At 46.7% G+C, this 57,671-nt stretch carries 41 protein-coding genes (2 of these 41 only partly in view); 6 read left to right on the top strand and 35 right to left on the bottom strand.

Annotated features, from left to right (window positions below; all coding sequences use genetic code 11):
- Positions 1-1,262: the 3' portion of a sulfatase-like hydrolase/transferase gene (locus L4D79_RS11335; RefSeq protein ID WP_428651450.1), read on the top strand. It extends 214 nt beyond the left edge of the window; 1,262 of the gene's 1,476 nt are visible here — the last part of the coding sequence; its start codon lies off the left edge, out of view; its stop codon occupies positions 1,260-1,262.
- A 135-nt stretch (positions 1,263-1,397) separates the two neighbouring features.
- On the top strand, positions 1,398-2,342 hold the full coding sequence (locus tag L4D79_RS11330; RefSeq protein WP_428651447.1) for an aldose epimerase family protein: 945 nt from the start codon (positions 1,398-1,400) through the stop codon (positions 2,340-2,342).
- Between the two features lie 67 nt (positions 2,343-2,409).
- Here the strand turns inward: L4D79_RS11330 and L4D79_RS11325 are convergent, their stop codons facing one another.
- The 23 genes from L4D79_RS11325 to L4D79_RS11215 form a co-directional block, all read right to left on the bottom strand.
- Positions 2,410-5,046: an alpha-L-fucosidase gene (locus L4D79_RS11325; protein ID WP_428651445.1), complete on the bottom strand. Its 2,637-nt coding sequence runs from the start codon at positions 5,044-5,046 to the stop codon at positions 2,410-2,412.
- Between the two features lie 122 nt (positions 5,047-5,168).
- Positions 5,169-7,796 (bottom strand): glycoside hydrolase family 3 C-terminal domain-containing protein, encoded by a 2,628-nt coding sequence (locus L4D79_RS11320; RefSeq protein WP_428651443.1) that lies wholly within the window; start codon positions 7,794-7,796, stop codon positions 5,169-5,171.
- A 195-nt stretch (positions 7,797-7,991) separates the two neighbouring features.
- The gene (locus tag L4D79_RS11315) at positions 7,992-8,624 is read right to left on the bottom strand and encodes a GDSL-type esterase/lipase family protein (protein ID WP_428651439.1); all 633 of its coding nucleotides are present in this window, start codon (positions 8,622-8,624) and stop codon (positions 7,992-7,994) included.
- An 87-nt stretch (positions 8,625-8,711) separates the two neighbouring features.
- A complete protein-coding gene (locus L4D79_RS11310; protein ID WP_428651436.1) occupies positions 8,712-10,373 on the bottom strand; it encodes a methyl-accepting chemotaxis protein in 1,662 nt (553 codons plus the stop codon).
- Between the two features lie 106 nt (positions 10,374-10,479).
- The gene (locus L4D79_RS11305) at positions 10,480-12,078 is read right to left on the bottom strand and encodes a sulfatase family protein (RefSeq protein ID WP_428651433.1); all 1,599 of its coding nucleotides are present in this window, start codon (positions 12,076-12,078) and stop codon (positions 10,480-10,482) included.
- Between the two features lie 86 nt (positions 12,079-12,164).
- Positions 12,165-14,336 (bottom strand): glycoside hydrolase family 3 N-terminal domain-containing protein, encoded by a 2,172-nt coding sequence (locus L4D79_RS11300; RefSeq protein ID WP_428651430.1) that lies wholly within the window; start codon positions 14,334-14,336, stop codon positions 12,165-12,167.
- 91 nt (positions 14,337-14,427) lie between these two features.
- A complete protein-coding gene (locus L4D79_RS11295) occupies positions 14,428-14,907 on the bottom strand; it encodes a hypothetical protein (protein ID WP_428651427.1) in 480 nt (159 codons plus the stop codon).
- A complete protein-coding gene (locus L4D79_RS11290) occupies positions 14,907-15,728 on the bottom strand; it encodes a carbohydrate ABC transporter permease (RefSeq protein ID WP_428651424.1) in 822 nt (273 codons plus the stop codon). Before L4D79_RS11290 ends, L4D79_RS11295 begins: the two co-directional genes overlap by 1 nt.
- A 2-nt stretch (positions 15,729-15,730) precedes the next feature.
- The gene (locus tag L4D79_RS11285; RefSeq protein ID WP_428651421.1) at positions 15,731-16,333 is read right to left on the bottom strand and encodes a carbohydrate ABC transporter permease; all 603 of its coding nucleotides are present in this window, start codon (positions 16,331-16,333) and stop codon (positions 15,731-15,733) included.
- A 356-nt stretch (positions 16,334-16,689) separates the two neighbouring features.
- Positions 16,690-17,934 (bottom strand): extracellular solute-binding protein, encoded by a 1,245-nt coding sequence (locus L4D79_RS11280; protein WP_428651415.1) that lies wholly within the window; start codon positions 17,932-17,934, stop codon positions 16,690-16,692.
- A 129-nt stretch (positions 17,935-18,063) separates the two neighbouring features.
- Positions 18,064-19,050 carry a LacI family DNA-binding transcriptional regulator gene (locus tag L4D79_RS11275; RefSeq protein WP_428651412.1) on the bottom strand — a complete coding sequence of 329 codons (987 nt, stop codon included), beginning with the start codon at positions 19,048-19,050 and terminating at the stop codon, positions 18,064-18,066.
- A gap of 211 nt (positions 19,051-19,261) precedes the next feature.
- Positions 19,262-22,645: a GH36-type glycosyl hydrolase domain-containing protein gene (locus tag L4D79_RS11270; RefSeq protein WP_428651409.1), complete on the bottom strand. Its 3,384-nt coding sequence runs from the start codon at positions 22,643-22,645 to the stop codon at positions 19,262-19,264.
- A 39-nt stretch (positions 22,646-22,684) separates the two neighbouring features.
- The gene (locus L4D79_RS11265) at positions 22,685-23,803 is read right to left on the bottom strand and encodes an ABC transporter ATP-binding protein (protein ID WP_428651406.1); all 1,119 of its coding nucleotides are present in this window, start codon (positions 23,801-23,803) and stop codon (positions 22,685-22,687) included.
- 497 nt (positions 23,804-24,300) lie between these two features.
- On the bottom strand, positions 24,301-27,720 hold the full coding sequence (locus L4D79_RS11260) for a hypothetical protein (protein ID WP_428651403.1): 3,420 nt from the start codon (positions 27,718-27,720) through the stop codon (positions 24,301-24,303).
- Between the two features lie 75 nt (positions 27,721-27,795).
- The gene (locus L4D79_RS11255) at positions 27,796-29,448 is read right to left on the bottom strand and encodes a sulfatase family protein (RefSeq protein WP_428651400.1); all 1,653 of its coding nucleotides are present in this window, start codon (positions 29,446-29,448) and stop codon (positions 27,796-27,798) included.
- A gap of 46 nt (positions 29,449-29,494) precedes the next feature.
- Positions 29,495-31,882 carry a beta-glucosidase BglX gene (gene bglX / locus L4D79_RS11250; RefSeq protein WP_428651397.1) on the bottom strand — a complete coding sequence of 796 codons (2,388 nt, stop codon included), beginning with the start codon at positions 31,880-31,882 and terminating at the stop codon, positions 29,495-29,497.
- A 395-nt stretch (positions 31,883-32,277) separates the two neighbouring features.
- On the bottom strand, positions 32,278-32,667 hold the full coding sequence (locus L4D79_RS11245; protein WP_428651394.1) for a DUF2799 domain-containing protein: 390 nt from the start codon (positions 32,665-32,667) through the stop codon (positions 32,278-32,280).
- Positions 32,668-33,271: 604 nt separating this feature from the next.
- Entirely contained in the window at positions 33,272-34,498 is a 1,227-nt protein-coding gene (locus L4D79_RS11240) for a hypothetical protein (protein WP_428651391.1), read from the bottom strand.
- 6 nt (positions 34,499-34,504) lie between these two features.
- A complete protein-coding gene (locus tag L4D79_RS11235; RefSeq protein WP_428651388.1) occupies positions 34,505-36,355 on the bottom strand; it encodes a VWA domain-containing protein in 1,851 nt (616 codons plus the stop codon).
- A complete protein-coding gene (locus tag L4D79_RS11230) occupies positions 36,348-37,316 on the bottom strand; it encodes a VWA domain-containing protein (protein WP_428651386.1) in 969 nt (322 codons plus the stop codon). Before L4D79_RS11230 ends, L4D79_RS11235 begins: the two co-directional genes overlap by 8 nt.
- Positions 37,310-37,759 carry a DUF4381 domain-containing protein gene (locus L4D79_RS11225; RefSeq protein ID WP_428651383.1) on the bottom strand — a complete coding sequence of 150 codons (450 nt, stop codon included), beginning with the start codon at positions 37,757-37,759 and terminating at the stop codon, positions 37,310-37,312. The genes L4D79_RS11230 and L4D79_RS11225 overlap by 7 nt, the downstream gene beginning before the upstream one ends.
- Positions 37,752-38,684 carry a DUF58 domain-containing protein gene (locus L4D79_RS11220; protein ID WP_428651380.1) on the bottom strand — a complete coding sequence of 311 codons (933 nt, stop codon included), beginning with the start codon at positions 38,682-38,684 and terminating at the stop codon, positions 37,752-37,754. Before L4D79_RS11220 ends, L4D79_RS11225 begins: the two co-directional genes overlap by 8 nt.
- Positions 38,681-39,649, bottom strand: a complete 969-nt coding sequence (locus L4D79_RS11215; protein ID WP_428651377.1) for an AAA family ATPase — start codon at positions 39,647-39,649, stop codon at positions 38,681-38,683. The genes L4D79_RS11220 and L4D79_RS11215 overlap by 4 nt, the downstream gene beginning before the upstream one ends.
- A gap of 359 nt (positions 39,650-40,008) precedes the next feature.
- Between L4D79_RS11215 and L4D79_RS11210 the strand changes: the two genes are divergently transcribed.
- A complete protein-coding gene (locus L4D79_RS11210) occupies positions 40,009-41,748 on the top strand; it encodes a sodium:solute symporter family transporter (RefSeq protein WP_428651375.1) in 1,740 nt (579 codons plus the stop codon).
- 36 nt (positions 41,749-41,784) lie between these two features.
- Here the strand turns inward: L4D79_RS11210 and L4D79_RS11205 are convergent, their stop codons facing one another.
- Positions 41,785-42,675, bottom strand: a complete 891-nt coding sequence (locus L4D79_RS11205; protein ID WP_428651372.1) for a LysR family transcriptional regulator — start codon at positions 42,673-42,675, stop codon at positions 41,785-41,787.
- Between the two features lie 144 nt (positions 42,676-42,819).
- Here L4D79_RS11205 and L4D79_RS11200 point away from each other — a divergent pair, with 144 nt between their 5' ends.
- Positions 42,820-43,416, top strand: a complete 597-nt coding sequence (locus L4D79_RS11200) for an isochorismatase family protein (protein WP_428651369.1) — start codon at positions 42,820-42,822, stop codon at positions 43,414-43,416.
- 77 nt (positions 43,417-43,493) lie between these two features.
- Here L4D79_RS11200 and L4D79_RS11195 read toward each other — a convergent pair whose 3' ends face one another.
- The 7 genes from L4D79_RS11195 to L4D79_RS11165 form a co-directional block, all read right to left on the bottom strand.
- A complete protein-coding gene (locus L4D79_RS11195; protein WP_428651366.1) occupies positions 43,494-44,777 on the bottom strand; it encodes a dicarboxylate/amino acid:cation symporter in 1,284 nt (427 codons plus the stop codon).
- A gap of 113 nt (positions 44,778-44,890) precedes the next feature.
- Positions 44,891-46,123, bottom strand: coding sequence for an NAD(P)/FAD-dependent oxidoreductase (locus tag L4D79_RS11190; RefSeq protein WP_428651363.1), 1,233 nt, complete (start codon positions 46,121-46,123; stop codon positions 44,891-44,893).
- Positions 46,124-46,413: 290 nt separating this feature from the next.
- Positions 46,414-47,544 carry an S-(hydroxymethyl)glutathione dehydrogenase/class III alcohol dehydrogenase gene (locus tag L4D79_RS11185; protein WP_107348863.1) on the bottom strand — a complete coding sequence of 377 codons (1,131 nt, stop codon included), beginning with the start codon at positions 47,542-47,544 and terminating at the stop codon, positions 46,414-46,416.
- Between the two features lie 207 nt (positions 47,545-47,751).
- Complete coding sequence (locus L4D79_RS11180; protein ID WP_428651360.1) at positions 47,752-48,402, bottom strand: LysE family translocator; 651 nt, start codon at positions 48,400-48,402, stop codon at positions 47,752-47,754.
- A gap of 66 nt (positions 48,403-48,468) precedes the next feature.
- A complete protein-coding gene (locus L4D79_RS11175) occupies positions 48,469-48,960 on the bottom strand; it encodes a MazG-related protein (RefSeq protein WP_428651358.1) in 492 nt (163 codons plus the stop codon).
- Positions 48,961-49,066: 106 nt separating this feature from the next.
- Positions 49,067-51,043 (bottom strand): excinuclease ABC subunit UvrB, encoded by a 1,977-nt coding sequence (gene uvrB, locus L4D79_RS11170; RefSeq protein ID WP_428651355.1) that lies wholly within the window; start codon positions 51,041-51,043, stop codon positions 49,067-49,069.
- An 89-nt stretch (positions 51,044-51,132) separates the two neighbouring features.
- The gene (locus tag L4D79_RS11165) at positions 51,133-51,654 is read right to left on the bottom strand and encodes a YqhA family protein (RefSeq protein WP_107348859.1); all 522 of its coding nucleotides are present in this window, start codon (positions 51,652-51,654) and stop codon (positions 51,133-51,135) included.
- Positions 51,655-51,914: 260 nt separating this feature from the next.
- On the opposite strand from L4D79_RS11165, the gene L4D79_RS11160 reads away from it, so the two are divergent.
- Positions 51,915-54,020, top strand: coding sequence for a glycoside hydrolase family 3 protein (locus tag L4D79_RS11160; RefSeq protein WP_428651352.1), 2,106 nt, complete (start codon positions 51,915-51,917; stop codon positions 54,018-54,020).
- Positions 54,021-54,175: 155 nt separating this feature from the next.
- Positions 54,176-55,186, top strand: coding sequence for a helix-turn-helix transcriptional regulator (locus tag L4D79_RS11155; protein ID WP_428651349.1), 1,011 nt, complete (start codon positions 54,176-54,178; stop codon positions 55,184-55,186).
- Positions 55,187-55,232: 46 nt separating this feature from the next.
- On the opposite strand, the gene L4D79_RS11150 is transcribed toward L4D79_RS11155, so the two are convergent.
- From L4D79_RS11150 to L4D79_RS11135, 4 genes are all read right to left on the bottom strand, one after another.
- Positions 55,233-56,039: a helix-turn-helix domain-containing protein gene (locus tag L4D79_RS11150; RefSeq protein WP_428651346.1), complete on the bottom strand. Its 807-nt coding sequence runs from the start codon at positions 56,037-56,039 to the stop codon at positions 55,233-55,235.
- A gap of 229 nt (positions 56,040-56,268) precedes the next feature.
- Positions 56,269-57,093 carry a rhamnulose-1-phosphate aldolase gene (rhaD, locus tag L4D79_RS11145; protein WP_428651343.1) on the bottom strand — a complete coding sequence of 275 codons (825 nt, stop codon included), beginning with the start codon at positions 57,091-57,093 and terminating at the stop codon, positions 56,269-56,271.
- Between the two features lie 18 nt (positions 57,094-57,111).
- Positions 57,112-57,438: an L-rhamnose mutarotase gene (rhaM, locus tag L4D79_RS11140; protein ID WP_428651340.1), complete on the bottom strand. Its 327-nt coding sequence runs from the start codon at positions 57,436-57,438 to the stop codon at positions 57,112-57,114.
- Between the two features lie 4 nt (positions 57,439-57,442).
- Positions 57,443-57,671, bottom strand: partial view of an L-rhamnose isomerase gene (locus tag L4D79_RS11135; protein WP_428651337.1) — the final stretch only. The gene runs 1,040 nt beyond the window's last position; 229 of the gene's 1,269 nt are visible here — the last part of the coding sequence; the start codon falls outside the window, past its right edge; the stop codon is at positions 57,443-57,445.

The following is a 57,671-nucleotide window of genomic DNA, read 5'->3' as shown; positions in this document are numbered from 1 at the left end:
GCACCCATTTTACCCAAGGCTATGTCACCTCATCGGTGTGTGGCCCATCTCGTGCCGGGCTGATTTCAGGCCGCTATCAAGACCGCCTCGGGATTTGGGGCAACTTTTCGCGTAATGCCAAAATTGGTTTCCCGACCAACCAGCCGATGATGCAAGACCACTTCAAGGAAGCGGGCTATACCACAGCAGCTATCGGCAAGTGGCATTACGGTCACTTCGAAGAAGAGCACAAACCATGGAATCGTAACTTGGATTATTTCTACGGCTTCCTCGGCGGTGGCCATGACTATTTCAATGCCAATACCCACTATAACGGCAAGAACAACCGCTCTCCTATTTATCGTAATGGGGAGATGGTGGATTACAAAAATGGCACCTACCTAACCGACGAGTTCAGCCGTGAGGCGGTCGATTTTATCGAACGTAACCATGACAAACCTTTCTTCCTGCACCTTGCTTATAACGCGGTGCACGCTCCCTACCAAGCCCCAGAGCACTACCTAAAACGTGTTGATGCTCTAATGGACGGCGAGTTTGCCACTTGGCACCGCCGCGTTATCGCTGCCATGTTACTGGCAATGGATGATGGCCTAGGCGATATCATGGCAACACTGGAAGAAAAAGGGATCGCCGATAACACTGCCATAGTGTTCTTGTCTGATAACGGTTACCAGACCATAGTGCGCCGCAAAGAGCCGGTTAACCTTGCGGGTAACCCAGCGGATCTCAGGGGCTTCAAGGGGGATACTTTTGAGGGCGGTATTCGTGTGCCGTTTGTGATTAATTGGCCGGGTGTTGTCCCTGCCGGTAAGCAATATACCAAGCCAGTTATTTCGTTGGATATTCTGCCAACGCTGACACGAAATATTCCTTTGGTTAAAAACACACCTGAACTGGACGGCGTGGATCTTGTGCCTTACCTAAATGGCGAGAAAGAAGGCAGACCGCATGAAACGATGTTCTTCCGTTTCTTCCATGATATTGCCTACCGCAAAGGTGATTGGGTACTGACGTGGAACGACCAACACAAAGTAGCAGGTGAAAAACGCTCAAGACGAGAATTAGTCAAAGAGGAGGTCAAGGCCATGCTGTTTAATCTCAATGACGATGTTGCCCAGCGCCGCGACCTAAGATATGAAGAGCCGGAGAAATTCCAAGAGCTGTTCAATGAATACCTGGATCTGCTGGAAGAGTTCCCAGAGCCAGAATACCCGGCACTGTTCCAGACACCATATACCGTGGAGTTTACGGAAGATTTATAGGGATTCATCCAGTTGATATGAGAGACGTTTAGTGACGTTGGTGACTTCCTAGCCGATGCCTTCCGGCCGACCTGAGATTCGCCGGTACTCTGCTAGGAACGTCACTCCTTTCAGTAAATAACTTCAAGGAAATCAATGAAATTATTCGGCTTATTATGTGGCTGTTTATCTTTAGTTAGCATTGGAGTGTCTGCTGCTAGCTTTCCCGAAGTCCGATTGGCAAACGACGCGGTTGAAATGGCGATCTACCTGCCTGATCCCGAAAACGGTTCTTATCGATCCGTTCGGTTTGATTGGTCTGGATTGATTCACTCGTTTAAGTTTGAAGGTGTTGAATACTTTGGTCGCTGGCGATTTGAGCCGGTACATGATCCGGAAATGCACTTTAGCGTAAATGGACCAGCCCAGATTTTCGATAACCTGGGTTATGGCGAATCCGATACTTTTGTTCGCATCGGTATCGGTATTCTTAAAAAGCCAGAGGACGAAAAACGTTTTAACTTTACCAACCCCTACCAGATCCTTGACCATGGTAAGTGGCAAGTTAACGCTTTGGACGACAGTGTAGAATTCGTGCACACACTTCAGTCAGACAATGGTTACGGCTATCGTTATCAGAAAACCATTAGCCTCAATGAGCAGGGGTTTACCATGTCACATCTGCTGGAAAACACAGGCGAAAAGTCGATTGAAACTACCGTGTTCAACCACCACTTCTTTGTTATTGGCGATCAAAACGTTGATGAGCAATATCAGGTGACTTTTCCTTTTTCTCCGCAAAAAGATAAAAACGAGCCACGCATAAAGCTAGAAAACAATAGCCTCAAGATACTTGATGCAATCCGCGACGATAAACGACTTTATGTTCCACTCACTGGCTTTGCTAATACCCCAGATGATCACCAGTTCCGTGTCCATCACCTTGGACTAAACCGCGGCATTGATGTTCAGTTAGACCAGCCATTAAACAAACTGGTCGTTTGGGCGAACGATCGCGCGCTCTCTCCGGAGAACTTTATTGAGATAAATGTCCCTGTCGGGCAGAGCTTAGGTTGGAACGCAACATACTACGTTTATTGATCACCCGACCGTAGACAATAAAAAAAATGCGCTACTGGAAATCAGTAGCGCATTTTTACCCCCCTTTTTAATTCATAATCACCTGGCTCACAGAGAATGTGCCACGTCGATTTGAACTAAATTCAAAACGCCATTGTCTTGCCGTTTTATTAGCTACAAACCCTTGATTAGCCTTATTAGCGGGTAATGCTGCCAGCTTCTGCCACTCACCATTTTCATCGAGATAAGTCACAATCAGTTCAAGGGAGTTAAAAAACTCTGTCTGCCCTAGCCGCTCCTCTATCACTGGCTTTATGTGCTTAATGTATTGCGGCTTACCATAATCAACCTCGAACCACATATTATTAGGGTTTCGCGGTGAAGGTAACCAACGAGTCTGGCTGCTCCCATCCAACACTTTGTTTGCAAAATGTGCCTTGGGGTGCTGTCCTTTATCGACATAGTTATTATGGCTTCGGGCGATAGGAAACTCCGTGGCTAAAGACTCCTCACTGCTGGTATAAAATCCCGCTTCAAAAAGCTCAATGCCATAAAAATCAAAGATGCCATTGGCTGATGTTTCTAAACGAATTTCAGTTGCCCCTGATTCAGTCAAATCAATTTGACCTATGTGCAAATTTAGAGGCTCAGGAAATTCACCCGTCGCTTGCAAGGTAAATGGGTATGCCTTATCACCAACATAGAGGGTAATCTCCTGATCCTGTTCGCTACGATAAGTAGAAACGACATCAAAAACCCCGGTCTGACGTGTGACAGTGGCCTCCCACAACAGCGCTTCTTTTTGCCCATCTAAGAATTGGCGAGCTCCGCGGTAAACCACCGCTTTACCACTATAATCTGCATTCATTGCATGCAAACCAATGTTGCCATCCGGTCCTTGTATTGCGTCTCCCAACGGAAGAATAGTCAGCTCCCCCATGTTGACTCGAGTAAAGCCTTCAGAAGCAGGGTTCAGTGTCAGGGTTTGCTCCCCCGCCTGCGTAACCGTTATTTCCCCAACAATGGTCGGCGTCGGGTATTTACGACGCATATTCTGATCACCCGTGGCTGGAATGATCAGGTTGGCAGTATTGTCACCCAGTGTTAACTGCATGCGTGATTCATCCAAGTTTCCGTGGAACATCTGCACGGCATAACGTCCAGGTTCAGCGAAGTCTACTTGCCAGCTGGCAGCACTTTCAGCCCCTGACCAGTCTGTTAAGCTGTTGTACCAACTATTATAATTAACATCCGCCGTCTCAGCGTCTAATGAGCGAAGCACCATACCATCAGCAGTCATCACCCCCGTAACTTCTTCTATCTCCAGTTCACCCTTCACTTCCAAAACAACCGTCGAACTGTATTGGTCTGGAGCCTGAGCAGGGACAGCAAAGGTTACCCCTTTATCATTGTGGCTGATCTTAAGCGGCGTTTTTTCGTTATCCGCTAACAGGTACGCTGACAGTTTTTCATTGGCAACACCTAGCACCTGTAGCTCACCATTTTTCGGCCAATCATAAACATGCAGATACAGCGTTACACCATCATCATGTACACGCTGTGTTGTTGCCCCACGAAAAGCTTGTTGGAATAAAAACGGGGTGGCCGTTGTTCCATGAATCGACTCGCCGTTGACCTTCATCCACTCACTAATATCCCGCAAACGTTCGATAGATGCTTGTGGAAAACTACCATCGGATTTTGGGCCAATATTTAGTAGGTAGTTGCCGCCTTTACTGACCACACCGGTCAGGTTATGGATCAATTCAGCCGTACTCTTCCAGTCTTGATCTGAGCGACGATAACCCCAAGTATTATTCATCGTCATACAGCTTTCCCAGTACGAATCAAGCTGTGGCACAGGAGGAATAGATTGCTCATGCGTATCAAAATCACCGAACTCAAGTGAGTTCTTCCTGCTAGCCAGTCGACGATTAGAGACAATATCCGGTTGGTTGCCCCAAAGAATGTCAGCCATTGTCTGAACCTGGCCATCCGTTATGTTTTTTGGCATATCCCACCAAAACATATCCAACTTGCCATAATTCGTGGTTAACTCTTCAAGCTGCGGGAAAGCAATATTGTTCATGTAGCTATCGAATCGCTCGGGCCACTTTGAACGATCGAGAGAAGGGTATGGGGAGTATGAGCTATCCCAATGCGCTCCGCCTTCATCACCATGATTTCCCCAGTCTAAAGATTGGGAGTAATACAGACCGAAGCGCAAGCCCGCCTCATCAGCGGCTTTTTTCAGAGGGGTTATCGTATCTTTACCCCATTTTGTATCTTTGGCCCCCCAATCACTGGTTTTGGTATCAAACATGGCAAAACCATCATGATGTTTGGCGGTCAAAACCATATAAGTCATACCGGCATCCTTCGCCAGTTTCACCCACTCATCAGGATCATAGGCAGCAGGATTAAACTGTTTCGCCAGTTCAACATACTCTTGCGCCGGAATACGGGCGTTATTCCATATCCACTCGGCATAACGTGGCGTATCTACACCTTTGTACTCACCTTCAAACATGGAATAAACACCCCAGTGAATGAACATGCCAAACTTAGCATCACGGAACCAAGCCATACGCTCGTCACGGGTCGCATTGAGATCTTGTCCAGCGGCAATTAATGGAGCCTCACTGGCGTGTAATAGTGCTGGCTGAGCTAACTGGATTGCAAGTAACCCAGCTAACACAGAGAAGCGAAATGGTAGTGCCTGCATTTTTTTCTACCTACATTTCTATTTAAATTAAGCTTTCTGAAAGGAACAATGAACTCACCGCTTATTGAAAACGGTGAGTATTAGTTGGGGCTATTTAATTGGAGTAATACAGATAACAGTAACTACTCAACCGTTATTGTTTCGTTCAATAAAATATTATCTGACGCGTTACCTACCCGGATTTCGTATTTATCACCTAGCATCCAATCTTTGGTTTTCTCATCCCAGTAAGCCAAATCAGCGACATCGAAGGTTAAGGTAATATCGCGCTTCTCACCGGCCTCAAGCGACACGCGGTCGAACGCCTTCAAGCGTTGAATGGGTTTTTCACTGCGCTCAAACATATCCGTTACATAGAGCTGAACGACTTCATCGCCTGCCACTTTACCGGTATTTTCTATCGTGACAGTGGCCGCGACTTGGCCGTCTTTAGTTACCTTGCTGCCTATTTTCAAGTCAGACAAAGCAAACTCGGTATAACTCAAACCATGACCGAAGGCCCATAAAGGCTCTTTTTCAAAGTACAAGTAAGTGCGACCTTTAGTAATATCGTAATCGTTAAAGGCCGGTAGATCGCTCCATGACTTCACAAACGTCAGTGGCAGCTTACCACCTGGGTTATTGTCACCAAATAAGGTATTGGCGATGGCTGAACCACCTTGCTCGCCCGGATACCAGCTTTGCAAAATGGCAGGTACATTACTTTTAAGCCATGGACTTTCAATAGAGGATCCTGATTGCAGTACCACGGCTGTTTTTGGGTTGACCTTAACAATGCTTCTGAGCAAATCAATTTGCTCAGAAGGCAGGCCTTCTGAAGTGCGGTCAATCGACTCTCGTTCATATTCAGTCGATAAGCCCATAACGGCAATAACGACATCGGCTTTCTTAGCCGCTTCAAGCTCTGCGCCTTCATAACTAGTGTCTTCTGAAGGCAGTTCCCAGCCAAATTTGACTGTGCGCTCAGAGCTGCCGCGTTTTTCCATAGCTAGTACAGTAAGCGTGTAAGTTTTCTGAGAGTCTAATTCAAGCTCTGCTGTTGTTCGAAGTGGCTCGCTGTTATTACCGTGATCTCTAAAGATAGTGGAACCATCAATATCAAACACCATTTCATAGCCTTGGGATTCAACGCCTAACGTATACAGGCCACTTTGAGGAGGTACAATTGTGGTTGTATATTTGACGGCAAAATTCTCGCTGTTTAGGCCTTCATGTGGTGGTTTGTTACCAAAGTCGAAATCAATATTGCCAACCGTGTTATTGGCGACAGGTTTACCACTGCCATTTCGGTTAGTGTAATAATCAGCGGTCCAGACACCTAGCCCTTGGTTATCAAGTAATGTAATACTTTCTAGTGGAATTGGGTTAAGTTCACCTTGATTTTGAGTCCATGGTACGTACATGACGTCGAAATCATCACCAAGATAATCTCGAATGCCTTGTAATGGCGTGATAGGGTCTTTAGCTGTACCAGAATAGGTACCGAAGTTCAAAACGTTAGCGTTAGGGCCAATTATTGCGACAGATTTTGTTGTAGCTTTATCGATAGGTAGTATCGGTTGGCTATTCACTGGCTCATTTTGCAGTAAGACCATACTCTTCTCCGCAAGCTCAAGTGCAAGCGGCTTAAATGTGGTCATTGTTTCAAACGGGATGTCTTTCCACGGTGACAGTTCTTCAGGATCAAACATGCCGAGCCTTAGGCCTACGCGCATGGTGTTTCTAAATGCTCGGTCCAACTGGGCACTGGTTGTTTTGTTTTGAGCTATTGCTGTCATCGCCTCTTGGCGAAAGAGCCTGGTGTTATCAAAATCCAATGTTTCAGCATTAAGCACCGCAGCAGTCGCATCGACATAGTTGTCATAGATGTCGTGACCGTGGAAACTGCGTTCGCCCCACCCTTTTGTGGTCATCAGTACAGAGCCATAGTCACCAAGCACGAAGCCATCAAATCCCCATTCTCCACGTAATACGTCTCGAACTAACCAAGTATTGGTAACCGCAGGTTCATTGTTAAGCTTGTTATATGCTGTCATCACAATTTGCGCATTCGCATCTTGAACAACTTGTTTGTAGGCCGGGAAATAGTATTCACGTAACTGTTTTTCTGAAATATTGGCATTACCGTTAAAACGGTTGTGTTCTTCGTTGTTGGCAACGAAGTGTTTGGCACCCGCAGCGGTCTTTAGGTATTTGGGATGATCCCCTTGGAGGCCTTTGACATAAGCACTGGCCATTACACCATTGAGTAATGGGTCTTCACCGTAAGCTTCTTGCGTACGCCCCCAGCGCGGGTCTCTGGCAATATTGATTACAGGCGACCAGAAAGTCAGTGGGCCTCGCTTGCCATCTCGAATAACAGGGCCATTGTGATATTGCGCTCGCGCCTCATCGGATACCGCATCGCCCATTTGCTGCAAAGCCTCTGGCTGCCAAGTCGCCGCCAAGCCAATCGACTGGGGGAAAACCGTGGCGGCGTTTTTGCGAGGAGACGCCAAGCCATGAAGTGCCTCACCAGGCATAAATGACTTCAATCCATATCGTGGAACGCCTTCATTCCACAGTGTGATCATGTTGCCTTTTTCTTTATCGGTTAACCGAGCACTAATATCATCGAGTCGCTCTTCGATTGTGAGCGTGTGATCAAAAAAAGCGATATATTCACCGTTATTCTCGGCGCTATTTTCAGCACTTACCCCCATGGCAGCAGCAGATAAGCTGGCGCCAATGGCTATCGTTTTCAGTTTCATTTTAGTCTCAATTTAAACGTTTCGATTAAAAATAAGGCTATCAAAACTCTTGCTTTAAAACTAACCACTTAGCGTGTTATATGTCATTTTTGAGAGCTCGGTTGCCCCTAAATAAACATAAAAAAACCTCTCTCGCTTTAGCGCTAGAGAGGCTGATTGAGACAAATGACGATAGCTTATAAAAAACGATAATTATCATACACCTAGATGACTTTTCACCGCTAACGCCATCTTTTGGGCACCGTGCCTGTTAGGGTGGACCCCATCCGCTTGGAATAAAGCCTCGTCTTGTAAAGATAAATGGAAGTCGACAACACCCAAGTGATATTCATCCGCTAGCTTGCGAACCAAAATACGTGCACGAGCGAGGTTTGCTTCATTGACATCCCACTTCCCAGGTTGGTTAAACGCAGGCGCAGGCAACCCCAGCAATACTATCGGTGTTAGTGCTAAATACTCTTCCAACAACAGAGTCAGATCTTTCTGGTATTGCTGTTCATTCCAAAAACGGGCTTTCGAGTCATTCGCCCCAAGAGTCAAGATCACCATATCAGGTTGTGATTCCAGACTCTGCTGATAAACATCACGGGTAATATAAGGCTCCCGCTTTGGTGTCGTGCGGATAGCTGTCGCTCCGTTGGCACCAAAATTACCCACCACATAGCCTTCTCCCAGCAGTTGTTGCAGTTGGGCGGGGTAACTTAAGTTCTTACGATCCTTAATATTCATCCCAAATGTCGTTGAATCGCCAACACAGGCGATATGGATCGTCTTATCGTCATCTGCCAGCGCTTGGGAAGAGAATATGGTTAGAAACGGTATCAACAAACATATCATCCTGAAACTAAAAAGTGGCATCGGCATCTATCGCCTCCCTCATTCAAAACATATTGGATATCAAACAGCACAGTACTTCTACACAGAGAAGCGGTTAACTTCACTCTGAAGGGCGTTCGCTAGCTTGGCAATTGTTAGAGATGCGCCTTGACTAGACCCTGAGTCTGTTGCGGTTTTATCGGCTAAGGCATTAATTTCAAATACATTGCTATTCACATCCCCAGTCACCACTGCTTGCTGCTCAGCGGCAGACGCTATCTGAATATTCTTTTCTGCAATACTGGCGACAGTTTCTGTTATCGCCTGCAGCGCATCACCAGCCTGCCGGGTTTTAACCGTGCTCTCACGGGCATATTGATCACCCGACTCCATCCGCTCAATGGCATGCTGACAGCCCGTTTGCAGACGTGAAATAGTGTCTTGGATATCCTCAGTGGCGCTCTTGGTCCGTTGGGCCAAGTTACGAACTTCGTCAGCAACAACGGCAAAACCGCGCCCATAGCTACCGGCCCTCGCGGCCTCAATGGCTGCGTTTAATGCCAGCAAATTGGTTTGATCGGAAATATCACGTATGGTGTCTGAAACACTACCAATATCATGCGAATGTTTGCCAAGTTCGTTAATCGCGACTTTTGCCTGATCAATCTCTTTGGCTAAGTCCACAGACTGGGCTATCGCTTCGTTAACCACACTCACACCATTCTGTGCAAGTTCATCTGACTTCTGAGACGCTTCCGCTGCCGAGACAGCACTTGCAGCAACATCACTCACCGTTGCAGTCAGCTCTTCAGTCGCCGTTGCAATTTGCTGAATTTGCGCCTGCTGTGAAGCCGCATTTGACGCAGTCTGCTCGCTGAGCTGGGTATTTTGTTGAGAAGCAACGTTTAGCTGATTAGCAGAATCGCCAATCAAGGAGACGGTTTGCTGGAACCTTGCGGCAATGTTATTGACAGCATTACCAATAACTGTGAATTCATCTTGCCCCTGTACCTGTGCCCGGCAAATCAGATTCCCTTCCGCGATGCTGTTTGCTGTTGACTGCAAACCCTTAAGTGCAAAAACAATGCGTCGGATTGTCAAAAAGGCGATGCCGATCAGTAGCAATGTACTGATAGCCAAAGCGGTACTCATGCTAAATACAAAACGCTGGCCGTTACTAACGGCTTCAGCGTAGGCATCTCGTGCCCCTGTTGCACTTAAGTCATTCATCGTACTCAGTAACACTTTGAGTTGCTCAATTTTAGGGTTTACTTCATTGAGCAGCAGGATATTGGCTTGCTGAAACTCACCTTGCTCCAGTAAATCAATAATCACCTCAAAGCCAGAGAAAAAAAGGTCATCGGTCAGCGAGCTAGCCTGTGTTGCAGCTTGCTCGAGACTCACGCCCATATTGAATGTCATCAAATCAAAGTACAGCGCCTGCAAGTCGTCATAGCTTTCGAAAATCAAGTCAGTATGAATCGACAACGGGTGGTCATGGTAACTGCCGCTAAATGCATTGGGATCATGCTGTATAGCCAATAAAGAGTGAACCCTGGCTTGTTCTACCCGCTGCTGAATATCACTGATTGTTATCACTTTAGCCAAATCATCCTCAACCAATATCGAAGTCTGATTTGATAAATGACTTAACCCACTTAACCCTTCATATCCCACGAATGCAATCGAGCAGAAGGCAATAGCAATAGTGACGATCAACCGGTTGGTGATTTTTTTCGTCCATGTGAATAGTGATGACATAATATTTTTATTCTCTTTATGTAGGGTATTTTTATCTAGGGCTTAGTACCTAAGCCCTGAGTCATTGAATTACGTAAAGTAGAAACTGATAAATACCGGCTTTCACTTATTGGCTGGCTACCTGAAAGCTATCGGGGAATAGTTCTTCCAGCGTCGGGGCAGGTTTATATTCGAGCGGTAAATTGACCCACTCAACCCGAGGCGGTACATCATATTTAGCTTCAAGTTTGCCGATTTCAGCTTTTAGCCGCGCGATCTCTTGCTGGTAACGGGGATCGTCGATCGCATTATTCATCTCTGTCGGATCTTCTTCGATATCGTAAAACTCCCACTCGTCGATATCGTAATAGAAGTGCATTAGCTTATAACGACTATCACGGGTGCCATAATGCCTTGTCACATCATGCATCGCTGGATATTCATAGAAGTGGTAATACAATGACTGACGCCAACCGGCAGGAGACTCTCCGTCTAGCAGCGGCACCATAGATTCACCCTGAATATCAGCAGGCACATCAACACCTGCGTATTCAAGGAAAGTGGGTGCATAATCGATATTCTGTACTAAGTGCTCCACCACCGATCCCGCTTTGATACGGTTTGGATACTGGATCAACAGCGGAGCACGGAACGACTCTTCATACATAAATCGCTTATCGAACCAACCATGCTCTCCCATATAGAAGCCCTGATCAGAGGTGTAAACAACAATGGTATTATCTGCAAGGCCATTGGCTTCAAGGTAATCCAGCACCTCACCGACAGATTCATCTACCGACTTAATTGTTGCCAGGTAGTCTTGGAGGTAACGCTGGTATTTCCAAATGGCAATTTCCTCACCCGTCATATTGGCTTCGTTGGCGTTAAACCAATCGTTGCGTTCTTGATAGGCTTCATCCCACGCCTGACGCTGCTCCGGTGTTAACCGTGCCAGTAGAAACGGCCAGATATCCTCGCGCCACTCTGTCTCACCGACCCCTTTGGTCATTTTCAAATCATGACCTTCCTGCGCATCCCGGTAGATAGTCATGGTTTGCATGGCTGCCGCCGCGCGACCTTCGTAGGTATCAAAGTAATTATCAGGTACAGGGAATGTTGTATTCTCAAATGCACGCATGTGTTGTGGCGCTGGCATCCAATTACGGTGCGGCGCTTTATGATGCAGCAGCAAGGCAAAAGGTTTGTCGCTTTGCTGCTGCTCTTCCAGCCACCGCAGCGACTTTTGAGTGATCAGCTCGGTGGTATAGCCGTGCTCACGCTTCACACCTTGGGACGTAATAAAGTCAGGGTTGTAATACTCACCCTGATCATTAAGTACTTCCCAGTGATTAAAATCGATACCTTCCGGTGTTAAGTTGATATGCCATTTGCCAATACAAGCGGTGGTGTAACCATGAGATTTAAGCAATCTTGGCCAAGTCGGCTGATGGCCATCAAACAATTGCCCGTTATGGTTAAAACCGTTTTTATGGCCAAACTTTCCCGTCAGCATGGCAGCCCTCGATGGGCCACACAGGGAGTTGGTCACAAAGGATTGGTCAAACCGCGCGCCATTTTTGGCGATACGGTCGATATTAGGAGTCGGTGCTAGATGAGCAATATCGCTGTTGTAAGCACTCAATGCCCGAATCGCATGGTCATCAGACATGATGTAGATAATATTGGGGCGAGTCGCTGGCGGCTCAGCCTGTCTTTCTTTCGTCATGATAGCTGGCTCTTATCTGTGCCCCGCTGAAAATTACGGGGCACAAAGAAATGAAGGAAATACGGAAAGGTGGAATCAAAAGCTGATTAGCTCACCTTAACTTCTGCACTCAGCGCCGCGGTACAGTCACCGCCGACATACACCTCGACTGTCGAAGGCTCGAGTGAGAAGGTTTTCTCCAAACCATAGAAACATAGCTTCTCTGCGGGAAGCGCTAGCGTCACATCCTTAGACTCACCCGGCTCCAGAGTTACGCGGCAGAAATCTTTTAGCTCACGCACCGGACGCGTGGTCGAGGCAACCTGCTGTCGGATATAACACTGAACCACCTCAGTCGCGGTATGAGTGCCTTTGTTATGCAGAGTAACAGTCGCTTCCAATGTCTCGTCCGCTGTCATGCCAGCTTGGTTCAAGCGCAGGTTGGAATATTCAAACTCACCATAAGTCAGGCCAAAGCCGAATGGATAAAGTGGGGTATCTTTTTGATCTTTATAAGGCTGGTAGTCTTGGAAATCACGCATTTTACCCAGCGGCTTACGGGCATAGTACATCGGGATCTGGCCTGTGCTGCGCGGCACCGACATCGGCAAACGGCCTGACGGTGACACATCACCAAACAACAAGCGCGCAACAGCGTGACCAGTCTCAGTACCTGACTGCCATGCATACAAAAGTGCATCGGCATACTGCTCTGTTGCCGCTGACGGTACAGGGCGGCCGGTACATTGCACCACAACCAGTGGTTTACCAACCTCACCAATCGCTCGGATCAGCTCTTCCTGACCTGCTGGTAATGTCAGCTCGGCAATATTACGCGCTTCACCGGTACGACGATGGCTCTCGCCAGTACAGAGGATCACAATGTCGGCACGGTGGGCACATTCCACCATTTCATCGGTAAATGCCGCTTCTTCGGTCAACAGTTCAAAGGTGCAATCAAGCTTGGAGGTCCATGCTTTAATGCCTTCATAGATGCTGGTCACATCCTCGGTACGCCCGTCTAGACACCATGATCCTAAATGCTGGCGCTTAGAATGGGCATGCGGGCCAATCACCGCGATGGTCATCGGTTTGGCGTCAATCGGTAGCAAATCTTGGTTGTTTTTCAGCAGTACCATGCTTTGCTCGGCGACCGTTTGCGCCTCTGCGAGATGTTCAGGGTGACGCATCACACTCTTGTGTTTGAACTCATCAACATAAGGACGCTCAAACAGCCCTGCTTGAAACTTAGTTCGCAACACGCGACGTACAGACTCATCGACAAGCGCAATATCAATCGCTTCTTTGTCTAGTAGGGCTTGAAGATGGTCTTCATAGGCTTCATTGGTCATCGCCATGTCGACCCCAGCCTTGAGCGCATGCTCTGCCGCTCCTTCAGCATCTTTCGCAATACCGAAGTAGGCAAGATCGGATATCGACCCCCAATCACTGATCACCATGCCATCGAACCCTTGTTCTGATTTCAGCCAACCATTGATCAGCGACTGACTGCCAGAAACAGGCGTACCGCCCAAGTCGTTAAAGCCTGACATCACCGTTTCAACCCCGGCATCAACTGCAGCCGCAAAAGGGGGAAGATAGACATTGTGCAGTGTGTTGTCGGAGATTTCGGTGGTGTCGTAGTCACGACCGCCTTCTGAAGCGCCGTAACCAACGAAATGCTTAGCACAGGCGACCAAGGAATCTTCATCAGCTGGCGAGTCACCTTGGAAACCTTGCACTACCGCTTTGGCAAACTGGCTGGTCAGATATGGATCTTCACCACTGCTTTCAATAACACGGCCCCAGCGCGGGTCGCGGACGATATCGAGCATGGGTGCAAACGTCCAATGGATACCCAGCGATGCCGCTTCTTTAGCAATACAACGATACGCACTGCGTACTTGTTCTGGGTTCCACGATGCGGCTTGGGCCAAAGGAATTGGCAGCACGGTTTGCTGACCATAAATCACATCACGGGCAATAATTAACGGAATACCCAGTCTACTACCGTGTACGGCAGCACGCTGAATTTCATTTAATTGGCTTGGGCTAACTGTTTCACCTGGCGCATTACCCGCCCAAGCGGTATCAGCGAGAATACGTGAACCCCAGCGACCTTGGCTAATATGCTCCAGATACGTTTTACGATGAATATTGTATTCCAGCATAGGAGACTGACATAGCTGGCCTATTTTTTCTGCCACCGTCATCCGTGACAATAAGTCCTCAACTCTTTCTTCAACAGGTAAGGTACTGTTCTTATATGGCCGATCCATACAATACTCCGAAATCTATTAATGCTAATTTATCTCAGCAGAGATAATTTAAAAAAGCCGCCCGAGTTGGGCGGCAAAAGATAAAAAATGATTACTTAAAATCAAAGTCAGGGAATGCTTGGGTTAAAAACTCATCCATCTCTGCAGCAAGCTCTTCATTACCCGCGAGCCTAGCACGTTGTAACTGCATGTAGGCCACTTCCGGCACGTATTTGCTGTCTAGCTGAACATAGATATCAATAAATGCTTGGAGATCCTCATCTGCAATCTGTGGGATCAAACGTGCAGGGGCAATCAGGGCCTCTTCATAGAATGAAGGGCGAATACCAAAGAGAGCATGCTCCCAAGCCTCGATAACTTGCTGATAGCCGCCAAGGTATTCTTCGTCAATGCGAAGCTCCAGTTTATTCATCCCTTTCAAGGCGATAACATAATTTTCAGCCGCTTCCTGCTCAACCGCGTAATCGAAATAGCTTTTAGACAGGAAATAAGCTTTACCCCAAGCCGCCCAATAAGCAATTAAGACGACTGAAAGAAGCAGTACGATTTTTTTCAACTGTGCAACGGTCATTACTTCACTCCCACCCCGGTGAACGCCTTAATGAAGTTCTTCTGCATGAAGAAGAATACAAACACAACCGGCACGGCAATCATTGTGGTCATCGCCCATACCTGCTCGAGGTTACCAGCAGGAATATCTTGCTGGAACTTAAACAGGGCGAGCTGCAGTGTCAGCATTGAGTCATCACGGATATAAAGTAGTGGCCCCATGAAATCATTCCACGCCCCCATAAAGGTCAAGATACCGACCGTTGCCATCGCAGGGCGCATCATTGGCAGCACAACCTTGAAGAAAATTCGCATCTCACTGGCACCGTCAATACGTGCCGCCTCAAGATAAGCCTCATCCACCTGAGTCATAAACTGGTACAACAGGAAGATGTTATAAGCACTGATGGCACCAGGGATGATCAGAACCCGGTAAGTATTCACCCAGCCCCAGTCATACATCATCATGTATACCGGAATAGTGAACAAAATCGCCGGCACCATCATTGAAGATAGGATCAAGCGCAACCACACTTGGCGGCCCGGCATCTTGGTTTTAGCGATAGCAAAAGCCACCATCGCCGACAACAAACAGTTCAGTACCATTATTGATACCGAGACAAAGATAGTATTAAAGAAAATACGCCATAAATTCACACTATCAAAGACTTCGATATAGCCCTTGGCAGACCATGAGGTTGGCAAGGAATTCGGTGAGTGCATGATCTCAGAGCCCGATTTGAACGAGTTGATAATCATAAAGAAAAATGGGTAAAGCACGATAAGGCTGGCTGCCAACAACCCAATATAAATTAGCAGCTTACCTTTATTGGAATTATTCATGGTTAGTCCTTACCCTTGGTCAATTTCAACTGAAGTATGGTCAACACGAAAATAACAATCGCAAGTAAAAGACCAATGGTTGATGCCTCACCCATCTTCATCTGTTCGAAACCGGTCTGGTACAGGTGAAGCACTGGCGTTAACGCAGAATTATGTGGACCACCTTGCAAATCGAAGTTCATGAAGACTTCAGTAAACATCTGCAGACCATTAATGACGTTGATCGTCATGACAAACACAATCTGTGGCTTGATGAGTGGCAAGATAATCTTGGTGATTTTGCGCCACCAACCAGCACCATCAATATCTGCCGCTTCAAGCAGTGAGCGGTTAATACTGGCAATACCGCCGAGGAAAATAATCATCTGAACACCGAACCACTTCCAGGCGCTGAACACCGCAATCACCGGCATGGGTAGCCATTTTTCGAACTTCCAGAAAATAGGGGCGCTAAGTACGTTCCAATCCATCATCAATGACTGGATAGGACCAGATGGGCCTGCAATAAAATCAAAGATAATCATCGCAACTGTGATTGACGTCACTACCGGAATAAACAATACCGTCCGGAACAGGCTCGATAAAAACGTAATTTCATTCAGCATTAGTGCTGCACCCATTGCGCAGACAAAACTTAAAGTGATGAAAATAATCTGGTTAAAGAAAACATTAAAAAGAGATTTCCAGAATTTATAATCTGTTGCTGAGTCTATCCAATTACCTAGACCAACAAACCGAGTATTTTCTGGGTTTAGAATATTTATATCTAAAAAACTATTCTGTAATGACAAGAAGAACGGGTACAGCATAAATATTATGAAATATGCTACCCACGGCAACATAAACAGGTATGGCACCCAGTAACGTTTTATGTTCATGGTTTTTATTCCATCTGAAAATTAAAATCTATTGGTGGCTGCAGTCATGCACTGCAGCCGGAATTCGCAATTGAAGTGAACCGTTATCGGCGCATTATTTTTTTAACATCTTCTGTTGCTGCGATAACAGCTTCTTCTGGTGTTAGCCTGTTCATAACAACCGATTGCGAATAGTAATTAAGTAAAATGCTGGACACTTCTGATACCGAGGCATTTGATTCATTCATAACAACATGCTGCAGCTGATCAACAAACGGTTTGATATCCGGTGTCTGGAAGTATGGGTGTTCCTGCAGTGACGTTAACGTTGGCAAATTTTGCAGGGCCATGTTCGCTTCAAGGTTAAAGTCATCTTCCATCAGCAATTCTATTAACTGCCAGCTGCGCTCTTCAACTTCGCGGGTATTTTTGAATACCATCAAGGCACGGCCATCCAGGTTTGAATAGTGCGTATCACCCTTTTTCCTTACAGGAATAGGCGCAATCCCGACATCGTCACCGATGACCATCGGCTTACCCGCTGCATCTTGCAGATTTGCACGCCAAGCAATGCCGTATTGTGGCCAAATACCGATGGTTCGAGAGAAAAAGTTTTGCTCCATGGTGAGCGGGGCAAACTGCTGAAGCTTCTTCATGGTCTCAAGGAATGGCACCATACCCGCTTCTTCTTTATCGAACACAGGGTGTGTACCGTAGCGGTTTAGTAGTTGGTACTCACCATCATTAAAGTTGTAATACATCGGCGACAGCATGTTCCAGTACCAACCGCCACTTGCCAACGCATCATTCCACAGCGCGGCACCATGTACTCGGCTGCCATTTGAACGTGCTGGTAAGTTATTAATCTTCTCTGCGGCAATCAATAACTCATCCCATGTCTCTGGCGGTAAGTCAGGGTCTAGGCCAGCTTCACGAAACAACTCTTTGTTATAAATCATCATCTGGGTTGTTGCGTGCCATGGAATGTAATACTGTCGACCGAAATGCTGCTCCATAAATTGCGGTTCGATACGATCTGTCATCTCATCGAATCCATCAAAATCATCAAGATACATCAAGCGACCTAATTTCGCATACCTTGGTACCATGTAGCCAAAGATCCCGGCATAAACATTCGGGTAGTCACCTGCAGCCATGCGTGTTTCGAGGTTGCCGTCGTTGGTTAATATTAATTCGACATCAGGATAACGCTTTTCATATTCAGGTTTAATGACTTCGTTGACAAATGCCATCTGATCGCCCGATGACACCATAAACTCTATTCTTTCTTTGGCACAAACAGAACTTGCCATGGCAACTAAGAGAACTGTAAGCCACTTGTATTTCATTTCGCTATCCTTATAAGGCTAGATAATATCGCCCAAAATCACAAAACATGGCTGTTGCCATGATTATTCATGGCAACTAATTATTTAGATATGTTTTAACCTGAAAGAAAGAATAAACAAATATAAAAACTACACGGTTTCTCGATCAACAATTTGAGTTGGTAGAATTGTTACTTGTTCTATTTCTTTTTCGCTATTCATCGCACTAAATAGTACTTCAACAGCTTTAACGCCCATTTCGTACTTATGGTGAGTAACAGTACTCAATGCAGGTATTGTTCTTTCAGATTCTCTGATATTGTCAAAACCAATGAGCTTTAGTTGCTCTGGAATTTTAATACCATTCTCGTTTGCAGCCCTGATAATGCCCAGAGCCATTTCATCATTTGCGGAAAAAATTGCTTTAGGGGTTTCACCCTGTTCAATAATTTCCTTCATTTTCAAGTACGCATCTTCTTCAGTAAAATCAGACTTAATAATCAGGTTGTTATCAAATTTGACATTATAGAAGCCGAGTGCGGCAATGTAGCCTTCCAGGCGCTTCTGGTTATCGTACGAATCATCAGGGCCACAAAAGTAATGAACCTGCTGGCAACCATTTGAAATTAATTGTTTGGTTGCACCAAATGCCCCACCAAAGTTATCAATTAAAATATTGTAGATATTCTCAGCTTTAACTTCACGGTCCAGAGCAACAATCGGTAAGTCTTTTGAAGCGACAGATTTAAGGAAATCATCATCAAAGGCATTGCTCAAGATGATAGCACCGTCAATCATCTGATCCTTGAGGTAACGGTGTGCTGTCGACTCCGCCCCGCCAAATAGGCTACAGGCAATCAAGTCATAGCCCATCTCATGCACTTTGCGCTCGATACCCTGCACTAGCTCACTGTAGATAGGACCGAACCAAGAGTTAAAGAAGATACCAATAGCACCCACATTCTTCTGTCTTAGCCGTTTTGCATTGCTGTTTGCAGAGTAGTTCAGTTTCTTTGCTATTTCTAACACGTGGTTACGAGTTTTCTCGCTGATACGATCACTGTTGTTAATCGCATAAGACACTGTCGAAATAGATACCTTCGCTTCTCTAGCGACATCTTTGATTGTAGGCCTCATTAGTTAAACCTTATTCCTCTCACTTAAACCGAAAATAGTTGCAACCTTGCGTACTAAAATAATTTTTTGTATTTGTAGCTCGTTAACTTGAAGTATAACGGATCATGTAAAACGTTTCTACAAATCGAAAGAGAGTAACATTGACGCACAACACATAATACGACTGATGATAAGGTTGACACCCCGGAATCCGGGGTGTCAGGCCTAATAACTACAGCCAGATAACCAGCTCATTTTGCGTATCTTGCAGCATTGAAGCCACAACCTGCTTCTCGATCAGCGCACCGCCCGTACGATAAGCATTTGGTGTTAGCGAAGTTGCAAGATCCTCACCATTGAGTTCAACACGTTTTGGCGTATAAGTGCCCTGCTCAGGGTTGATAACCAAGGTACATGGCTTGCCATAAAGTGTGAAGTCCAAGGTCACTTTACCCATTTGCTTGGCAATAATAGGGTCAAGCACCAAAGCATCATTCTCAAAGCGGATTCCCAGCACATTGCTGATCACCTGGTTGATGTAGATACCAGGGCCGCTTGAGTAAATACGCCACCCGCCTTTCACTGCGACTTCGCCTTTTTTCAGCTTGTCGAAATCACGGTACGCTTCGTAGCGATCATTGAACTTACCGTCTGAGCTTGAGAAGTATGCGTTAGACTGACGCACCTCTGCGTTAGGCACGGCATTTTGAATCCCCACAGGAACAATCTTGTATAGGTTCTGTGCGACTTCATCGGCCTTACCCATTTTACACAGGGCTTCAATAAAGCGGATATGGGCGTGGCAGTACTGCAGGCCAACCTCTCGGCCAAGGTTTGCCGCCAACTCAGCACGCTTAAAGTAACTCTGCTTACCCCCTTGGTATTTCGCCATTTTCTCCATCAGGCGGACACCATCAGGGTGAACGAGGTTCTCTTCGATGATAGCCATGTGCTTGTCGGCCATCTCTTTATCGAATGTTTCCGAGATGATTGAACGTGATGCAGGAAGCAGACGGTACTTGATGCCCGTTTTCTTATCTGACGGATGCAGTAGATACTCAACCTGCTCAACGTCTTTGTTCGGCAAGTGGATAAAGCCGGCAATCACCCCATCTTTGATCAACAGGTTGTTGTAGTCCTCTTCCATCTCAATCGCTAGTTTATTGATTGTATGCACAAAAACAGCAAATTCTGGGCTGCCTTCTAGGGCCGAGCTCATCGTTTTCAGTGCTTGCAGCGTTAGCGGAATAGTCCAGCCACTCACCATGTTTTCACGAAGGGCCTGATTGGCTGGCTGCAAGGTATCATCCCAGTCGCCGTCACCGTAGCATGACAGTGAGGTACCAGGGATCAGGTTGTCGATGATGTGTTTAACCTGGCGCTCAACATGGGCAAACAGCGTGTATGTTTCGGTCGTAAACGCAAAGCCGTCTTCAATGCTGGTATAAGGCACCTCAATGTTCAGTACATCTAGGTCGCCCGTCGCGGTGATGTAGTCAGCAATCGCCTTCAGAGGCCAAACAACGATATCGCCGTGGCAGTCTTCCTGCTGGATCTTGGCGTACTTGTCGAACATGAACCACTGCGGCCACGTGCCTGTTTCGATGTGCTGGTGGCTATAAATCGTTTCTAACAGATCAACCACACGATCGTAACGCTGCATCGACATGAAGAACTCAAATGGCCCCTGTGATACATCACGGGTCCCCCATGCTGCACCTGAGTACTGCTCCAGTCCATGCGGCGTACTGTAATGCACCAATGCATTGTGGGTAAACCACTGCATCGTGTCATTCAGTTTCTGCGCATTGTAGTTGTCGTTCTCGAAATCAATGTGGAAGTTATTGATCAATGTATGTTGTGAAGCTTGGTATTTCTCAACTTCCGTGGCGAAATTCAATGCAACAGGCGCAGTCAACTCGTCAGCGGTTAGCGCACCAAGTACCGTCAAGCTAGACTTGCCCTGAACCTTACCTTGGAAAAGCACATAGCGAACGCTGTCTGACGCTTTCACCAATGAGACTTCGGCCAGAGACTTGTCTGGACGAATGGCATATTTCAGCTCTGGGTGAACCGAATTCATCAGCTCGAAGTCACCAGACACTGTCATAAATTCATCTTGGTGCTCAACGACAATTGTCGCATCGTACTCATTGTTACCCATCACCAATTGGTTGGTCACAATGACTTCAAGTGCATCAGACAGGTTAACCGTTTCAATATCCAACTGGATTGAGGCAGAATCCTGAGCACTGAAGCTGGTTACCACGATGTAGCCTTGCTGGTATTTATACACCCAGCGAGAGAAGTTCAGGCCCGTTTCGTAGGCAGAAGGCATAGACAGGATACGGAAATCCTCACCTTCTTTAACCCAGATACGCTGGCCACTGTATTTAAATAAGTTCAGAGACGTACGATCAACACCCAACAGTTTGTTGAATGATGTATTACCGATCACCACATGCGAATTAAACACGCCGTACATACCGTGGGTTGAGCTCATCACGGCATTTTGGAAGTCCTGGCAGTTTCCAGAAGACACCATATGGCCCGTTGAACGTTCAAGCACACGCTCTTTTTCAGGCAATGTAACGTAACGGCTTTCACCTTTCTGCTCACCGTAGAAGAAAGACAGTAGCTTGCCATCTTGCTCTTCAGCAAAACGACGCTCTTCACCGAAGAAACCTTTAATTTCTTCTGCCGTTAGCTCATCACCAACGAGTACGTTATAGCCATTAAGGAAGAATGAAGGCAGCGTTTGTTCCGTTGCTGTCGTCATTGCAGGCGCTTGGTATGCAGCTTTGATAGGCTCAAGATCACCGGCTTTAGCAACATTTGAGCCATTAAGGTTAGTACCAAATGAAATATAGAATACAGACTCAGCGCGCTGTGCAGGTGCTAGGGTGATGTCTGCTGTTTGCAGTGCCACATAGCCCATTTCAAACTGCAGTTTTTCATTCGCTAGTGTCGGCTGAGAAAGCACCACTGGTGTGGGTTCAAAGCGGTAGTCTTTACCGAAGAATTGGTAGCCATCCGTTGAGTAGCCAACAATGGTATCTGTCAACGAACCAATCTGTGAACATGGATTACCCGTACTTTGCGGTAGGTTTTGACGTGAACATACCACATAACCTTCTTGCTCAAGCTCAAACACTTGGTGGTCTAGGTATTGGCTAACGTAGCATTCATTACTTTTCACGCCGCCTTCATCGGCTAGCGCAAGATCTTGACCAAAGACAAGGTCATACATCAACTCATCGTCATGCAGATTCTCTACCTGAGTGGTAAAGAATACTTTTTCAGATTTAGCATCTAGGCTAATCATCACAACAGCACGGAATGTCTCGGTTGTCGTTTCCCAACCAACTAAACCTGCTTCAGTACGGAAGGTTCGCATATTATGGTTAAGGTGCATAAGCGGCATAAATGAAATACCTGCGTCACTCTTAACTCGGATGTAAACATTTGATAATGCACCTTCAAATTCACTAGGCTCAAAAAGGTTTAACATTACATTACCAGATTTAATATTCTTCAGAACATTATGCTCAGTAAATTCTAGGTTAAGTAAACCATTTGAAACCAAGTGGTTTGAATCAGAAATTGTATGGATCATGAAATTAAACTACCTATACTATAATTTTAAAACTGTCAGTTATTCTGTCGGAATAAAAATATTTTCTTCGGTGCTTTTATCAAAAATATGGCATTTATTCATATTGAAAGAAATGCGATGCACGCTTTGTTTGCATAACGCAACATCAGGGCTTACATGCTTACAAATCATCTGCTTACCATTAAAATCTAAGTAAACAAAAGATTCCGAACCCATTTCTTCTACTTCAGTGATATTTGCATCACAGCTATTTTCGCCTGGCTTCATAGAAATATGTTCAGGGCGTAAGCCTAGGTAAATATCCTGGTTATTATATTGCTCAGCCGTTGCTTGCTTATCGTCAGGCAATTCAAATAAATGACCATCGATATCAACTGCCATTTTATTCGAATCTGTTTTAGTTAACTTACCTTCCAACATATTCATTGTTGGTGAACCAATAAATTCAGCAACAAACTTATTAACTGGCTTGTGATATAGATTCATTGGTGTGTCGACCTGCATAATCGCTCCACGATTTAGCACACAGATTCGATCACCCATGGTCAACGCTTCAACCTGATCATGCGTTACATAGATCATCGTTGCAGGACGGCCACTTTGTTTTAACTCATCATGCAAGCGTGAAATACGCATCCGCATAGAAATACGTAGCTTGGCATCAAGGTTTGAAAGCGGTTCATCGAACAAAAAGACTTCAGGCTTACGTACCATGGCACGGCCGAGGGCAACACGCTGACATTGACCACCGGACATTTGACCCGGTTTGCGATCTAGAAGGTCTGAAATCTCAAGTATCTCAGCGGCTTCTTTTACTCGACGCTCGATTTCATCTTTTGGCTTTTTACGTGTTTCCAGGCCAAAAGCCAGATTCTGGCGCACTGTCATATGTGGGTAGAGCGCATAGTTCTGGAACACCATTGCAATACCACGATCTTTCGGAAGAACGTCATTACAATGCTTATCACCGATATGAAGATCACCACTGGTAATACTTTCAAGCCCGGCAATCATTCGTAGTGTGGTCGATTTGGCACAGCCCGAAGGACCAACCAGCACCATGAACTCACCATCCTTGATGTCCAGACAAAAATCATGAACAGCGTGATAACCATTCTTGTAAATTTTGTTTATGTTTTGCAGCTTGACCTGGGCCATAACCGTACTCTTCGTAGAAAATTGTTTGTGTTGAAACGTTTCTACAAATAGTAAGTAAACACCCATTTACTGTCAACAAAAGGTAGCAAATCAGGTACACCGGTCACACTTTTTTATTCGCCCTTACTTCCACCCTGTAAGAATCACAAAATAACACAGACAAAACAATACTTTAAAAGCAGCGAGCACCCTAACATGGGGTTCAAGCAGACTCAGCACCAATAGATTTACAAGCGCTTTTTTGATCTTCGAGTATCAGGCATTGCCTAAAAACTTGATGCATGTCTAACTTTTTGATTTTAGGGCTATAGAAATCATCCCATTTAAATTTCATTGCTTTCGAAACGATTTAGCAACAACCGGCCCATCTCTATTTCAAAACTGTATTAATACTGAATGTAGAAAAACGCAAGACCAGACATTAATCAAAAAAAAGCCTAACCTCATACGGTTAGGCTTTTTGACACTCACTCGGTTGTATAAGAGTAACTACGCCACTAGTAACATTGCGGACCATAATTACAGTAGTTATCGTCGAGCAGCTTTTGCTGGTAAACACGTACATCATCCAAGATAACATAGCTAGGCTCTGCGCTATTGCTGTCCTGCTTCATACGCAATACTAAGTTCAGCGCCGTCTCTCCCGGGCGTTTACGTACGGTGACCGTGACTTCTTCAGGGGTATCATTATCTATAAAGCCAACGTCTCGCCAATCACCCGTTGGCGTTGCATCGGAGTTAGGCGGGCTCTGCGGGTTGTCGATATCGAATTTAATTTCAAACTTCGCGTCGGTCAGTTCACGTTGACCTACCTTGAAGCGCACCAAATAGCGCGTCCCAGAAGGATCGTTCGAAATATCGATACTCCGCTCGGCACTTCGCCAATTTGTCACACCACCGCTTAAGTCAAATTTAAGCGAGTTACTGCCTTGGATCACTTCATTACTATCATTGGTAATATATACGTTGTTATCCAATCTCCAGCCTGTGCTGCCTTGCTCAAAGTCACCATTGGTAAACGGCTGCTTCGCCCCGAAAGATTGCAGCGCCGTGTTACCAAACACAAAGATACCATTGCCTTCAGTCAGGTATTCAATATGTAAGTACTTGGCACCTTTTGGTTGTTTTACGTCCACCGTCCGTACGATCGCATCCCAGTTAGCGAAAACATTACCACTTTCTTCACTGGCATAGGCGTCTTCAATATTTCCGGTATCCGACCAGCTCAACCTTACCCTTGCCTTCCCGGTACCTGACTGCGGCTCAATAAAAGCGGACACACGGTATTCGCTATTTTCGAGAGCATTCGGTAAGTAGACCGCTTGGGTTAAATTCGCGATTCCAGACAGTGTTGCCCCATTGCCATAGATACTGCCTCCCCCCGTCACATTACCCGACAGGGTTTGCCACCCGACATCAACACCTTGCTCAAAGTTCGGGTTCTTGAATATCACCTCCCGCCCAGCCAATGGTGCGGTGATGTTGTGGATACCCACGATATCATCTAGTTCAACCCAGTCACCCTGTGGGTCAACCACATCGAAATCAGCAAATATTTCACCGGTTGGCACAACAAACGGCGACCGATGGTAACCAAACTCTTCTGTACTACCATCGGATCGAATACCCGTGACTAACCTCGGGGTCATGGTTGAATACAGCACTTGTTGGCGGCCTTGCTCATTCAACCCAACCTGAACTTCTGGACGATAGAATGTATTTCTAAAATTCTGCACCACACCCGGCTGGATAGTTTCGGCAAGACCGATTGCGCCATACCAAAAATCGGCAATACCGACACTCATTTTGTCATAATCTGGCATATGGCCAGACCAGCGCATCAATAAGCGTGCTTCTTGGTCTCCCGCACTGATCATGGTCTGACGGCGTCCATCACGGTAGGCCATGTAAGCACCGACTACCGCATCGGTTTTACCTAGCTGGCCAAACCCGCTCACCGCAGGGAAGTGAATAAAATCATCAGGGTGATCGGTCGGGCCATCGTTGTAGTAATTACCGCTAGAGTTAGGGCTATGGCCCGCGGAGAATCCGGCAAAATAGGTAAAGCCCATCTCATCGGTTTCTGACTGGGTTAGCGCATAGTAGTTATTATTTTGTTCCGCCCACGACTTGCCATTGAAGTGGTGATCTAAAATAAGCGGCCCTCCCATGATGATAAACGCCGAGTGCGATGACTTAATCACTGGCTGATCAAGCAGCTCGTAGTCGTACAGGAAGTTTTCTCTTTCATAGGTAAACTTGCCATAGTTACGGGTAGCAATAGGATCCTGGGCGGCGGCAATATCACCGTACAGCCAGGTTTCGTTAGACATCAGGCGATTAAGACGAACCGGACCAAAATCATCCGAGTCCCAAGTGATGCGTTGCTCTGCGCGTACAACATCCCCAGAACGTTGGAACACCTGCTGGAGGTATTTTGCGTAGCTGACAATATTTTGGTTATCCGGATACATCTCTGCCGCTTTGATGGCTGCAGGCAGGAATTTCATGCTGATGTACACCTGATATTGGGGATTATTGGCGTTGATTGACCCATCGCTGTTGTAGTTACGGACAAAGTGGCCATCGATACTTTTCACCCCGCCCTTACCGTCCTCATGAAGGCCAGCATGGCGCTTAATTAACAGTTCAACATAGTGCTCAATCTCGGGATCGTATTCCACTTGGTCAGCGACCATCAGCAAATACAGTGCCCAGCCCACATTATCGGCAATCGGGGTGGTGTTGGGGTTGGTATGCTCAAGTTTTCGGTGCAAAAAACCTTCCGGGGAAGCGAAATTGCCTGACATCCCCGACGCTGTCAGCCCTTTGATGGCTGTGACATACTGCGCCAGCTCATCCCGAGTCCATTCATCGAAGCTCATGCGCTCATCGTTGTTGTCCCGCAACAAGAAAGCGCTATCGTCTGCAAACAGCAAATGCCCATCAGCCGTTAGGCTGAAATCGTGCCATAAGGTATCCGACAGCAGATATTGCGTTGGCGATAATTGCCCACTGCTACGCACCTTTTCTAGCGCGGAGAATAGCAGCCCTGTCTTATCATCATGCTCCATGCTGATGTAAAGCCCTGCGGCACCTTCATTGCCATAAACCCGGCTGAATGCTACACCGGTCAGGTTTTCTTGCTGGTAAATACGTTGGGCTGATTGGCTTTGATAGGGCAGCTTATATACGCTATTTGGCGTTTGTAGAAATAGGCTGCCTGCTTCCATATCCAGTGCGATATCCTGAACAGGCCCTGTTACCGACACCTTTTCGACAGCAAGTTGGCGATCGTTATTTTCGACTTCAAACGCAGCATTACGGTCAGCTTCGATACGGTATACCGCTGAATCGCCTCCAACAAATAGGGTCGACGAAAAATAGTTCATACCGACACGCGCCAAATTGCCCGATCCTTTTTCCTGCAAGGATAAGCGATGAAAGACGGTCAACGCTTTAGTGTTGGTGTTATAGGCCAGAATCGCGTCATCCTTCTGTCCCCCCTCGCTGTCACACACAGCAAGGTAAAGAAAACGCCCTGAAGGCGTAAATGTCATCCCGCACAATGCCGTATCATGATTAAGGTTCATATCGGGCAGTAGTTCCACTATATCCGCCGCTTCGATACGGTGCTTCAGGGTTTGAGAAATATCCCTTATTTCGATATTCAAACCTGCAGGATCGGCAACGGCATAACTACCGGCCAGTTTCGCTGTCGCCACACTCTGGCCACTTCCCCCATCAAAAGACCAAGCGCTGATGGCGATATCCGGCGTAGGCCATTCAGCATCTGGTGGCGGGTTACCAGGCTTACTCTCACTACTTCCAGAACCTCCGCCACAACCGGCAATGGATGCAGCAAGTAAACCAATAGAAAACAGCTTTTTATAATTATTCGTGACAGTTATTGTCATCGTCACTTTTCCTCTTTCATCACGCTTGGATATAAACGGCAAAACCGGTAACCCTGCGGTTACCGGTTTAATGAACTACTTGAAACTATGGGGAAACAACTTTTCCAATGATGGGTTTGGGTGGCGTTCGAGAGGTTCATCGCGCCACTCTTCCAACGGGGGAACACCATATTCATCCTGCAATTCAGCAAGACGATGAATGAGACGTCCTACATCTTCCTTGTAACGAGGGTCGTCAATGGCATTAACCATCTCTGATGGGTCAGCTTCCAAGTCATAAAACTCCCACTGATCACCCGGATTGTAGAAATGGATCAATTTGAAACGTCCATCTGAAACGCCATAATGGCGGGCGACATCATGAAACCCAGGGAATTCATAGTAGTGATAATAAAGTGCATCACGCCAGCCGCCGTCGCCCTGCCCTGTAAGCAATGGCAGTAACGATTTGCCATGGACATCTGCGGGGGTTGTCAGGCCAGCCAGTTGCATAAATGTTGGCGCATAGTCGATATTCTGCACTAGCTCGTCGACCACAGTGCCCGGTTTAATCACGCCCGGCAATTGCATAATAAGCGGCGTTGAAAAAGACTCCTCATACATAAAGCGCTTATCAAAAAAGCCATGCTCACCGAGGAAGAAACCTTGATCTGAGGTATACACCACCAGTGTATTATCACTCAGCCCATTCTCTTCCAAGTAGTCGAGCACCTCACCGACACTTTCATCAACAGCTACAATGGTTGCCAGGTAATCCTGCATGTAGCGCTGGTACTTCCACTCTGCCATCTGTTTTTCAGACCAGTTAGCTTCATTGGCATTCATGTAATCATTTCGGGCCTGATAAGCCTTGTCCCACTCGGCACGCTGCTCATCGGTTAATCGCGCTAACAAATGTGGCCAAATATCTTCACGCCACTCCCCCTCACCTTCTGCAACGGTCATTTTGAGATCATGGCCATCCTGAGTGTGGTTCGCGATCGTCATTGTCTGCTTGCTTGCAGCCACCCGCCCTTCATAACTATCAAAGAAGTTATCTGGCAACGGGAATTCTACATCTTCAAACAGCTGAGTGTGGCGAGGAGCTGGCATCCAGTTCCGGTGGGGCGCTTTATGGTGCATCAGCAGGGCAAAAGGTTTCGATTTATCCCGCCCTTTATCAAGCCAAGCCAAGGTTTTATCGGTGATTAAATCGGTGGTATAACCCATTTCCATCTTCACGCCATCGGCGGTGATAAAATCAGGGTTATAGTATTCACCTTGATCATTAAGAATTTCCCAATGATCAAAGTTAAACCCATTGGGGATACGGTTGATATGCCACTTACCGATCATTGCCGTGGTGTAGCCTGAGTCCTGCAGCGCATTTGGCCAGTTAAACTGGGTACCATCGAAGATCTGGCCGTTATAGGTAAATCCGTTTTCATGGCCAAATTTACCGGTAAGCATTGCCGCACGGCTTGGGCCACAAAGGGAGTTAGTGACATAGGAACGCTGGAATTTCGCGCCATTAGCAGCAATACGGTCGAGATTCGGCGTTGGGGCAAGCTTTGAAATAGGGTGACCATAAGCGCTCAGCGCCTGTACGGCATGGTCATCAGACATAATAAAAAGGATATTCGGCCGCTTTGGGCTGGCACCTGTATCTTGCTCTGCCGCCACCGCAGAGTTAACTAACGGCAGGGTAAACACACCCGCCACCAAACTTGATAACAGCGCTTTTTTCATAAAGATTTCCTTTGAAAAAGCCCGTCAACGACGGGCTATATTTTTATTATTTTTCAACCAACTCAAAACTTGCTGTTTGCACATTATCCGAGGCGGTACCGACGAAGACGTCAAATGAACCGGCTTCCACTCCCCAGCTCATATCAGCGCGGTAAAACGCAAGATCCGCCGGCGTCAACGTAAAGGAAATCGTTTTTGATTCGCCTTTATCGAAATGCACTTTCTGGAAACCTTTCAGTTCTTTAACCGGACGGGTAATCGAACCAACATGTTGGCGGGTATATAGCTGAACCACTTCTTCACCGGCGTAATCACCGCTGTTAGTGATTTCTACAGATACAAGCAGCTCACCATCAACCGGCAGCTCTTTGCTGCTCAGGCGAATATCTCCATAATCAAACTGGGTGTAACTCAGGCCGTGACCAAACGCGTACAATGGTGTGTTCGGTGAGTCATCATAGCGGGACTTGTAATGCTCTTGGCGCTGGTTCGGGTTATCCGCAAAGTAAGGACGGCCCGTATTCTTCTCGTTGTAGAAAATTGGCACCTGACCCACAGAGCGAGGGAAGGTCATCGGTAATTTTCCAGAAGGCGTAACATCACCGGAAATAACATCAGCAAGTGCTATCCCGCCCATGGTTCCTGGATACCAAGCATGAAGGATGGCGTCGACATTCTCGTCAGCCCAACGTAAATCATTCGGACGGCCACTCATTACCACCAGCACCATAGGTTTACCAAGCTTTTTCAGCTCTTCCATCACCTGCTGCTGATTACCCGGCAACGTCAATTCAGTACGGCTTGCTGCCTCACCTGACATGCGCTGCTCTTCACCCATGACCATGACAATCACGTCAGATTTTTTCGCTGCAGAGATAGCACACTCCATCTCTTTTTCCAGCGATGGATCATCGGCAGTAATACGTGGCACACCGATACCTTGAAGTGCATCGATATCTTCTTGTGAAGTGATATAGTCGTAACTTGCACCTTTGGCGTAGTTGATCTTAACGTTGTTACCAAAGCGATGCTTGAAACCTTCCAAAACCGTTACTGGATGAGACTTACGATCCCCCGCAGCAGCCCAGTTGCCAATCATGTCAAACTTGCTGTCCGCCAACGGGCCAATCAAAGCAATAGATTTAATTTCGTCGTCTTTTAAAGGTAACGTCTGATTGTCATTTTTAAGCAATACGAAAGACTTACGAGCAACATCACGTGCTGCATTTTGGTTTTCTACACTGAGGATTTCACGCTCGGCTCGAGATTCATCATTGTAGCGGTATGGGTCTTCGAACAGGCCAAGACGCCATTTCATCTCAAGGATTTGGCGAACAGCGGTATCAATTTTCTCTTCTGACACTTTGCCTTCGGCTACAAGCTCTTCGAGGTAGTTGATGTATAACTGGCCAACCATATCCATGTCAGCACCGGCATTAAAGGCTATTTCAGCTGCATGCTTATCATCGCGGGCGTAACCGTGAGGAACCAGCTCATTAATAGCGGTATAGTCGGTCACGACAAAGCCTTCGAACCCCCACTGGTCACGGAGAATATCTGTCAGTAGGCGTTTGCTTCCCGTCGCAGGAATACCGTTCAGGTCATTGAATGAGGTCATGAATGTTGCAACACCGGCATCGACCATTGCTTTAAAAGGAGGCATCTGCGTGGTCCAAAGCTCATGTTCTGAGACATCGGTGGTGTGATAATCCCGTCCCCCTTGCGACAAACCATAACCGACAAAATGCTTTGCCGTTGCCATGATGGTATCTTCTTGGCTTAAGTCATCACCCTGGAAACCTTCAACACGGGCTACCGCCATTGCCGTAGATAAGAAAGGGTCTTCACCCGCCGCTTCAGACACACGCCCCCAGCGAGGGTCACGAACCAAGTCGGCCATAGGGGCAAATGTCCACATAATGCCATCTGCGGATGCTTCTCTTGCTGCAACGCGGGCGCTAAGCTTAGCGGCATCTAAATCCCAGGTTGCCGCTTCACCAATAGATTGAGGAAAAATCGTTTTATGGCCATGAATAATATCGTGACCAACAATCAGTGGGATGCCAAGACGCGTTTCTTCGACGGCGATACGCTGAAGCTGGCGACCGAAGTCAGCACCATAGGCATTGAAAATGGCACCAACCTGCCCATCTTTAATTTGCTGCTCGTAGGATTCATTAATAAATGGCCCAGTGACATTCCGGAAACCGCTTTGCAAGTCAAGTTGCCCAACTTTTTCATTTAACGTCATCTTGTTAATCAAGCCACCAATGTAGGCGTCCATTTTCTCTTTATCATCTTGCCAATGTGCCGATGACGCAGACTCTGTGCGCTCAACATTTATCATGTCACTAAACATTGTTGAACTTGCCATTACATAACCACCCATTGTCATACTCAGCGCGAGCAAAGTCGGCTTTATCACTGTTTTCATACCATTCCCGAAAAATCTTCAAATCAATCTGGATGCTTTGCCTTACTGCTAAATGTCGTATACAGACAGCCTCGACGCTGTATCGTTTCAAGCAACAACCAAAAACATAAAATCTTATAAATCAACAAATTAAATACAAAGAAAACTTTCAACATGACAAAATAAGCCATAATCAATACATCGGATACTAGTTTAGTCGAATCATTTCGACAACTATGTATTTTAAAAAATGAGACCCAATACCCATTTACGATCTGAGTTGCTGGTTAGATGGAAAGGAAGTAGATAGCGGACACCAAAAGAAAGCTGCTTGCAGATAGCCTAGAGATGAGAAAGCCTGTTGAGAGGATTCAACAAGCTTAATGAAAAAGAAATAGCGCGATTATGGATTATGACTACTCGTAAGTATCAATGGATGAGTCGTAGGTACCTAATTCCCAGTCGTAGTTCTGCTGGTTGATCTCATAATCGACCCAACCGATATTGTACTGCTCTGCAAAGTTAGGGTTTATCCCGTCACAGGTGCCTTGGTAAAACAAACCGCTCAGACCAACATCGTATCCATCTTGGTTGCAAAATGCTTCTAGACCAGTGACATACCCTTTCTTGTAAGCAGCAACGTCCACAGATTCAAGCCGTGACGTCTCTATCATCTTGCTTCCACGCATAGCCAGCTCATAACCAAATTGCTCCCATGTTTGGCCTTTATCCAGAGCGATGGTAGAAGAACAGCCCGCGAGTAATAAGGCAACACTAACTAGACTTAGTTTATTTTTTACACCCATAATCGACTCCTTAATGATAAAGCAACAGTGAACAGATCAAGAGCACAATTTCACAACTAGATTTAATCTAACTATAAAAAATGCTTTTAAAAAACGAATAACTAGCAATTAATACCAATCTATATCTATAACATATACCATTCTTATGACTTTATCATGTGGAATACAGAAGCTTGAGATACGAATCGATAAAACATATATCTTTAAAAAACGACAATTTTTTCGCTATAAATATTAGCATCAAATTGAAACCTATCGAAACCAGAAATAAAATTCGACACCATTAAAATTAATTCGAAACAAAAACAACAAGATATACAAACACCGACTATTAACCAATGAAATTAAAACTTTATTACCAATAGAAACCACTCACCTGAAAAGTATTATTTCTACGAAAAAAAGCACTTTACCCCACATGCTAGCGCAATATTTTTACATAGATTTACCACATTCAAAGATAGAGACTGACACACTGTCTTCTTTTCAATACACTCACGCCTACCGACTCATATTAATATTGAATATAAACTTAATCAGCAACAAAAAAACGGCAGCTTATTGCTACCGTTTTTAATTACCACAAGTAATAATAGGGATCTAACTACGGTTCTATCTGTGCGAAATCGTTTTGTATTTTAGCTTTTTGTCTCCGACCCTTAAGGTACGCCAATACTGCCTTTCGCTCAGACTCACCATCTTTTGGTGTGGCACTATAAAAGGTAGCAAAATACGCATCCATTAATTGGCTGCACGCTTTCTTTATATGAGGGTCTGTAGTCCCCCAAGCCCTAACAACCGCTTGATGATCTCCCTGCTCCAATGCTGCTTGGAGAGTATTGTCAGTATGAGTAACGTTGGCCTTAGCTTTTTCAAACCCACTTAGCTGCTTATGAGCCTTATATAAGCGCTGAAGTGTGATCAACCATAACACGCTGATTAGCAGCGTGGCATAGCGCCAGTAATATCCCCCGCCGATTTCATCAGGGCTGATCACCTCAAGCGCTAACGTTTGGGTCTGATTCGGTATTATATTCAGCCCAAGCCCTTCTATTGATGCCACTGCGTTATGGTTACTGCCGGTATCGAACCAAGGTATAGCGATGCCCGGTATTTCGAGCAATCCCTCGGTTCGCGGTACAACAACCTGTCTGAGCGTCATACTCATGCCGCCATCATAAGCCTTAAATTTCGGCTGCTCACTGTAAACATTGACACTGTCAGGGTAATCAACGGTCAATTCAGGGAATGAGTCTATGTTACTACCGTCAATAGATAAAGTAAGAGTGCGGGTAATGGAGTCACCCACTTGAAAAGCCGATGCGCCGGTTGACCAATACTGCTCTAACGTCACCTTATTGGATGGTAGCCACCGTCCCTTATAATTGTCAGGAATAGGGCGTCCTTCCAAGGTAACGGCATTCGACCGATTTCTTACCCTCCGGCGGGTACCATCATCATTTACAGCGACATGTGTTAATGAGGCACCTTCCACTGCAAATTGACCAATTTGTTCAGTAGAAAGAAAAAAGCGGTAGGTCGAAATCCTGAACTCATCATCCCCCACAAAGTAATACTCATGATCTTGTCCTGCTCGCCTCACCGTTACAGCATCAGCGCTTGGCGGGTTAACCCTGGTAAAATGGACATCAGCAGAAGACTCTACCGTTAAGACATACTCCGCTTCTGTTTGGGGGTAGACAACATTTCGCTTCAGCTGCGCAGTAAGATTTATCAGATCCTCCAACTCCGAATGGCTTTTCATATCTGACGCCATGACGACAGGTGCCATGGCCAAGCTACATAGCAAGATAAAAATTCTTCTAAACATATTTCACTACCATTCAATCTCAGTCTGTTCTGAAGGTTGTTTCTGCTCTGCCTGCAGCAGTAGCAAGTTTCTCAGCAACAAAGTGCGGTCATCCTGAATCTGGGTAAGTCGGTTGAGCACAGGATTTATCTCACCAAGCTCACTGAGTTGATGGCGTATCGCCTCCATGTCATCTTCCGTTGGTGTGCCGAAATCAATATCAATTTCTCCAGCTGTAAATGTATCGGCATCATATTCGCCAGATTCACCAAACTGCTGCTGGGGCGGCTGGGGCTCCCCACCACCTTCATCTGAGAACTGCGGCGGTTCTGAATTTCCGTCATCAGAACTACTGCTACCTGTCTGATCACTGGCTCCTTGCTGTTCCGGTTGATTTTCAGTATCGGGATCGGTTTCTAGCTTATCTTGCCCGCCATCTTGCTCCTCGCCACTCTCCTCTTCCCGCTCTTGATCACCATCTCCCTCACTATTTTCCTGCTCGTCAGCATTTCCATCATCACCCGCCTCGCCGCTTTGCTCCTGAATTTCTTGCGCCATTAACGCTTCTTCAACCAAACCAAGATTTAGCATCGCTCCTTGATGGGCGGGGTTTCGTTCAATGACCGCGCGGTACTTTTCGGCGGCATCTTCCAGTCGCCCTATTTTTGCCAATGCGTTGCCGTGGTTGTAATCACTACTGCCATCAACGACTTGAGAAAATGCTTCAACAGCGCTTTGATAGTCCCCCGCTTCATAGAACGCCACGCCTTGCCACGCTGGGTCACTAAAGAGATAGGCTGCATCAGTGTAGCGTTGCTGCTGGTAGTAGTCATAACCATGGCGATCAGCATTTTTCCATAGCTGGCTTAACCCAGCCGCTTCCACTTGGGACACTGGCAATAACAAAACCAGCCCTACCGAATAGACAGCGCCGCTACGGAATGCCAGCAGTAAAATGCCCGCCATTGGCCACAGTAACCAATAACCATCATTAATAAACTGTGCCGATAAACTGTCTGATTGCTCGCGTAAGTCACCGATAGTGCGGAGCTTTTGTAGAAAAGACTGCAGTTGCTCAATATCACTTTGTGAATGCTGGTAGGTGACGGCGATCCCGCCAGTTTGAGCCGCCAATTCCCTGAGCCGTTCCGGTACAAGCCGGGACACGACAGGCTGCCCATCCATGTCGAGATACGGTTCACCGCCTTCACGGTATATAACTGAACCTTGGGGGGTACTGATGGCATAGGTCGAGAGGGAATAATGAGTACCGTCAAGCATTGCTTTGATGGCTGCGCTTTCCGTTTCACTGATCCCAGAAGTTACCAACAGAATATCTCCATAACCAAACTGGGTTTGATCCAATAGCCTGATCGCCTCCTCCACACCCGCGGCGGCATTTTTACCTTCGGTAGGCATGACCTCTGGGGACAAATGCTCGATATGAGCCAAAACGGTTTTATTATCATGGGTTAAGGGACTGATGGTGTAGCCTTCATTCGAGTAGGCAACTAAGCCGGTATACCCTTCATCGATCCGCTTGATTAAATCTGTTGTTTTGTAAAATGCCTGCTGGAAACGGTTCGGGGATATATCAGTGCCGCTCATCGCCTTAGACATGTCCATCACAACAACCCGTGCCCGCTCAAGCTCAGAATGTGGCCTATCGTGTTCACGCCAATGCGGGCCAGCCAGTGCCAGCATGGCTAGCACCCAGGCCAGTATCAGCCATGAACGTATTCGGTTTCTCGGCTTATCACTTGTTTTCAACAGGTGGGAGGCAATCAAGCCCCGTTGCTGCCGGTGATGGGCCAGCCAATAAACCAATGGTGCAGCCAGTAGGCCAATCAGCCAGACGGGGGAGAAAAAACTAACCATATTGCCTCCGATGAACAGCCAATAGGACGGTAAAGAACAACACGAAAAATAGTGGATATTGAAATAAGTCATAACGTGGTTGCCACGTTTGCTCAGCATCAGAAATAGGCTCAAGCCCATCAATCAACGAATACACTTCGGCTAACTCATTGCTATTACGCGCCCTGAAATATTGCCCACCGGTTAGCTCAGCAATATCTGTCAGCAACTCTTCATCCAGGTCCCAAGCTGGGTTGGTTTCATGCAGTTCGCCAAATGCATTTTCTACCAACATAGACTCGGCACCGAGGCCAACGCTGTATATGGTAACGTTGCTTTCTTTGGCCAGCTCTGCCGCAGCCATCGGTTCAACCGCCCCTATCGTATTGCTGCCATCACTCAGCAAGATCATGACGCGCTGTGGGGCTTCACTATCAATAAAGGTTTTGGTTGCTATCGCGACACCTTCTCCAATAGCCGTCATATAGCCGACAAGCCCCAAGACCAATTGATTGATCTGTTGCTCAAGGTTACGGATATCCAATGTCAGCGGCGTATGCAGGTAACCGTGATCGGCAAACAATACCAAACCCAGCCGATCTCCCTCCCGGCGACGAACAAAATCCACCAGCACACTTTTCATTGCCGTCATTCTACTTATAGGCTCCCCATCGCCTCCATTCATATCCTCAATATCCATTGAGCCTGATAAGTCGACGACGAGCATGACGTCACGGTGCTCCATCGGCACACTGACCGGCTCTCCCAGCCAAACCGGCCTTGCCAAAGCGATAACCATCGATAGCCACGCCAGAATAAGTAGCGCCATTGGGATCTTGTTGGAACGAATACTTTCGCTGAGCTCATCAGGGAGGCGACCAAGCCGGAGCAAGGTACTAGGCTTTTCTTGAGCCATAAACCGGCGAACAAACCAAGGAAGGGGCAAAAGCAGCAATAGCACTGCATAATCAAACGCTAGCATTTTCCCCCCGGCTTAAACTGTAAAACCCATAGCCGGCTAGCTACGATACACGCCTCCCAATGGTTAGGCTCAATAGGCTGACAGCGGTAGAGGCCAAGCGACCATTGCGATTTAAGCGGCAAAAACCGAGCTGCTGTCGTTTGCCCATCCAACCATTTGAGCCATGCATCACCGGTAAGCCCGGCAATTTGATCGCGTGGATAGTAAGTTAGGGCTACACGCCTTAATAAGCGATCGAGCGCCGGTAAGTCTGGCTCTTTTTGCAAAACATCCAGCTGCTGTAAAGCCTTCCGTTTCATTCTTCCTTGCAAATAGCGATATACCCACCCAATTAGTGCTAGGGCAATAATTCCGCCAAGCAGCAGCCAGGCCGATAAGGGGAGCGGCCACCAGCTAGGCTCGGCAGGAATATCCAGTGGTGCCAAGTTCAATACACTATCCACGTATACCTCCAAGCTGCTCCAATAAAGGCTGGCCTGCCGAAACGTGGTAAACCGGAGACTGAAGTTGGTTAGAGAGCGCCGACAGGCGTTGCTGATGACGCTCAAAGTCATGACGCAATGAAGACAAGGTTGATTTACGCCCGAAACTCACCTGCAAAGACCGGTGATGATCGCCTAACCAAAAGCGGCCTCGGTAAGCGGTTTCTCCTTGCTCTATTGGATCAAAAACATGAAGCAGCCTTAAATGGTTATGCTGTGCCAGTTGCTTCAATCGCTTTTCAGCACAAGCCGATAGCTGATTAAAATCACTGATTACAATGAGATCGCTACCTTTCGGGCATAAGCGATATAACTGGCTCATTGCCGCTAAAAACGTGCCGTTACTTTGATCATGGCTTTGGCCGTTGACGGTCTCGAGGGTCTGCTCATGCACACGCTTTATCGCATTGATAATTTGCAGCGGCCCTTGCTGGCGCGCAGTCGGCGGGCAATCGACAACGTGTTCCCCGCCAATCACCACAGCGCCTACGCGATCTTTTTGTGCGACAGTTAACCAGCAAATTAAGCTAGCAATATGAGCAGCTTGAACGGATTTATAGAGTAACTTCGTGCCATATTGCATCGTTGACGATAAATCAACGGCCACCATTACCGGGCATTCTCTTTCTTCGGTGTAGAGTTTAGTGTGTGGTTTTCCTGTTCTAGCCGTTATCCGCCAATCGATTGACCTGACATCATCCCCTTTTTGATAAGGGCGAACCTCAGCAAAGTCCATCCCCCGCCCCTTTGCCGTACTATCATGGTGGCCGCTTAAATAGGACCAGATACTACGAGCGGGAGGAAGCCAGCGCATCGATTGCTTTTGATAGTGCAACAACTCTGCCAGCGATAAATGCATACCATCACTATGAGCAGGAAGGGTCATGCGCTAGTTACCCATGTAAGTAGTTTTTTGATAATTAGATCGTTATCGATTCCCTCAGCCTGTGCTTCATAACTGCGCAATAGTCGATGGCGTAAAACCGGGAATGCCATGGTCATCACATCATCAGGGGTCACAAAATCACGCCCAGCTAACCAGGCATGTGCGCGTGCACAGCGATCAAGCGCCAAGGTCGCACGTGGACTCACCCCCATCTGCAACCAACTTGCCAGTTGGTCGTCGTAGCGTTCAGGGGTACGTGTCGCCATCACCAAGCGGATAATGTACTGCTCTATTTCTTCAGCCATATAAAGCTCTAGCACTTGATGGCGTGCCGTAAAAATATCCTGCTGTGATAAATGCACAGGATCCTCACTTTTCACCCCCAAAGCCTCACCGCGGTTCAGGCGCAGGATTTCTAGCTCGCTATCACTGTCAGGGTATTCGACTTGAAGTTGTAACAAGAAACGGTCGAGTTGCGCTTCGGGAAGTGGGTAAGTCCCTTCCTGCTCGATGGGGTTTTGTGTCGCCATCACCAAAAACAAATCGGGTAGAGAATATGTCTGCTTCCCAACCGTTATTTGTTTCTCTGCCATCGCCTCAAGCATCGCGGACTGTACTTTAGCGGGTGCTCGGTTGATTTCATCAGCCAGTACTAGCGAATGGAAGATCGGGCCTTCCTGGAAATCAAAACTCCCCGTTTCTGGCCGGTAGATATCGGTACCCGTTAAATCGGCCGGCAGCAAATCAGGGGTGAACTGCAAGCGCTGGAAGCTGCCTTCAATACAATCAGCAAGCACTTTTACCGCGCGAGTCTTTGCTAGCCCAGGCGGCCCTTCCACCAAAATATGGCCATCCGCTAATAAAGCAATCAGCAGCTGTTTTACCAAGTCAGGCTGACCAATGACCTGAGACTGAAGATAACGATTTAGGGACTGAAAAGTCTCTGTGAGTGAATGTTCTGGCATGGAAAACCTCTGGACAGCTTCAAATCGAAACGTTTATACAATTTTCGTCAAGAATATCAATTTATCCAGGCCGGTGTAGTGAGTAAAAACAGAATATGTGAATGTAATCCCACTATTCTCACCGCTAAAAACTCAGCAATACAGCAGGATTATAAGGTTATAAAGATAATTTTTATTATCAGTTTTAAAGCAGGATATTAGACCAACCAAAGCTTAAACATTTCTACAAACAACGGTAAGAGCTAGCATTGGAGGGCCTAACACCTATAAACTCAGTATTAATTTGAATCATCGAACCTAAAAAAGTAAAATGTAGTTTCATAAATGAAAGCGTTATTATCCTACTAGCAGGTACCCCCGTGACATATCTAGACTGGGCCATGCTCGCCCTATACTTTGCTTTTATCGTCAAAGTGACTCAGGCTTTTCGGCATAAAGCGACCAATGCCGAAGGTTTTATCAGTGGTGGCGGAGCCATGACCTGGTGGATGGCTGGCGCGACAGCATTCATGACTCAGTTTTCAGCCTGGACTTTTACTGGTGCAGCGGCAAAAGCGTATGTCGACGGGCTCAGTGTCATGTTTGTCTTCTGGGGGAATGCACTCGGGTTCTTTATCTCAGCGCTTTATTTTGCCAAGCGCTATCGCCGTTTACGTGTTGCGACCGCGATGGATGTGATTAAATTACGTTTCGATAAGCCCTCGGAACAAACCTTCACCTGGCTGAGCTTTCCAATCACCCTGATTGGGGCGGGAATTTGGCTAAACGGGCTAGGTGCGTTTTTATCCGCGACCTTTGGTGTCAGTATTGATGTGACGATCATAGGGATCAGCATACTGGTGACTTTTATCGCCATCTCCGGCGGGGTCTGGACCGTTTCAGCGACTAATGTCATCCAATTAGTACTATTGATCACCATCACACTGGTAGTCGGTTTCACCGCCGCAAAAGAAATTGCAGTACTTCCGGTCGAGTCTTTGTCCCATACCATCATGGGTGAAGGCATCGCTATCTGGCAGATTTTTGTATTGTGGGTCGGTGCCATGCTCCTGAGCCAGACCCTCAACACCAACAACGCGCTTAGTAGCTACCGCTTTCTTATCACTAGCAATGAAAAAGAGGCCACACGCGCGGCAACACTGGCCGGCGTATTGTTCTTGTTCGCCCCTCTGCTATGGTTCTCACCCCCTTGGTTTGTTGCCTCACTCGATATCAATTTGATCGACAGTTATCCAAACCTTGGGACAGGTGCTGATAATGCCGCTTACCTCTATTACATCGACCACTATATGCCAAGTGGCCTATTAGGCCTTGTCATGGTCGCCATGCTGGCAGCGACCGTTTCACCAATGACAACCGCACTTAACCGCAATGCGGGCATCGTGGTGAATAACATCTACCTCTCCCTTATCAACCCTAATGGGACAGACCGACAGCAAATACTTCTGGGCAAATGGGCGACGTTATTAACGGGTGTTATGGCTTGTGCCGTGGCACTTTTCTTTTCCCGGCTAGAAGGCTATAGCCTGTTTGACATCATGATGCTATTCACCGCGATGATACAAATGCCTCTGTCGATCCCATCATTCCTGGCCTTGCTTAACCTCCGAACTCCGGGTTGGTCTGGTTGGGCGACGGTACTGGTTGGCCTTACTGTTTCCGTCATCGTCCATTTTGGCTTTAACGTTGAGTGGTTTGCTGCTTTGTTTGACTATACATTGACAGGTCGTGAACAGGTTGATTTGAAGATTGCCGCGACCTTTATCTCCCACGTTATCTTTACTGGTGGATTCTTTATGCTGACACCTTGGCTATCAAGAGCCCAGCAAGACACACGAGAAATTCGCCAGCGCCTAGCCACCCCAATGAGCAAAGAGGAGCAAAGCCCTATTGATCACACCAACGGTATCTTTATGGGACGAGCATTAACCTTGCTTGGGATATTGGTCAGCATGATTGCTATTTCTGCCGATACTTGGCGGGATGCCGCCATTTTCCTAGGGATAGGCGGCATGATCCTACTCTGTGGATCAGCGCTAGCGTACAAATCAGATCTGTTACATAAACGGGCGATGACGGAGCAACCGGTACAGCCATAAGTCTCGGCCAGTAACCAGTAATCTCAGCCCGAGGGATTAAAGCCTCGGGCTGACCTTATCAACAACATGATCAACAAAAAGACGGATATTTTGGGTTAAATATTGGTGAGACTGGTAAATGATATACATATTGCCAGCTGGGCTCTCATAGTCCGTCAGCACCAAACGCAGTGAGTTTGCCTCCAGATAAGGCTCAACCAAGGGCAGTGGCACTCTGGCAATACCCAGCCCAGCCACCGCCGCTTCGAGCAATAAATGATTGGTGTCCGTGGCGTATCGGCCGTTTACCGGAATATCTATCTTCTCCCCTCCCTCTGTAAACTGCCAACTGTGATTTTGCAGGCTGTCTCCCCACAAAATACATTGATGATTTACTAACTCTTGTGGATTTGTTGGTACGCCATGCTCGGCAAGATAAGTTGGACTTGCACAACACACACTGTGCTTGGCAATCAGCCGGCGGGCGACCAAATTAGAATCCTTCAGCACACCAGAGCGAAAAGCGATATCAATTCTGTCGTCAATCAGATCGAGCTGATGATCCGTGACTTTCAGCTCGATATTGATTTCCGGAAACTTAACCAGAAACTCATTGATCCAAGGCTGGGCGTAGAGCGACGCAAAGTCCAACGGCGAGGTGATACGCAGTGTCCCCTTTGGCTCTTTCTGCAGTTGGGTGACAACAATATTGGCCTCTTCAATGCCAATAAGGTGCTGCTGGCATTGCTGAAAATACAACCGGCCTTGATCGGTTAACGACAGCTTTCTGGTACTCCGGTGCAGTAGCCTTACGCCCAAGCTTTCTTCCAGCTGTTGTACTTTCCGGCTAACCGTGGTCGATGGCATGCCAAGCAATTTTCCAGCGCCGACAAAGCTCCCCGCTTCAACAACCTTGATGAACACATTAACTTCGTTGAGATCGACCATAAATTACTAACAATTTCGGGATGAATATTCCTAATAATACCATCTAATCAATTAATGGTTGCCTGCATAGAATGAAGCTATCCAAACAAACGACATGCACGAACGAGCTAATAGCAATTATTGCTAGGCCAAAGAGAGGTAACCATGAAACAGACAATCTTCACCCCAGAGAACTCAGCAATGCTATTGATTGACCACCAAGTGGGTACCATGGGCTGGGTAAAATCTGCAGACTTAGAAGAGATCAAACGCCACACCATCGCACTGGCGCGGTCGGCAAAAGAAACGGGAATGCCATTGGTGTTAACGTCAAGCATGGAAGATCAGGCTCAGGGCCCATTATTCGAGGAACTGCAACAAGCCGTACCGGAAGCGTTTGAGCAACGAGTACAGCGTGCGGGTATTGTCGATGCGATGAAAGACCCCGCCTTTTCAGAAACGGTAAAAGCCACGGGTAAACAGAACCTGATCATTGCCGGTATCACCACTGATGTCTGTGTCGTTTACCCGGCAATTACAGCGATATTGGAAGGCTACAATGTCCAGGTCGTTGTCGATGGTTCCGGCTCGCCGAGCACCATTGCCGATGAAACGGCCCTTCGCCGCATGGAATCTCACGGTGTCACCCTCACGACAACCAACCAGTTAATTGCCGAGCTGGCCCAAGACTGGAGCAGCGAGCACGGGCAGAAGCTGATGCAGGTACTGTTTGAAGAAGTACTCGCAAAACTACACAGTTAAGTTACAGGGTCAAAAAAGCCCAGAATACACATCGTACTCTGGGCTTATACAATCTCATCGATTAGCCGATCTAGACTTTATATCGATTGAAGTTCCGCCACCGTCGGTGTGGGTACACCAGCCGAACGGTGTTGCCATTTATCGACCACCAGAGCGGCAATCAAATCACCTTCAACGTTCACAGCCGTACGGAATGTGTCCAATGGGCGTTCGATAATCAACAAAATCGCTATCGCTTCTAATGGAATACCAGCAGCCAACAATACCAACTGCATACCGGACATGGATCCAGAAGGCATCCCCGGCGCGCCGACTGATGACACCATCGCCATGATAAATATCATGATCATTCCGGTCGTAGTGAGGTCTACACCAAACAACTGTGCCAGGAAGATAGCGGCAACGCCTTCAAACAGTGCCGTACCGTCCATATTCATTACCGCACCTAGCGGCAGTACCATACTGCTGGTACTCTGCGATACGCCTAGTTCTTCTTCCGCACTTCGCATCGCCAGTGGCAGGGCCGCCGTACTCGATGAGGTTGCAAACGCCATCGCCATCGGTGCCGAAATGGCTTTGAACAATGTGGTAAAGCGGATCCCCGTCGCGACTTTGGCAATCGTGGGCAATACCACCACGCCGTGAACCACAGTAAGAACAAAGACTAGCAGGGCGAACAAGGCAAGCTGGCCAAACAATGACTCCCCGCCTCGAACTGAAAACTCAAACACAATCGCAAAAACGGCCACCGGTGAGAGACGGACAATCCCGCGCACCATGGTGTTGACCCCTTTGCTCAGCCCACTGAGTACCTCAAAAAGCGGGTGCTTGCTTGGCAGTGACGACAGCAGAGCAACACCTAACAGGAATGAGAAAAGCACTATGGCTAACAAGTTGCCATCAGCTAACGCGGCAACTGGGTTAATCAGCGCCATATTCAACAACTTTGCGGCAATTGCACTGCCATCAGCCGCCTCTTCACTGATCAACCTGACACCATCTGCAACAGGAGCAAACTCGGTCAAAGGCTGCCATGCCGGCATCAGCAATGAGGCACCCAAACCTAGGCTAATCGCGATAAACGTAGTAAAGCTGTAGAACAGCAGTGTACTTGTACCCAATTTCCTCAACCGGACCGTTGAACCAATGTTGGTAATACCTTCCAACAGCGACAGCATAACAACTATGCCCACCACCATTTTCAGCAGCCCAATATAGCTGGTCTTGCCCAGCATCAGTAGCTGGTACCAGCCCTGTTGTGCAATATCGGCCGTCTCAGAAAAAGTTAAAGCAAAAAGCCAGGCCATCAGTGCCGCCAGCAATAGCTGCAACGGCAATGAGCTACGAAGTTTAGTCCACATCGTTGTTGTTCCGATTTTAATCATTTTAAGATGTTGTATACCCAAGCAGCATAAGCGCTTGGGTGTACTGATGCTGCAAAGAAGCTACGCTGCCTCTCTGCGGGCAAGACAATTTAAGAAAGGTTGCCTTTGTAGTAAGGGTTCAGGGCACACTTAATGCGCTTTAATACCACCAGCGCCGTTACCCGTCCCCAGCCAAACAGCACTCTTTGGTGCAGGCGGAAAATGGTGTCGTACAAGTTGCGGACAAAGCGTCCCTTTAGTACCACTTTGTCATTCATTAGCGCGCCCACCGCATAATCATGACCGACAGCAATGACCATACCGCCATCATTAAAGATAAATGGCTTCATCGCCTTACCTTTTAGTAATCGCTTGAATTGCTGAGCCAGGTGCCCCGCAGCCTGATTGGCTGCCTGGGCTCTAGGCGGAACAAATGAGCCATCTGGTTGCGGGCATTCTGCACTGTCCCCCAGCACAAAAATACGGCTATCAAGGGTCGATTGCAGGTTGGCATCCACTTTTAGCTGGTTTAAACGATTAGTCTCCAGCCCGTCGAGTTGTGTCAGCCACTCTGCACATTTAATACCGGCAGCCCATACTTGTAGGTCTGCGGTAATACTCTCACCCTCTGCAGTGACTAATTTCCCCTCTTCCGCACGTTGCACGCGGGTATTGGTACGTACTGTTATGCCTTGCTTTGAGAGTGCTTTTTGCACTTTCTCTGACATGCATGCAGGACCTGCTGGCAACACACGTTCAGAAGCTTCAATCAATGTAATTTCCAACTCCGCACCATGGCGGTAGCGCTTCAGCTTGTCACTGACCTTGGCCAGTTCAGCAGCAAGTTCCACGCCCGTTGCACCAGCCCCAACAATCGAGATACGGTGCTTGCCTTCCATACTCAGTAGCGGGTTAATTTGCTGCCACGCCGACTGAGCCTGCTCTGAAGAGTCAAGGAACAGGCAATGTTCGCTGACACCCGGAGTCTTGAAATCATTGCTAACAGCCCCTACCGCGATAACCAAGTAGTCATATTGCATGAGAAACTCTAGCCCACGCGTATCACGTAGTTGTAGCGTTTTGGCTGCTCGGTCCAACCCAGCCATTGAGGCCTGGATATATTGATAATCATTACATGCAGAGTGCTGCAAGTAACTCACGGCATCCAATTCGGCATCAAATGTACCGGCAGCAATTTCATGTAAACGGGGCTTCCAATAGTGGTGTGATGACGGCTCGACCAATACAATTTCATGCTTAGCTTTGCGACCAAGGCTTCGTCCCAGGCGAGTTACCAGCTCTAGGCCTGCGGCACCACCTCCCACAACAACAATTTTAGACATAATGTGCTCCACCATTGATTGTGTCGTTCTTCGACACGACATAATTCTGATAACTCGTCTTAGCAACGAGTATTGATTTGATAGAGTGTATTATATTGATACAAACAAAGATGATAATCCCGCAAAACAGCAAATTACTATTACCTATAAGTAACAATAAAGGGCAGGCATAAAAAACCCGCCGAGCAAAAGCCGGGCGGGAAAAGCAGTACATACAACAAAATTTAACGAGATAGCGGCACCCTCGTTAGAGGGCACCGATCTTAAGCGAGCGAATACGAAAAGAGTGGTTACTTGTCGAAGTGAAGAACAGTACGAATACTCTTGCCTTCGTGCATAAGTTCAAACGCTTCATTCACATCTTCAAGCGCCATCGTATGAGTGATGAAATCATCAAGTTTGAATTCACCCTTCATGTAACGCTCTACGTACTCAGGAAGCTCAGAGCGACCTTTCACACCACCGAATGCTGATCCACGCCATACACGCCCCGTTACCAATTGGAACGGACGGGTAGAGATTTCCTGGCCAGCACCAGCCACACCGATTACAACAGATTCACCCCAGCCTTTGTGGCAACACTCAAGTGCCGAACGCATTACGTTGATGTTACCGATACACTCGAATGAGTAATCAACACCACCGTCAGTCATCTCTACAATGACATCCTGGATCGGCTTATCGAAGTTCATTGGGTTCACACAATCTGTGGCACCGAGTTTACGAGCCAGCTCAAACTTGCTTTCGTTAATATCGATTGCAATGATACGGCTCGCTTTGGCCATCGCAGCACCAATAATCGCTGATAGGCCAATACCACCTAGGCCAAAGACAGCAACTGTTGCGCCTTCTTCCACTTTAGCGGTGTTCATAACAGCCCCCATACCGGTGGTAACACCACAGCCAAGCAGACAAACCTCTTCGAGAGGTGCTTCCGGGTTGACTTTCGCCAATGAAATTTCTGGCAATACTGTGTATTCAGAGAACGTCGACGTCCCCATGTAATGGAAAATAGGCTGGCCATCTTTAGAAAAGCGGGTTGTACCGTCAGGCATCAGGCCCTTACCCTGCGTTTCACGAATTTTCTGGCACAGGTTGGTTTTACCCGACTTACAGTACTTACACTCACCACACTCTGGCGTGTAAAGCGGGATAACATGATCACCGACCTGAACACTGGTCACGCCTTCTCCGATAGATTCGACAATACCGCCGCCTTCATGACCAAGGATACAAGGGAAGATACCTTCAGGATCATCACCGGATAGTGTGAATGCATCGGTATGACAAACGCCGGTAGCAATCATGCGGATACGCACTTCGCCTTTTTGCGGCGGCATCACATCAACTTCTTCCATTGATAGTGGCTGACCTGGCCCCCAAGCAACAGCAGCGCGTGATTTAAGTGTTTGTGCAGTCATGTCTTTTTCCTATCTATAGTCTTACATAATTCGTTGCGAACGGTGTTTGCCGTTCTGATGGGTGTATTATATTGACTTTAGATATGATGATAATCCGATTAAATTGCAAATTACCTTTACATGTGGGTAATAATAAATCGATATTCTACGGAAAAGTTCACTTACCGCCTTACTTGTCCCTATCTCGAGACTAGCCCAGTGTCGAAACTAGCCCTGTGTCGAGACTAGCAACCTCACACCAAACAACCCAAAAAGGCTTGCGGCAAGCCGGCTAAACCACTTACGAACCGGTTTACTTGCCGACAGTTTGCGGCTCATTGATGACGACGCCCAAGCGATAAAATGGCACCAGATCATTCCGGTAAAATTGAAAATCAACCCGAGAACCAGAAAAGCCAGGGCTTTGTTCTCACTCGATCCAGAGATAAATTGAGGCATAAAGGAGAGGAAAAATAGCGCTACCTTCGGGTTAAACACATTGGTGATTAGCCCTTGGGTGTATATACCCATTAACGATTTCTTTTTCGATTCAATTGACTTTGATTCTTTAGACGTCGATTCCCCCTGCGATTGACTGTCCTTGAACATGCAAATCGCCATATAAATCAGGTACACGCCGCCGACAATTTTCACGATGGTAAAAGCAGTCGCCGACGTTGATAGAATTGCCGACAAGCCTAGCGACGCTGCAACGATGTGGACAAATATCCCGGTGCCGATACCAAGCGCAGCAGCCGAGCCCGCCCTAAAGCCCTGACTCGCTGCCCTACCGGCAATTAAAATAGAATCAGGCCCGGGGATCATGTTAAGTACAATCCCAGAAACCACAAACAACCACAGATTTTCTATCCCGAACACTGCCTCAACTCCTCTTCTTTGTAATATTTGTTCGTTATTAACCGGCTAGCAGAAGCTAGATTTTACTCAGATGACTTTTGACGATAACTGACCACTCAGCTCATCGATATCAATGAGATCTACCTCTCTACCCAGTACCCGCTTGTATCGTATCAACTCGACAACAGGGATCGTTGGCACTTCAACGCCCAAATAACGTCCAACAACAGATTGGGAAAAATCAGTTTTGAGCTCAATCCAATTACCACTGCCTGCTGCTTTGATTTTGGTTCCAGGTGACAATCCAACTTCGATTTTCTGCCCCTTATATATCAACTGGAAATATTCCAAATCCCATGAGCCTTCAATATAGTGGTTTAAAGACTTAGAAATATAGGCACTCACTAAAGGTAGGACTTTGTCGGCATCAGCTCTTCGAATGTATAGATCAATATCCGCCACCTCCCTGCTACCACCATGAATGGTTGCAGCAAGACCGCCGACTACCTGGAACTGCACCTGCTGCGAATCGAGTATATCCTTTAACCACACCAGTGCATTTTTTACTTTTTCGCTCATCCTAAACCTTCCTGTCGGCTACTCCATGTGCTGGATTCAGTATCTATAGCGAGGACAGACAAAGCAAGAATTTGCCTTCCTACTGGCTATCTTGATTAGTGCCATATTACATATAAATGAACTGCCGGTAGAGCTCGTCTAGCTGAACTCGGATCTCATTGACTTGTTGTTCATCACTGGCGTCTACAGCCGCAAGTAGGTGCTGCTCTTTTGCGGTGATCTGCTGGCACAAGACAGATAAGTTTTCACAAAATGTCACCGATTGAGTACGTTGGTCTTGTAGTGCTGCTTGCTCTGACGCCTGCTTGCGCAACGATGTCATCGGCGTGATCCCGTGGGCTTGATTAAAGATCACTTGACGCTGCCTACGGCTGCTTGATTCACTGATTGCCTGCTGCATGGCGGGGGTCATTTTATCGGCATATAAAATAGCCTTGCCGTTAGCGTTGCGAGCAGCCCGGCCAATTATCTGAATCAGGGCCTGTACCGAGCGTAAGAAGCCCGCATGGTCCGCATCGAGGATAGCCACTAGCGAAGCTTCTGGAATATCTAACCCTTCGCGCAACAAGTTAATGCCTATCAAGACATCAAACTCCCCCGCACGTAACCCATTGATAATATCGACCCGATCAGCGGTTTTCACATCTGAATGCAAGTAACGGACTCGGATCCCCTTCTCAACCATAAGGTCATTAAGATCCTCAGCACTTTTCTTCGTCAGCGTAGTCACCAGTACCCGCTCATTCTTTGCAACCCGCTGCGAAATCTCCCCCAGTAGATCATCGATATGATCCGTTGACGGCCTAACCTCCACCTCAGGATCGAGCAGACCAGTTGGACGAATGATTTGCTCAATCGCCTCACCCTGTGAACGATTCAATTCATAATCACCAGGTGTCGCCGATACAAAGATGGTTTGAGGTTTGATTTTTTCGAACTCTTTAAAGCTCAAAGGCCGGTTGTTCTTCGCCGACGGCAAGCGGAAACCATAATCAATCAAGGTGTCTTTACGGCTTTGGTCCCCCCGATACATGGCCGAAATTTGCGGTACCATCACATGGGACTCATCAATAAATAGCAAGCCATCCTTCGGTAAGTAATCAAGCAGCGTCGTTGGTGGCAGGGCTGGATCTCGGTCATTTAGGTAGCAGGAATAGTTTTCGATCCCGGAGCAATAGCCGAGCTGCTGCATCATTTCAACATCACTCATGATACGTTCATACAAGCGCGCCGCTTCGACAAGGCGGTTATCACCATTAAGTTCGGCAACCCGCTCTTCCAGTTCACGAAGTATTTCTGTGCTAGCCGTTTGGATCTTTTCTCGCGGTGTGGCATATAAGGTTTTTGGCGAAACAAAATAATGATCAATTTCACCAAGTTGTTTTCCGGTCAGAGGATCAATCCACTGCAGGCTTTCGACTGTGCTATTCACTAACCCAATCCGGATCGCTTTGTGCTCTGAGTCCGCCGGGAAGATATCGATCCTATCACCATGAACCCGGAATGTTGCCCGTTCAATGGTGCGCTCACAGCGGCTATATTGCAGGCGCTCTAAACGGCGAATAAAATCGTCCAGCTCTATATGTGTTCCCACGTTCAGTGGTATTTGCAAAGCGCGATAATCATTGGGATCACCCAGGCCATACACCGATGAAACCGATGCAACCACAATAACATCTCGACGTTCAATCAAGGATTTGGTGGTCGATAGGCGAAGTCTTTCAAGATGTTCATTGATCGCGGAGTCTTTACGGATGAAACGATCACTCGCCGGAATATAGACCTCTGGCTGGTAGTAATCGTAATAAGAAACGAAGTACTCCACGGCATTTTCAGGAAAGAAATGCTTCATTTCGCTATACAGCTGCGCCGCCAATGTTTTGTTATGGGCCAGTATCAAGGTCGGACGCTGCACACGGTGGATCACATTGGCCATGGTGAACGTTTTCCCTGAACCGGTGATCCCCTGCAGCGTTTGGTGTGTGGCACCATTTTCCAAGCCAGAGATCAGCCGTGCTATGGCTTCTGGCTGATCACCCGATGGTGGATAGCTGGAATGCAAAATGAAAGATCCCTTCGCCATGATAAAGCCCCTAATCTAATTTCGACTCGTTAAGTATACTTGCTCACCCGCTAGCATAACGGGGTGATAAAAGATGGAAGCAAGCAGGATCAGTGCCCTGCTTCTTCGTCCTGCCCCAAACCAAGGAATTTTAATCCTAGACTCAATAGCAAAATGGATGCGGGTAAAACTAATATATTCCAGCTCAGGTTATTGAAATTAACCAGCACCAGCTCTAAGAACTTCACAAACAAAATCACAATAATGACTTCAGCAAGAATATTCTTTAAATGGCCAATATTCGGGGTTTTGATCCATTTCAATACCTGTGTACTTTTCTGCTCATCGGCTGTTTTATCCGAGATAAACAGGGTAAATACACCGTGAGAGAAAATGAACAAGACCAAGGCAACCAAGAAGGTATCTAGGGATTTGATCAGGTAGCTAATGGCAATATCCGCTTTGTCGAGGTGCATTAACTCAGCTTGAGGTGCGGCATTGAAGATGAAGACATCAAAGGCAGAATACGCTTTCGACGCACCGATCATGATCAGTAGCATCGAACCCAGCATAGAACACAGGATCACGATCCAGCCAATGTAGCGGAAGTTATTAAAAATCGTTTTTTTCATGTCGGCCCCTCTTTTTGATGAGGCCATTTTACTTATTACTCAAAAACGAACAATACAGGCAAAATGCAAATTACTATTACTGAGGCGTAACAATATTGCGGTGATGAGCTGTGATTTATGAACCTAGAGGCTTATAGTGCCAGGCTCACAATTCGGTTTCTCTGCTACCAAATACTAAATATGTGCACCCGAGGGAGTAATAAGAAAGGCAACCACATTGTTAATCTAACCAATAAATAACATCATAAGGTAAGATTGATATGCAAACTCCTTTGGCTCCCATTACAATCGCTGCTACATGTTTGATTCTGCTCTCAGGTTGTAACAACAATAGCAGTAGTAACACTTCCCCCAGTCAAGCAGAGCTCTCCACTAAATCTCTGAACATTATTATCGCTGATAAACTGAAGTTTAAGGATCATAACAATAACGGCATCCTTGACCCTTATGAAGACTGGCGCCTATCTCCAGAAGAACGCGCAGCCGATCTAGTCAAGCATCTGACTGTAAAGGAAAAAGCAGGCATAATGATGCATGCTACTTTGGTCATCAACGATGACAATCGTATCGAAGTCGGCACAGACTCGGAAAACTATGAACTGATAGCTAATCGATATATTAATACTCTTATTACTCGCCAAGCGGGTGAGGTTAATAATATGGCTACAGACAATAATTCCCTTCAAGCTCTAGCGGAAACCACGGCCCATGGAATTCCGCTGTCAATATCCACCGATCCACGAAACCATTTTGATGAAGCGTTTGGCGGCTCACACAGTGCCGGCGAATTTTCGATGTGGCCTGAAACTCTCGGGCTTGCAGCCCTCGACGATATAGAATTAACAAAGCGTTTTGCCGACATTATACGTCAGGAATACCTCGCCGTCGGAATCAATCAAGCACTTCACCCTACCGCTGATATAGCAACTGAACCACGATGGGGGCGAAACTACTCAACCTTTGGTGAAGATGCCTATCTAGCCAAGAGAATGACGCAAGCTTACACGCAAGGCCTACAAAACTCTGATACTGGGCTAACCAAAAACGGGGTTTGGGCAGTAGTTAAACACTACGCTGGAGGTGGGCCGCAAAAAGATGGTATTGATGCCCACCACTATATCGGTCGTCACCAAGTTTACCCTGGCGATAATTTTCACTACCACAGAATTCCTTTTCAAGGAGCCTTTGAGGCTGGTATCGCCGGCGTCATGCCATATTATGGTATCCCTGTAGACCAACTACCTGAAAGTGAAGGAGATATTGCTTTCGGGTTTAGCAGTTACGTAATGACAGATCTACTCCGGGGTGAAGACAATTTTGAGGGGGTACTCGTCTCTGACTGGATGGTGGCAGAAGACTGCAACGGGTCATGCCGAACAGGAATACGACAGTCCTCAGACTGGGAAACCTTTAGTTTAGGTATGCCGTGGGGTCTTGAGGATGAAGATAAAACAGAACGTTTCGCCCGCTCTGTTGATGCAGGTATTGACCAGTTTGGGGGGATTGATGACCCAAGTCATCTCATTGATGCCATTAACTCTGACCGCATCAGCGAAGAGAGAATAGATATCTCGGTTAAACGTATCCTACAACAAAAGTTCAAACAGGGTATCTTTGAGAATCCCTTTGTTGACGTCGAAAAGGCCATAGAAATTGTAGGCAATGCTGAGTTTCAGCGAGAAGCTGACAGGACACAGAGACGTTCATTTACACTGTTGAAAAATGATAGTAGTACCTTGCCGATATCAGTAGCAAAAATGCAGAGAGTTTTTCTCTATGGGATCGACAAGCAAGCGGCTCAAAGTTACGGGCTAACGGTTGTTGATACTATCGATGAAGCAGACACTGTGCTACTCAGAGTTACGACTCCGGGTACTGAGTGGGGGGCTTGGGTTCCGTTTGGCAGCATAAATGCTGCTGGTGAACTCGCTTTTGTTGGAGAAGAGGATTTTTCACTGCGCGACTATGAACTAGCTGCAGATCCTGACCAACCTGATGCGTCAATTTGTTACGACCCGGATCAATACGAAATGGGCCATTGTGAATATACTGGCTTTGACGATTACACAGCGATCCAAGAAGCTATTAATTCTAATAAGACAGTTATTCTTGATGTAAAACTGCACAGGGCTGGCGCCTTAGGAAATATTGAACCAGAGCTTGATACAATCATCGCCAACTATGGAGCATCCGATGAAGCGTTCTTAGATGTTATTACTGGTGTTTATGCACCAGAAGGTAAGTTACCTTTCGGTTTACCTGTATCTACAGACGCCGTCATCGAGTTGGGTAAAGAAGACGTCCCTTCGTTTGAACTACCGGCAGTGATGACATTATTCCCATTCGGGCATGGTCTTAATTATTAATAATGCAACATCCAAGCGCTGCAAGTGACAGCAGCGCTTGGGCAGACAAACTTTGCAATACAATATCTTGAATGAAAGTATCAAACATGACGCACATAACTAGAACTCATCCCGGCCTTTAGATACTCTCAGTAATATTCATTTCGAGATAGCGCATGAAGTTTATCAACTACGCAATGTTTGAACAATGCGTTCAGTTACTAGAAAAAACGCATCGTACTGATACTATTTCCCAGATTATTAATCAGGCTACCTCAAGTAAAGTTGCAGAACGTTATGTTCCCGAAGTTTTATGGCGCAGGCTACTTTCAGAAATAAACAGGATGAACGTCATACCTGAGGATCTCCCCTCATTTGATTTTTTAATATCCATTATTCCTGAATACGCCTGCGCAGCTAATTGCCCTAATGGCCAAATTGCTATAGAGACCTATATAAAATATCAGTGGCTGGTTGGTACGGCTGATTCTTACCATATTATACCCACCGCGGCAGGGACTCTTATCGAATATATTCCCGATGATTACGATCATCATGGAATACATAGCGCTTTAAGTAATTTTTCGATCATCAGCAGCCTAATTCAAGGGTTGTATGGTTTAAACAAACTTCCTGCTACTTGGTCATTTCCCTATAACAAAGTAAGCAAAAGACTTAATGAATTGATCGATGGTCACATTGAAAATAACCAGAACACCTGTACACTTTTCATACCTTCAACCTATTTAGTCACTCCTTCACCTTACTTCAACCCGAATGTCAGCAATGCACTCATTACGTTAGCCGAGTCGCAGCTAGAAAAAATTCAGCTTCCTCCAGCACCGCACCAGTTCACCCAGAAAGTAATCGAACATCTGCGAGTACAATATAGCAATGAACAACTCGACAACAGCCTTGACACCATTTGTAAAAAACAACATTGCTCACGATGGACACTAAATAGAAATTTGAAAAAAGAAGGTACTACTTACCAAAACCTGTTAGCACAATTTAGAGATGAAAAGAGTAAAGAGCTATTCGGCGAGGCCAATATCTCCATGCAAGAAATCGCATTCCGACTAGGTTTCAGTACACAGAGTAGTTTAAATCGGCACATTAAAAATAGGTTTGACTGTACTCCAAAAACACTAAGAGAAAAGCTGTTACTGAACAACCGTCAATTTTGACTTTACCCTCTGCGTATATCTCCCTATTACTTACTCTTAACCAATATTAATCACGAAACTCCGATGGTGTTCTGTTTGTAAATCGTTTGAATTTAGTGCTGAAGTAATTACTGTCTTTGTAACCAACTTTAAATGCGATATCTGTAATATTCATCTCACTATACTGAAGCAAGTTGATCGCGTTATTGATCCGTACCCGATGGATATAGTTATTAAAAGTGAGGTTAGTAACGTGTTTTATTTTCCGGCTAAGGGTCCGTGATGAAATATCAAATTGATCAGCAATGGCTGTGATATTGATTTCTTCATCATAATGAGCCTGAATCCAATCGATGATTTTCAAGATCATGTTTTCATCGTCATTAAGACTATCAGTAGTCAACCGGCCGCGGGAGATCTCAACAATTAACTGCTGAAATAGTGCCTCTTTCATCAGAGTCGCCTCGACACTCGTCAATTTAGCTTCTCTGTCTAAGCTAGTCACCAGTTGCTGCACCCGTTTCATGCTGTCGCTAGTGATATACCAACTATTGTTATCATCATCCTTTGGCAGGATCTCTTTCATCAACGGAGAATACAGCAGTTTATTTCTCTTAAATAGCACATTAGACAAGTACAGGCCGTCGACATTCTCGTATAAATGGCGATCTTTGGGGCTGACGTAGCAAATAAAGTTTTGGGTCAGATTGGTGGGTATATCATTGAGTATATGCTGCCCCGCTCCTTTTGACACAATCACAAGTTCATGGAAGTCATGGGAATGCTCAGGATAATTTTCCTGAGGGGTACGAATAGCCGTTGATATATTGGCATCCACAGAACTGAAAAAGTCTTCGCTATTTAAATGAAACATCGTTTTAGTCTAGGCTTAGTTTAGTCGACAGTAAAAGGTTACAAATCATAGCTCAAGAGGTTATCAACCAAACCGTGACCACAGTTGAGTATTTTACTTGAGAATTTGATAGCTTGAGAACATGGTCACATATTAGTCACTTCTCTCCTAGGGGCTTCAAAAGGCCTCGGTATAAACCAAGAAAAGCCCGGGAACACCTCAACAGTGACCGGGCCTTAGCTTTGACAAATTACAGATTAAACGTCTCTTTTAGCTCCTGCATATCAGCCTTGGATACCCCTTGTGGCATAAAGCCACTGGCCAGGCACATCAGAAACAGTTTGGCCCCTTTGTTGGCCACATCAATAAAATCAAACGCAGTCAGCGCATCGCTGCCCGTCGCCACCGCACCATGTTTTTCCCAAATAGCCACATCATAGTGCCCAAGGATATCGCGTGTTTGATTAGCCATCTGTTTGCTACCCGGCATACAGTATGGAACTAAGCCAATGCCACGAGGAACAAAGGCACGGACTTCCGGCAGCATCTGCCAGCAGGCGTGAGTATAGCTATCACTGCTTTGGGCATAATCAGGGTGATGTGAAAGGGCAATCAGCTCTATCGGATGTGTGTGTACTACACAGCGATCTGCACTGCCACTTTGCTGTTTCGCGAGAATGATTTCCACGTGAGAAATGAACTCACTGGTGGGCTTAAATTGCGGATTACCGCGCCCGCCCCAGAGTAAATGGTACCCGTTGGCATCATCACATATGCGTAAGATACAGCCAGCCTGATCAGGCTGGCTCAGTTCACGTATGCGTTCCCCGGTACCTTTAACATAAAATATATGTCCGGCCGCTTCGGTTGGAAAAGTGTCGTCGCCAACCATCGTTAGCGGCAGATAAGGGAACTGGCTCAGATCTTCAGGTAACTCACCAAAGATCTCGCTGATATCAACAGAAATATTACCGCCGTTACGCTCAGCCCACTCGCGTTGCCACAGGTAACCTGCCGCTTCACTGACTTTCGCTATCTCACGGGTAACAGCATCATTAAGTTTAATCGGGTGCATCGGGTCTCCTTAACCTGACTATTGCAGATAGAACACGGCATTCAGTGCCGAGTTGGTTGGCGACATATCTGGGTTAACTTCCATGATGTCCGCCATGTATTGCCACCAGCGCTGACATTCATCAGTGTCGGCAATAGCGGCCCAACGCTGCTCATCTTCAACCTCAACATATGCGAACAGCTGTAGGGTTTCCGGATGTAAAAAAATCGAGTAGTGGTGAACCCCATGTTCTTTGAGTTTGGCTTCAAGCTCTGGCCACAAAGCATCATGGCGGCGCTTATATTCCAGTTCCTGCCCCTGCTTGAGTTGCATTACGCTTGCTAACCGCATTTTCTGGCGTGGCATTGAATCAATCCTCCCGTTTCAGCAAGGTGGTTTCCTCATAGGTTTTCACTGCCTTCAACCACTCTATACCGACAGGTACACCTGTTTTCTGGCAATAGTAATCCCATACCGCCGCCCAAGGTGCCGAACGTGATTCTTCCATCCATGCCAGGCGAGCGGTGTAATCACCATCTTGTTCGGCGTTATTCAATTGCTCGCTAGGCTCCAGCATGGCTTTCAGTAGTGCCTTGCGC

It is taken from the genome of Photobacterium satsumensis (genome assembly GCF_050336935.1).
GTDB lineage: Bacteria > Pseudomonadota > Gammaproteobacteria > Enterobacterales > Vibrionaceae > Photobacterium > Photobacterium satsumensis.
Note: the sequence above shows the minus strand (reverse complement) of the source record. Positions and strands in the feature narration are given on the sequence as shown.

Bases quoted from the DNA above. Each gene is read 5' to 3' on its own strand.
- L4D79_RS11220 (WP_428651380.1), bottom strand. From the start codon at position 38,684: ATGACCCTTCCTGCTCATAGTGATGGTATGCATTTATCGCTGGCAGAG.
- L4D79_RS11150 (WP_428651346.1), bottom strand. From the start codon at position 56,039: ATGTTTCATTTAAATAGCGAAGACTTTTTCAGTTCTGTGGATGCCAAT.
- L4D79_RS11240 (WP_428651391.1), bottom strand. From the start codon at position 34,498: ATGTTTAGAAGAATTTTTATCTTGCTATGTAGCTTGGCCATGGCACCT.
- rhaM (WP_428651340.1), bottom strand. From the start codon at position 57,438: ATGCCACGCCAGAAAATGCGGTTAGCAAGCGTAATGCAACTCAAGCAG.
- L4D79_RS11285 (WP_428651421.1), bottom strand. From the start codon at position 16,333: ATGCTGAATGAAATTACGTTTTTATCGAGCCTGTTCCGGACGGTATTG.
- L4D79_RS11155 (WP_428651349.1), top strand. From the start codon at position 54,176: ATGAAGTTTATCAACTACGCAATGTTTGAACAATGCGTTCAGTTACTA.
- L4D79_RS11165 (WP_107348859.1), bottom strand. From the start codon at position 51,654: ATGAAAAAAACGATTTTTAATAACTTCCGCTACATTGGCTGGATCGTG.
- uvrB (WP_428651355.1), bottom strand. From the start codon at position 51,043: ATGGCGAAGGGATCTTTCATTTTGCATTCCAGCTATCCACCATCGGGT.
- L4D79_RS11185 (WP_107348863.1), bottom strand. From the start codon at position 47,544: ATGACTGCACAAACACTTAAATCACGCGCTGCTGTTGCTTGGGGGCCA.
- L4D79_RS11235 (WP_428651388.1), bottom strand. From the start codon at position 36,355: ATGGTTAGTTTTTTCTCCCCCGTCTGGCTGATTGGCCTACTGGCTGCA.
- L4D79_RS11160 (WP_428651352.1), top strand. From the start codon at position 51,915: ATGCAAACTCCTTTGGCTCCCATTACAATCGCTGCTACATGTTTGATT.
- L4D79_RS11265 (WP_428651406.1), bottom strand. From the start codon at position 23,803: ATGGCCCAGGTCAAGCTGCAAAACATAAACAAAATTTACAAGAATGGT.
- L4D79_RS11230 (WP_428651386.1), bottom strand. From the start codon at position 37,316: ATGCTAGCGTTTGATTATGCAGTGCTATTGCTGCTTTTGCCCCTTCCT.
- L4D79_RS11260 (WP_428651403.1), bottom strand. From the start codon at position 27,720: ATGACAATAACTGTCACGAATAATTATAAAAAGCTGTTTTCTATTGGT.
- L4D79_RS11270 (WP_428651409.1), bottom strand. From the start codon at position 22,645: ATGATCCATACAATTTCTGATTCAAACCACTTGGTTTCAAATGGTTTA.
- L4D79_RS11195 (WP_428651366.1), bottom strand. From the start codon at position 44,777: ATGTGGACTAAACTTCGTAGCTCATTGCCGTTGCAGCTATTGCTGGCG.
- L4D79_RS11290 (WP_428651424.1), bottom strand. From the start codon at position 15,728: ATGAATAATTCCAATAAAGGTAAGCTGCTAATTTATATTGGGTTGTTG.
- L4D79_RS11310 (WP_428651436.1), bottom strand. From the start codon at position 10,373: ATGTCATCACTATTCACATGGACGAAAAAAATCACCAACCGGTTGATC.
- L4D79_RS11205 (WP_428651372.1), bottom strand. From the start codon at position 42,675: ATGGTCGATCTCAACGAAGTTAATGTGTTCATCAAGGTTGTTGAAGCG.
- L4D79_RS11275 (WP_428651412.1), bottom strand. From the start codon at position 19,050: ATGAGGCCTACAATCAAAGATGTCGCTAGAGAAGCGAAGGTATCTATT.
- L4D79_RS11300 (WP_428651430.1), bottom strand. From the start codon at position 14,336: ATGGATCGGCCATATAAGAACAGTACCTTACCTGTTGAAGAAAGAGTT.
- L4D79_RS11320 (WP_428651443.1), bottom strand. From the start codon at position 7,796: ATGAAACTGAAAACGATAGCCATTGGCGCCAGCTTATCTGCTGCTGCC.
- L4D79_RS11305 (WP_428651433.1), bottom strand. From the start codon at position 12,078: ATGACGAAAGAAAGACAGGCTGAGCCGCCAGCGACTCGCCCCAATATT.
- L4D79_RS11280 (WP_428651415.1), bottom strand. From the start codon at position 17,934: ATGAAATACAAGTGGCTTACAGTTCTCTTAGTTGCCATGGCAAGTTCT.
- L4D79_RS11295 (WP_428651427.1), bottom strand. From the start codon at position 14,907: ATGACCGTTGCACAGTTGAAAAAAATCGTACTGCTTCTTTCAGTCGTC.
- rhaD (WP_428651343.1), bottom strand. From the start codon at position 57,093: ATGCACCCGATTAAACTTAATGATGCTGTTACCCGTGAGATAGCGAAA.
- L4D79_RS11325 (WP_428651445.1), bottom strand. From the start codon at position 5,046: ATGCAGGCACTACCATTTCGCTTCTCTGTGTTAGCTGGGTTACTTGCA.
- L4D79_RS11245 (WP_428651394.1), bottom strand. From the start codon at position 32,667: ATGGGTGTAAAAAATAAACTAAGTCTAGTTAGTGTTGCCTTATTACTC.
- L4D79_RS11215 (WP_428651377.1), bottom strand. From the start codon at position 39,649: ATGCCAGAACATTCACTCACAGAGACTTTTCAGTCCCTAAATCGTTAT.
- L4D79_RS11255 (WP_428651400.1), bottom strand. From the start codon at position 29,448: ATGAAAAAAGCGCTGTTATCAAGTTTGGTGGCGGGTGTGTTTACCCTG.
- L4D79_RS11200 (WP_428651369.1), top strand. From the start codon at position 42,820: ATGAAACAGACAATCTTCACCCCAGAGAACTCAGCAATGCTATTGATT.
- L4D79_RS11330 (WP_428651447.1), top strand. From the start codon at position 1,398: ATGAAATTATTCGGCTTATTATGTGGCTGTTTATCTTTAGTTAGCATT.
- L4D79_RS11175 (WP_428651358.1), bottom strand. From the start codon at position 48,960: ATGAGCGAAAAAGTAAAAAATGCACTGGTGTGGTTAAAGGATATACTC.
- L4D79_RS11190 (WP_428651363.1), bottom strand. From the start codon at position 46,123: ATGTCTAAAATTGTTGTTGTGGGAGGTGGTGCCGCAGGCCTAGAGCTG.
- bglX (WP_428651397.1), bottom strand. From the start codon at position 31,882: ATGAAAACAGTGATAAAGCCGACTTTGCTCGCGCTGAGTATGACAATG.